Source organism: Caballeronia sp. SEWSISQ10-4 2 (assembly GCF_030464885.1).
Taxonomy (GTDB): Bacteria; Pseudomonadota; Gammaproteobacteria; order Burkholderiales; family Burkholderiaceae; genus Caballeronia.
Genome location: NZ_JALPRJ010000048.1, coordinates 1 through 57,022, shown reverse-complemented (window position 1 = coordinate 57,022; position 57,022 = coordinate 1). Strand labels below are relative to the sequence as shown.

Below are 57,022 nucleotides of genomic sequence, written 5' to 3'. Positions count from 1 at the left end.
TAACGATATCGATGTCACCGAGAACGGCACGCGGATGCACGCGACCCGGCTCGATCCCGATGATCCATGGGTGCGCTGGGGCATGGCGTCGATCGAAGCGACGGTTGGCGAGCCGCCCGCGTTGTTGCCGAACCTGGGCGGTTCGCTGCCCAACGATGTGTTCGCGCAGACGCTCGGCTTGCCCACGTTATGGGTGCCGCACTCTTATCCGGCCTGCTCGCAACATGCCCCGGACGAGCATCTGCTGGGCAGCGTCGCACGGCAGGCGCTGCAGATCATGGCCGGTCTTTTCTGGGATCTGGCCGAGCAGGGGGCCGAGATCCGCACGCGCCGCGCCGCCTGAAGCGCTGTCTCCTTTCATCTGACCAAGCGCTCGCTTACTGCCCGATTCATCCCATTGAAAATGACTGTTTTGCCCGTTGTGTGGATTTTTGACATTTGCATTGCTTCTTTTTTGAGAACTTACACTGCAATCGGTCAAATCACACAATCGCATGCGGAGCGAATCGATGACAATGGAATCTGGATCACGTCGTAAAGCGTTGAAGTTCGGGGCAGCAGCGGCGGTAGGGGCGCTTGTGGGTCCCTACGTCACCCGAAGCGCATCGGCCGCGGAGCCGATCAAGCTGGGCAGCCTGCTCGACGGCACGGGCGCGCTCGGCATCGAGGGCCGGCGCATGATCCAGGCCACCGAATTTGCGGTCGGCCAGATCAACGACCACGGCGGCTTGCTCGGACGCCCGGTCAAGCTGATCGCCTACGACACCCAGAGCAGCATCCAGCTCTATACACAGTACGCGCAGCAACTGGTCCTCCAGGACAAGGTCGATGTAATACAGGGCGGTATTACATCGGCTTCACGCGAAGCAATCCGGCCCATCTTCGATCGCAGCAAGACCCTGTTTTTCTACAACACGCAATACGAAGGGGGCGTGTGCGACCGCAATGTCTTTTGCACCGGCACCACGCCCGCGCAGACCGTCGATCATATTGTTGAATACGCACTCAAGAATTGGGGCAAGAAGGTCTACATCATTGCCGCGGACTATAACTACGGCCACATCACCGCGAGCTGGATGACCAAGTTCGTCAAGGACGGCGGCGGCTCGGTCGTCAGCACCGATTTCTTCCCGCTCGACGTCACCAATTTCTCGTCCACCATCAGCCGCATCCAGGAAGCCAAGCCCGACATGGTGCTGTCCGCACTGGTGGGGGCGAATCATGTCGGGTTCTACCGGCAATGGGCGGCAGCGGGCATGAAGTCGAAGATTCCCGTGGGCGCGACTGTGTTCGGCCTGGGCGACGAACTGACCACCATGGACGCCGCCACCACCGACGGCATCATCACGTGCTTCGGCTTCTACAACAACCTCGGCACCCCCAATGCAAATGCCTTCGTCAAGGGCATGCAGGCCAAGTACGGACCGAGCCTGACAGACCTGGGCGAACTCGATACGGCCACCTACGAAGGGATCATGTTGTGGGCCGAAGCGGTGAAGAAAGCCGGCTCGGTCGAGCAGGCCAAGGTCGTGACGGCGCTCGAGACGGGTATCTCCATCGAGGGGCCTTCAGGCACCGTGAAGATGGACCCGGCGACGCACCACACCATCCGCAACGCTTATCTGGCACGCCCCAAGAACCGCGTATGGGAGATTCTCCAGACCTTCCCGAACCAGTTCCCGTCGGACACGGGTGGCGCCTGCGATCTCATCAAGTCGCCACGCACCAACAAGCAGTTCATGCCTCAAGTCTAAGCGGAGTCAATATGGACCTGACCGGCCTCCTGGCCTTCAATGTCCTGACCGGGGTTGCCACGCTCGCCCTGATCACCATCGGGCTGGGCGTGATCTACGGCATGATGCGGATCATCAATCTCGCCCACGGCGAATTCATGATGCTCGGCGCTTATACGGCGGTGACGGCCAGCACGGCGGGCATCAACATCTGGGTGTCGATGCTGATCCTGCCGCCGCTTGTGGTCGGTCTGGTCGGACTCGTGCTTGAGCGCACCATCATCCGCTTCCTGTACGGCCGGATGATGGACACCATGCTTGCCACCTGGGGCATCAGCCTCGGGCTGATCGGCCTGATTACGTCCATCTTCGGCAACGTGGTCAAGTCGGTGCAGATGCCGGTCGGCAGTTTCGCGATCGGGCAATACCACGTGAGCGCCTATAGCCTCGTGATCATCGGAGTGGGCGTGGTGGTGCTCAGCTCGCTGCTGTTGTTGCTGCGCAAGACCCGCTTCGGGCTCATCCTGCGCGCGACCATGCAGAACCCCGCCATGTCCGCGTCACTGGGCGTGCGTCCGGCCGCCGTCTACATGGCCACGTTTGCTCTTGGCGCGGCGCTGGCCGGTCTCGCCGGTGGCGTGCTTGCGCCCATCTCGGGCGTGTCGCCCGGGATGGGCGGCGCTTATATTGCGAAGGCCTTTATTACCGTGCTGGGCGGTGGTCCGGCGATTATCGCGGGTACCGGGCTGGCCGCGGGCTTGTTTGGTTTCATCAACGAGATTGTGTCGTTCCTGTCCACGCCGGTTATCGGGGACATTGCGCTGCTGGCGTCGGCGATCGTGCTGATCCGCGTCCTGCCGCAGGGTATTACCGGCCGTTTCCTGAGGCGCAGTTCATGAAATTGCTTCGATCAAGCGGCGGGGTGCAAATCGTCGTCATCCTGAGCATCGTCGTCATGTTCGCGGTGCCGAAGGTGCTGAGCGAGTTCGGCGTGATGCAGGCCACGCTGTTCGCGGCGGTCGCCATCTTTGGCCTGAGCCAGGGGTTCGTCTGGGGATATGCGGGCATCATGTCTTTCGGGCAGGCAGCGTTTCTCGGGATTGGCGCGTACACGTATGCAATCGCCGCCATCAACCTCGGCAATACGCAGATAGCTGCGCTGCTGGCCATCGCCGTGCCCATGCTGTTCGCCGCGCTGCTCGGTTACTTCATGTTCTACGGGCGCATCAGCGACGCTTACGTGGGTGTCATTACACTGACGGTCTCGGTGATCCTGTTCGAACTGATGAACTCGACGTCCGGCAGCCAGTACCACATCGGCGACGCCGTACTCGGCGGTTTCAACGGTATTCCCGCGATCCCGCCGTTCGCACCCCCTGGAAAACCGGACGAGCCGCTGGACCAGATTGGCGTGTGGTACGTGGCCATGAGCACGTTGATTGTCGCTTATGGGTTCCTCAAGTGGATACTCGCGTCGCGTTTCGGCCGGGTGGTCGTTGCCATCCGCGAGAACGAGACGCGCGCCATGCTGATCGGTTACGACCCGCGGCTCTACAAGCTGCTGTCGTTTGTGATCGGCGCGGGCATTGCCGGTGCGGCAGGGGCTGTGTTCGCGACCTGGGGCGGCTTCATCAGCCCGACCGTGTTCGCGTTGACCATGTCGGCCCAGGTGATCATCTCGGTGCTGATCGGCGGCTTGGGCACGTTGATCGGACCGATTCTGGGCGCTGTCGCCATTCAGTATCTGATCAACGTGGCGGGTACGCAGCACACCATCGATCCAAGTCTCGGCCTCGGCATCGTGTTGGTAGCGTTCGTACTACTTGTCCCGCAGGGCGTGGTGCCGGTGGCGCGATCCTGGATCGTTCGCCTGAGTTCGACCGCCCGCACTCCACGTGCTAAAGCCACCAAGACACCGAATGCCAGCGAGCAGGAGTCCCGCTCATGAACAGCACACCACCGCTGCTCCAGGCACGCAACGTCACCATGCGCTTCGGCGGCGTGACGGCCGTGCGCTCGGTCGACTTCAGTCTGGGAGAAGTCGAATTGCGCTGCCTGATCGGTCCCAACGGCGCGGGCAAAAGCACCTTCTTCAAGATGCTGACCGGACAGTTGCGGCCAAGCGAAGGCAGCATCCATTTTCGCAACACCGATATCACCGGCAGCAATCCGCATCAGATCGCGCGTCTCGGCGTGGGCATCAAGACTCAGGTACCGAACGTCTTCAATGGCCTGAGCGTGCGCGAGAATGTCTTTATCGGGGCGGGACGGCGCAAGTCGCTGGCGCGCGCTCAGCGGATTGTCGACGAGACGCTGACGCGCCTGCAACTCGATACGATCGCCGACCGCATTGTCGGTCAGCTGGCGCACGGTCAGCGGCAATGGGTGGAGATCGCCACGGTGCTTGCACAGGAACCCGAACTAATTCTCCTCGATGAACCGGCCGCCGGCATGAACCACGAGGAAGTGCTGCGCACCGCCGAGCTGATTCGCGAAATCAACAAGACCCAGGCGCTCGTGGTGGTTGAACACGACATGCAATTCATCCGGATGATCGCCCGCACCGTGACGGTTTTTTCGCAGGGCGAGGTACTCGTGGAAGGTTCCGTGGAAACGGTCCTCTCCAACCAGCGGGTCAAGGACGTCTATCTGGGCAGGAGGGCGGCATGACGGGCAGCAATACGAACGAAACGCTGTTTGAAGTCAGCCATCTGTGCGCAGGCTATGGCCGCATACCCATTCTCAATCAGGTCAGTTTCTCGGTGCAGGCGGGGGAGCGCGTGGGCATCCTCGGCCACAACGGGATGGGCAAGACGACCTTGCTGCGCACCTTGACGGGCCATCTGCCCACTACGTCAGGCCATGTTCGCTTCGACGGACAGGACATCACCGGTTTCTCGCCGACAGCGCGAGCGAAGGCGGGTATCGGTTATGTGCCGCAGGGCCGCGAAATTTTCCCGGCGTTGAGCGTGATGGAAAACCTGCGCGTCGGATGTCTTCTTTCGACTCGCAGCGAGGCCGAGACCATTGCGGAAATACTCGACTTGTTCCCACGCCTAAAAGCGTATCTCGACCGGCCGGGCGGCGCCTTGTCGGGTGGCGAACAGCAGTTGCTCGCGCTCGCGCGCTGCCTGTGCGGCGGCCCGCGCATCGTCCTGCTCGACGAGCCGACGGAAGGCATTCAACCGTCCATCATCGATGAAATCGCCGACACTCTCAAAGGCGTGGCGCGCAAGCGCAGCCTGACGGTGCTGCTCGTCGAACAGAACCTGAATTTCATTGCCTCGCTATCTGACCGGATCCTCATCTTGCAGAAAGGAGCCGTGACCCGCGAGATTCCACCGGAGGTCGTTCGCGATCCGGCGATGCTCGACGAATTCGCGGGCATCGCTTGAAGTTGTCGTGATCAAGACCGGCTCCGTCCTTTCCACTCCGCCCGACTCGTACGCCATGAACCCGACCAGCGCAAATATCGACGTCCTAGAACTGACCGTGGCCCAGATCCAGACCGCTTTCGACAGCGGGGCAATGACCTCGGAAGCGTTGACCAGCGCGTATCTGGAGCGCATTGCACAGGTCAACCCCCGCTACAACGCGATCATTTTCATGAACCCGCAGGCACTCGACGATGCGCGCGCGATTGATCGCCGGCGCGCGAGCGGCGCGCCGCTCGGGCCACTTGCGGGGATTCCAGTCGTCGTCAAGGACACCATGGACATGGTGGGTTTTCCGACGACCGGCGGCTGGTCGCTGCTTTGCAGCTTGGCCGGCGGCATCGATCTTCTACCGGGCACCGACTCACCAGTCGTCGCGAGAATGCGTGCGGCAGGTTGCGTGATCCTCGGCAAGACCAATGTGCCTGTGCTCAGCGCCACGGGTTCGCATGCCAACGATAGCTGGGCCGGTCCTACCCTGAACGCGGTCGATCCTGCCTTCATGCCCGGCGGCAGCAGTGCGGGAACGGCAACGGCCGTGGCCGCGAGCCTGGCCGTCCTCGGCCTCGCGGAAGAAACCGGCGGATCGATCCAGAACCCGGCATCGGCACAGGCGCTGGTCGGCATCAAGCCGACCTTCGCGCTGGTTCCCAATGCGGGCGTGATGCCGCTTGCCGGAAGCACCCGTGATGTCGTCGGGCCGATTGCGCGCTGCGTACGCGATGCGGCGCTGGCCCTCGATGTCCTTGCCGGTTATTCCGAAGAGGACCCCAAAACGGTGGCGGCGGTCGGTATGAAGCCACGCGGCGGGTATACCGCGGGGCTCAGGGAGGACGCGTTGCAAGGACAGCGGCTCGGTCTTTATGGCCCGGGTTGGCGCAATCGCGCACTGTCGGCTGAAACTGAGCTGCTGTACAAGCGCGCGCAATCCGAGCTCGAAGCGCGTGGCGCCGTGGTCGTGGCCGACCCATTTGCGGGCACCGGCTTCGCATCGCTAGGCCGCCCGGCACCGGGTTCCGATCACTTCGATGCACGCGGCATGGAAAGCCTGCCGCACGACATGCAGAAATACCTCGAGCGTCTTGGACCGGCCGCCGCGCTCAAGTCATGGAATGAATTCGTCGCGGCCACGCAGGCTGAAGATCCGTTTTCGCCTACGGGCGTGCTGACCTATATGTCGAGCCTGCCGAATTTCGAAGCCAGCTTGAAAGACCCGTCCGCACCGCCGGTGACCGCAGCGTTCTTCGCGCTGCGCGAAACCTATCTCGCGATCTTCGAAGACGTGATGGAACAGCATTCACTGGATGGTCTCGTGTTCCCGCAACTTCGTGACGCACTGCCGCCAAGGGAGGGGCCTGAAACGCTGCACGAGACCACGGTGTGCGAGATCAATATCGCCGGGTTGCCGGGCGTCACGGTACCTGCCGGATATTACGAATCGGGGTCGCCGTTCAACCTGATCTTCGTCGGCCGGCGCTGGAGCGAACCGGCCTTGCTGGCGATGGCTTACGATTACGAGACTGCCACCGGCCACCGGCGTTCACCCACATTGCGGCTCTGAGCCGGGTTGAGTGCGCAGCAATCGACCGGACACGGCCGCCCTGACCGGCAGTCTGCCCGGTACGTAGAGGATTGATCACGAAGCCATGTCAGAGCATCGATACCAAGAGATTCTTACCCGCCTCCACGACGATGGACGTGTCTCCGTCACGCCGCTGGCCAAGATACTGGATGTCTCCGAAGAGACCATCCGGCGCGACCTGAAAGAGCTGGAGCAAGGTGGCATGCTGCGCCGAATCTACGGTGGCGCGGTGCCACCGAGGCTCGATCTGGAGCGGCCCGTCACCGAGCGCGGCAAGGTCAACGTGCGCGGCAAGGCGAAGGTGGCGGAGCTTGCCGAGAAGCTGGTCGAAGACGGCATGTCGATTTTCATCGACTCCAGTACGACGACAACGGCCTTCGCGCGGCGTCTGGTCGGCCGCAATCTGACGGTGACGACCAATTCCATTGACGTCGCCTTGTTGCTCGGCACGAGCATCACCCGGGTGAATCTCACGCCCGGCATGCTGCGCGGCAAGGACAACGCGCTGGTCGGTTATGAGACGCTGGGTTATGCCCGGCGCTTTTTCTACGACGCCGCGTTCATGGGTATTGCCGCGTGCGACCTGGATCACGGCTGGATGGATTATGAGGAACACGAATCAAATCTGCGAGGCGTATTGAAAACACAGACGCGTAGAAGCGTGGTGCTCGCCGATATCGATAAATTCGGCCGCCAGGCGTATCTCAACACCTTCCCGCTCAACGAGAAGCTGACAGTGGTCTGCGACCGAAGCCCGCCTGAATCATTTTTGGAGATTTTTACCCAGCATGACATCGACCTCATTCATCCCTGAGCCAGCGGGTTCCGGGAAAGCTGGCGCCGGGCAGGTCGCTCGCATGCTTGAGCAGTTTGCGGTATTCGGCGGCCTTGAAACGGGCGGCGTTACGCGCCTCTGCGCCAGCGCTGCCGACGGCGAAGCCCGCGACGCATTCGCGGCTTTGCTTGAATCGGCCGGAGCGGAGGTGCGTACCGACAGCGTCGGCAACCAGTACGGCATTTTCCGTCTGGCCGCGACGAAGGGCGCCCCGCTTGTCATGATGGGCTCCCATCTTGACAGCCAGCCGCAAGGCGGCCGTTTCGACGGCGTGCTGGGCGTGCTCGGCGCGCTCGAGACCGGCAGGCGTTTGATGCAGGCAAAACGCGAGGGTGTTGCCTTCAATGCGGATTTTTGCGCGGTCAACTGGACCAATGAAGAGGGCGCGCGGTTTCGTCCCAGCTTGCTCGGCAGCGGCACGTTTTCCGGCCGGATCAAGGCGGAGGACGCGCTGGCCAGCCGCGACGACGACGGCCTGACGCTGGCAGAGGCGCTGGGCGCAATCGGTTATCTCGGTACGGATGCAGCGCCGCCGGTGCCTGCCTGTTACGTCGAATTGCATGTGGAGCAGGGCGCGATCCTGGAAACGGAAGGCGTGCCGATCGGGATCGTGACACGCAACTGGGGCGCCGCCAAGATGGATGTCTGTTTCCACGGAGAGCAGGCGCACACGGGGCCGACGAAGATGCGTTCACGTCGCGATGCGTTGTTCGCCGCGGCGCAAACCATCTGCGACGTACGCGATATTGCGGACCGGTGGCCGGACCGGATCCATACGTCCGTGGGCCGGCTGGTCGTGCAGCCGAATTCGCCGAATGTGGTGCCCGCGCGCGCCGATCTGTCGATCGAGCTGCGAGCGGTCGACGACGACATTCTGAGAAGCGCTGAGGAACTGGCCACACAGGCGATCCAGACGGCGGCCGCGAAAGCCAACGTCCGGGTCGACGTCAGCAGCCGGACTGCCAGGCCGATTCGCACCTTGCCGTCCGTGCTCAGCGACCTGATCAAACTGTGCGCTGCCGAGACCGGCCACGAGTGCAGGGAGATCGATACGGTTTCCGGTCACGATGCCCTCAGCCTGCTGGACGTCTGTCCCACGGGTCTGGTGTTTGTTCCGAGCGTGGGCGGCATCGCGCACAACGAGCGGGAAGAGACACATTCGGACGACGTCGACCGGGGCATGGCGGTCCTCACGCGAGTCGCCCTGCGCCTGTGCCAGTCACGGGGCGATCCGAAGCAGGCGGCGTTGTAGTCAGCCATTGTAGTCAGCTTGTTTGAATGTCAGCGTTATCCGATGCGGCACCGGGCGCATCGCGTTTATCCGAGGAGCATGAGTTCATGAAAGCACCAGGATCTGCGTCAACCGATTCGGAGTGCGCGGCCGAGGCCGCCCTCGGTTCGATCGAAGCCTGGCGGCATCGGACGATCCGCTACGAAAGAGCGGTCATGCCCGTGATGTCGCCGGTCCATCGCGCCGTTGCCAGCGATTGCTGGCGCGTGACGCTCGACGACGACACCGCCTTCTTCATGAAGGTGATCAATCGCGACTTGATCGAACCCGTGAATGTGGCAGCCGCTTATCGCGCAGCCGAAGCTGCGGCAAGCTGTTCGCTGACGCCGTCGCCGCGCTTTCTGCTCGAAAGGTCCGGGGCAGCGGTCTTCGACCTGCTCGGCGCCGGATGGGAGACCGCACGTCTGGACGACCTGTCGCGCCCCGATGTGCTCGCGAAGCTGATTGAAGCGAAGCGGGCCATCCACTCGCTGGCTCCCTTCGAGCAGGACACGAACGTCTTCGACAGAATCGCCCGGCTTGCGCGCGAGGCGGACCAACGCCGCGTGCCTTTCCCATCGGACGTGGTGCCGCTGATTGCGATCGCAGCGCGCATGGGCCGAGCGATCAGCGCGTCGGGTCTGGACCGTGTCCCTTGTCATGCCGACGGCACCGCCTCGAACGTGATGCTGCATCTGGACGGCCGGCTTCAGCTAGTCGGTTTCGACGAAGCCGCCAACACGGACGCGCTCTTCGACCTTGCCGTCACCCTGAACGAAATACTGAGCTTCGAAAGCCAATGGCCCGGCGCGCTGGAAATGGCGGAAGGGCGGGCATCGGCGGTTTCCGTCAATCGCTGCCGCCTGTACGCTTTCGCCGACGATCTTCGCTGGGGTTTGTGGGGCCTGATGATGGATGCCGGTTCGCCGCGCCGTAGCATCGAATTTTTGAAATACGCACAATGGCGATTGCTCCGCTGCCGCATGGCGCTCGATCGTATGGATCTCGACGAAAAGCTGAACCATGTATGACGGCCGCGGCGTGACCACCATTCAAGAGGCCCGACGATCATGCAGATGAAGGTTCTGGGTGCGGCTGCGAGCGACACGGAACGGGACATCGAGACCGTGCTGCGCGCCGTGCAGCCCTGGGCTGGGCGGTTGCTGCGTTATGCGCCCGTTCCCGGCGGTATCAGCAACACGAACTGGCGTGTGTGGGTCGATGACGATCCCGCCAGTTTTTTTGTCAAGATTCCGGGGCGCGGCACGGAGCAGTTTATCGACCGGAAGGCCGCGTTTGCCGCGAGCAAACAAGCCGAACTGATTGGCATTGGCCCGCGTCTTTATGATTACGCCGCCGCGCAAGGTGTCGAGATCAATGACTTTGTCGAAGGCAGGACGACGTGCTCCAACCGCGATTTTATGGAGCGCGGCGTGCGCTCGTCGGTCATGGGTTTGTACCGCACGCTCCATGCTTCGCCGCTGCTGCCGCTGACCAAGACCATCTTCGGCCTGATCGATGAACACGTCGCTCAGGTTCGTCAGATGAAGGGCAAACTGCCTGCGGATTTTGACCGGCTGCTCGCCGAATATCACAACGCGCGTGCTGCTATCGAAGCATCCGGGCTCGATCTTGTGCCGTGTTTCAACGACCCCATGCCGGGAAATTTCCTGCGCGATGAAGCCGGTTCGATCATCCTGATCGACTACGAATACGCGTCGAACAACGACCGTTGTTATGACCTCGGCGCGTTGAGCGGCGAGATGTTTTTTTCTGGTGAGACCGAGGCGGAAATCATCGAGACGTACTTCGGTCGCGTCGACCCGAAGATCAGCGCAAGGGTGACTGTGCACAAAGCGCTGGCCGACCTCAAATGGGCGACGTGGTCGATGATCCAGAACGAGATGTCGACGCTGGACTTCGATTACTTCAAATACGGTGCGTGGAAATTCATGCGCGCACGCTCGGTGATGGACGGCCCGCATTGGGGCCGCCTGTTGAAGGAGGTCTGAGCGAGTTGAAGCGCTGCGTTCAAAACCGCTCGGCCCTGAACGGTCGCAGATCGACGAGCGGTTTTTCACCTGTCACCATTTCTGCTATAAGCCGCCCTGTAATCGCGCCGAGCGTCAGTCCATGATGAGCGTGGCCGAATGCAAACCACAGGTCGTCATGCTTGGGCGCCGGTCCGATGACCGGCATCATGTCGGGCGTGCAGGGTCGGCGGCCCATCCAGGGTTCATCGTCCAGGCGCTGTTCCAGCGGGAATAAACCGCGCGCGATCGGTTCGACGGCGTCGAGTTGCACAGGCGTTTTAGGCGCATCGCGAAACGCGAGTTCCGCGCCCGTGGTCAGGCGGATACCGCGTGACATCGGCGCGATCAGGTAACCGTTCTCGACATCGAGTACCGGATGGTTCAGGCGTGCATCCGATCTTGCCGCATAGTGCATGTGGTAACCGCGCTTGACGGCCAGTGGAAGCCTGTAGCCGAGCCGCGTGGTGACATCGTTCGACCACGGCCCCATCGCGATGACTGCCGAGCGGGCGCTCAACACACCGGCTTGTGTATTGACCGTCCAGTGGTCCCTGAGCGTAGTCGCATCGCCGATAAAGAACCGCCCGCCCAGCCTGTCGAAATATCGTGCGTAGGCCGTGACGAGCGCGCTCGGGTCGCTGACGGAATCGGCGGCGGTATAACGCAGGCCGCCTTTCAGGGACACGTCGAGATCAGGTTCCGTCTGGCGCAAACGCGTTGGATCGAGGGCATCGAAACTCACGCCATACTCGCGCTGCCAACGCTGCACGACCTGCATTTCCGAGTCCTGCTTGGCGTTCGTCCTGAACACCTTGATCCAGCCGGACGGCCGTAGCAACGCGCTCGCACCCGCTTCGGCCGCGAGCGACCGGTGCTCCGTCACGCAATGCTCGATCAGCGTCGAGTACCAGCGCGCGATCGCTGCATGCCGCGAAGGATGCGAGTTACGCCAGTACCGCCAGAGAAACGGCGCGAGCTTGAGGAGGGCGTTGGGGTGATAGCGGACATCGAGCGAGGTGTTGCGCGAATATCTCAGCAGATCGCTCAGCGCACGCGGAAAGGCGTACGGATAAACCCCTTCGCGCTGGATCAGTCCGGCGTTGCCGAACGAGGTCTCATTCCCCGGTGGCTTGCGGTCCACGAGCGCGACCGAGCGGCCGCGCTTTTGCAGATGCACCGCGATCGATACACCCACTATGCCGCCGCCGAGCACGACGGTATCGAATTTCATGTGTGTTCCTTGTCGCGTCAGGCGAGCGCCGTCACGGCGACTTCGACATCGCAACCCGGCTTCATCAGCAGTGCCTGCACGCAGGCGCGTGTGGGTGCGTGGCCCTCGGGAATCCACGCGTCCCAGACGGCGTTGAATTCGGCGAAGTGCTTTGGATCGCTCAGCCAGATGTTGGCCGATATCAGCCGCGTCTTGTCCACTCCGGCGGACGCCAGCAGCGTATCGATCCGATCGAGAATATTGCTGGCCTGCTCGGTGATCGACCCATTGGCGTTGTCCGGGACCTGACCCGCGAGATGGACATAACCATTGGCGATTACCACCTGGCTCATCCGTGCGTTGGTTTGAAGACGTTTGATTTCGTTTGACATGATTTAGACGGTCGAGGTGCCGGTATTGTTTTCGCCGGCAGCATTAAAAATCGGCGGTGCAGTGACGATCGATTTCAACGATAACGTCGGCTGCGCCAGCTTCGATAAATCAGGACGCGGACGACGCAGGGCCGGCGAGGTGTCAAAGGCCTGTTCCATTGCATGGGCGACCGCGAGCGTCTTGTGATCGCCATGGAAAGGTCCGACGATCTGCAGCCCGAAGGGCATGCCGGCATGATCGACGCCGCACGGTAGCGAGATCGCCGGATGCGTGGTCAGCGTGACGACATAGGTGAGCGCAAGCCATCGATAATAATTCTCCTGCGCGCGCCCGCCAATCTGCGCAGCATACAACTCTTGCCACGGGAAAGGCGAGACCGGCGTGGTCGGCGAGAGGATCACATCGTAGTCGGCGAACGCGGTCTGGAAGCGCTTGAAAATACGCGTTTGCTCGGCTTGCGCCCAGGCGCTGTCGGCGAGCGTCATGCTCGCGCCGAGCTCGTAGTTTGCCCGCGTGTTCGGCCCGAGGGAATTCGGGTCGCGGGCGTAGGCATCGCGCAAGCCCGCGACGAAACTCTCCGCGCGAATCACGTCGAAGCAGCGGTGGACGTCGCCGAGATCGAAGCTTATTTCTTCGCAGGTATGGACCATCGGCTTGAGCGCCGCCATGCGCTCGCGAAAGATCTGACGAATGTTTTCATCGACGTCGCAACTGCCGAAATCCTCCGTCCAGCCGATGCGCGACGTGCTCAGATCGAGCGCCTGCGGCGTCGCGAAACTTAGCGGATCGGACTCGTAGCCAAGCGGATCGGATGCCGAGATGCCCGCGGTCGCGGCGAGTTGCAGGCAGGCTTCGGCAACGGTCCGACCCATGGGACCAACGACGGATATCGGCGTCCAGCCAAGCAGCTTGCGCGAGTTCGGGACGAGCCCCGGCGAGGGCCGGAAACCGACCACGCCGCATTTCGATGCCGGTATGCGCAGCGAACCGCCCGTATCCGAGCCCGTGCAGACCGGCAGCATGTCGCAGGCAAGCGCTGCCGCCGCGCCACCCGATGAACCGCCCGCGTTCAGCTCCGGATTGAACGGATTGCCGGTCGCGCCCCAGACCGGGTTGCGCGTGTTCGCGCCCGCGCCGAGCTCCGGCACGTTGGTCTTGGCAACAAGGATCGCGCCCGCTGCGCGCAGGCGTTCGACGAGCAGGACATCGCGGGCCGGGACGTTGCTTCGGGACATCGGCGAGCCGTAGGTCGTAAGAAGGCCGGCCGTATCTTCAAGGTCTTTCACGCCGAGCGGCAAGCCATGCAGCAGGCCCAGTTTTTCGCCGTTCAAGACCTGGCGCTCGGCAGCTTTAGCCGCGTTGCGCGCTTCGGGGTAACACGTGGCCGTGACGGCGTTCACTGCGGGATTGATCGCTTCGATGCGCTCGATGCAGGCATCGAGCAACTCGACCGGCGAGATTTCCTTGGCGCCGATCATGCGGCGTAGTTCAACGGCGGATCGGCTGATCAGTTCGGTGTTGTGACTCATGACGTATGACGTCTCCTTATCGTGCTTTCTCAGGCGAGCGGCTGGCCGGTGCGGTCCTTCAGCCAGATTACCGGCACGAGCGAGATCGCGCAGGCCGCTGCTACATACCATGCCGGCGCGAGCGGGTTGCCCGTTTGCGCCACCAGCCAGCTCGCGATGAACGGCGAGAACCCACCGAAAAACGATGCGCTCACTACGTAAGTCAACGCGATCCCGGTCGCGCGGACGTGCTTCGGAAACAGCTCCGGGATCATCACGAGGACCGGCACAATCTGCCCCGCGACGAACACCGCGAGCAAGCCCGAGATAATGCACAACGCTGTCACCGATGGATGTGCGCCGAGGAAAGCGAACGCCGGATACACGGCGAGCAACATGATGACCCGCGAGATCACGAGCACGCGTTTGCGGGTAAAGCGATCGGCGAGCCGCCCGGCGATGGGTGCAGCAACAAACAGCACCAGCGAGCTGACCACGCCCGAGCTCACTGCCGCGGTGGGCGAAAGATGCAGCGCGCGAACGGCATGGCTCGGCAGGAAAAATGCCGTGATATACACCGACACGGAGCCGCCGAGTTCCGCGAAGGTGCCGAGTATCGTCAGCTTCAGATGCGTGGTCAGCGCGGCTTTCAACGCGCCTTGAGGACGGGGTGCGCCGGGTGCGCGATCGACCAGCGTCTCTTCCAGCCGACGGCGGATCAGCATGCCCGCCGGCGCCGCGACAATGCCCAGAAGGAACGGCAGGCGCCAGCCCCAGTCGAGCACAGCCTGCTTCGGCAACGCGACATTCACCAGCGTGGCGACCAGCGCGCCGAGCGCGAGGCCAAGCGCCGTCGCCGCGAAGTTCCAGCTTGCGAAGAAGGCGCGGGTCTGATCGGTTGCATACTCGACCAGCAGGGTCGTGCCCGGCCCGAACTCGCCGCCGGCTGCAAATCCCTGGATCAGCCGAGCGGCCAGCACGATGAACGGCGCCACCATGCCCGCGACGGCATAAGGCGGGGCGCAGGCGATCATCGCGCAACTCAACGCCATCAGCATGATGGTCAGGACCATCGCCTTCTTGCGGCCGACGCGGTCCGCATACGCGCCGATCACGATCCCACCCAGCGGCCGCACGACAAAACCGACGCCGAATACGCCTATCGACAGCAGGAACTGGTTTACCGGCGACGCGCCCGGGAAGAAAAGCTGACCGATCTGGATCGCGAAAAAACTGTAGATGGTGAAGTCGTAGAACTCGAGCGCCGTGCCGAGCGTCGTCGCGGCAATGACATGCTTCTTCGATAAACCGGCCTTGTCCAGTACGAGTGTTGACACGATCAGCATCCTTGATTGAAGGGAAATCGACGTGAGTTATCATATACGAGAAAAAATAAAATTCTCGTATCCGACAAAAAATCCTGAAGTGGGTGTCATGGCAAAAGCGGCTGTCACAGCAGCAGAACCGGTGAAACGCGATGCACCGCCGGCCCTCGATCACAAGACGGTTGGTGCGCGCATCCGGCAGGCGCGCAAGACGCGGGGGCTGACGCTGATGGAGCTATCGGAGCGTTCGGGGATTGCCGTATCGACGATCTCGAAGGCGGAGCGCGGTGATATTGCGCTGACCTACGACAAGTTCGCGGCACTCGCACACTCCCTGCAGCTTGAATTCGACGCGATATTCGGGCGCACCCGAGCGGTGGCCGGCGCGGCTGCGGGACCGATGGAACCGTCGTTCACGGCATCGGGCGAACAAGTGATCTACGACACGCCGAACTACGAGTACGGCATGCTCGCCAACGACCTGACCGGCAAACGCATGGTGCCGATGCGTGCGCACATCCGCGCGCGGGACGTGTCGGATTTTCCCGAGTACATCCGGCATGGGGGCGAGGAGTTTGTGTTCGTGCTTGGTGGCTCGTTGGAGTTGCGCTTCGAGGACGGCAAGATGTTCAGGCTCGCGCCCGGCGACAGTCTTTATTTCGATAGCGCGGTAGGACACGTGTATGTCACCACCAGCGAGGAGGACGCGGAGGTGCTGGTATGTTGCGTTGATGCCGACTCGAACCGTCCTCTCGACGCGATCTAGGCTGCACCGGTCAACGCTGCGGCGAGCGTCTTGGGAACACCGGCACCGGCGGCTAACTGCGGCGTTTTATGCCAGTCCGCACACCGCTGCAGCGCCCGGCGCAGGTCGGCGGTCAGTCCTGTACCGACACGCACGCCCGGCTCCATATGCAGCGACTTCAGTTCGAAAACACCTTGCGTACGATGCGCCTTCGCGTCGACCCGTCCGATCAGGCGGCCGCGGTGCAGGATCGGTAGTACGAAGTAACCGTACTTGCGTTTCGCCTCCGGCGTATAACACTCGATCGCATAGTCAAACCCGAACAACACGCTCGCGCGCTTGCGGTCCCATACGACCGGATCGAACGGCGACAGCACTGTGGTCACCGTAGAAGCAACACGGCCTGCAGCTACATCGTCGAGCTTGTCCGCCAGGTCGCGATGCACGAACGCATCCGCTTTCCAGCCATCGACTCGCACCGGTATCAGCTCGCCGGCATCGGCGAGTTCGTGCAACTCGGACGTGTACGGACGGCGCGGCATGCGGTAATAGTCTGCGACCCAGTCAGCACGTGTTATGCCGAGCGCGCGGCAAGCGCGACGGAGTAGTTCTTGCGGGACCGCCTCGGCAGGGGGTAGGTCGCGCTCATCATTCCAGTCCGGCAGCACACGTTCGGCCACATCGTAGATGCGATGAAAGTTGCGTCGTTCCGCGACCATCAACTCGCCCGTAGCGAATAGCACTTCCAGGTGACGCTTCTCGGGTTTCCAGTCCCACCAGCCGCTGCCATTGCCGCCTTCACGTGCGAAGTCCGCCGAGCGAATCGGACCGTTCGCCCGAATCTGATCGAGCAGGCGTTCGATATCGTCACGATGATTCGCATGCCACTCGGCCGCGTATTTCCACCCCATGCCGGCCGGATCGAGCATTCGATGACGCAACAGACCGTAGTCTTCTATCGGCACGAGACACGCTTCGTGCGACCAGTACTCGAACAGGGCGCCTTCAGCCAGATGCTCGTCGAGCCATTGCGGCTGATAGTCGCCAAGGCGGCTGAACAGCACGAGGTAAGGGCTGCGTGCGACCACGTGAATCGTGTCGATCTGCAACTGCGCCATGCGGCGAATCGCGCTCAGCACGTCCGCTTTCGTCGCTTTACGCCGCGGCGGCGTAAGCAGGCCTTGGGCTATCAGATGCAAGGTGCGGGCGGCCTGCAGGGGGATCGTCTTCATGCGGTGGGGTCATGATCGGGGCGCGTTGGTTAGATACGTTACCAGAGGATCAACCTGGTCGCGCGGCGTGACCTTCACAAGAGATCAAGCACGCGGTGATAGAGCATGCCGATCTCGAGCGCGGGCCGGCGCCATGTCTGCCCACCCGGAAAGCGTGTGTGTTGCAGGCGCGCGAACAGATCGAACGAGGCGGTGTCGCCGGAGATTGCCTTCGTGAGGACTTGCGCCGCCATGCCCGTCAACGCAACGCCGTGTCCCGAGAAACCCTGCACATAGTAGTAGTTTGAATCGATCGCGCCGAAGTCCGGCGCGCGGTTGCGCGTGACATCGACAAAACCGCCCCACGCGTGTTCGATGCGGACATCGGTGAGTTGCGGGAACACGCCCACCATGCGCTTCCTGATCTGCTCCGATAACGCCGCAGGCGATGCGCCCGCCGAGTTCGCTCGGCCACCAAACAGCACGCGGTGATCGGCTGAGACGCGGAAATAATCGAGCAGGAAATTGTTGTCGCAGACAGCCGGGCGGCCGCTAATCAGCGCGTCGGCGCGAGCCTGGCCGAGCGGTTCCGTCGCGACAATATAGGACGCTATCGGTGCAATGCGCGCGGCCACTTCGCTGGGTAGAACATCGCCGATCGTCGCGTTGCCGCACGCGATGATAAAGCGGCAGCGAACCTCGCCCCGATCTGTTTTCACAATCGGCTTTGCGCCGCGCACCACTTTGAGTACGGGGGAATGCGCGAAGAGCTGCGCGCCTGCGTGACGCGCGGCATCGGCGAGACCGAGGCAGTATTTGAGCGGATGCAGGTGCCCGGAAAGCGCATCGTGCACGCCCGCAAGATAACGCTCCGACGCGATCCGCGCCGGCATGTCCTTGCCATCGATCCAGCTCAGGTGCGTGTGGCCCCATCGCGACCGCGCGGCTTCCATCCAGCGGCGCAAATCTTCCACGCGACGCGGCTTGGTCGCAACCGTCATATACCCCGGCGTGAAGTCGCAATCAATCCCGTAACGGGCGATGCGCGCCTTCACGAGCGCAACGCCAGCAATTGACATCGCCCACGCTGCGTGTGCGCCCTGCGTGCCGAGTTGACGTTCTATCTCCTCGTCTTTCGCGAAGCCCGCGAGGGTCTGTCCGCCGTTACGGCCCGACGCGCCCCATCCCGGCCGGTGCGCGTCGAGCACTACCACCGACAGACCACGCTCACGGCACTCGAGCGCCACCGATAAACCCGCATAACCAGCGCCGATCACGCAGACGTCGGCATCGACCGAGCCTTCGAGCGGTGGATCGTCGGTTGCGGGCCGCGTGACGCTGGCTTCGTAATAAGAGTGGCGCGCGAGTGCGTCGGCGCGTGAATCGAGGGTGTTGCCCATCAGAGAAAATCCTTCATTCGATACCACGCCATCGCGAGCACGAGGGCAGGCGTGCGCAGTGTAGCGCCGCCTGGGAAGTCGCGATGACGAATCTTTTCGAACAGGTCGAAGCGCGACGCCTGACCATCGATTGCCTCCGCGATTAGCTTGCCCGCGAGCCCCGTCGTATTGACGCCGTGCCCGGAGAAACCCTGCGCGAAGTAGACCGTTGGCGAGATGCGGCCGAAGTGCGGCGCGCGATTCATCGTGATGTCGACCATGCCGCCCCACGCGTAGTCTATGTTCACATCGGCAAGTTGCGGGAAGGTCTTCAGCATGTCCTGGCGCATCGCTTGAGCGAGATCGCGAGGCTCCAGGGTCGAATAGCTGACCTTGCCGCCCCATAGCAGCCTGTGGTCCTTCGAACGGCGAAAATAATCGAGTACGAAGCGGGAGTCGCACATCGCGGCGTTCGCGGGCATCAGCGACTTCGCACGCTCCTCGCCGAGCGGTTCGGTCGCGACCACGTAGGTGCCGACCGGCATGATCTTACGCGCGAGCGCCGGCGCAACGCTGCCAACGAACGTATTGCACGCGAGCACGACGAATTTCGCTTCGACCACACCATGCGTTGTTGCGATCCGATGCCCGTTCCCATGCGAGCGGATATCGGTCACGCACGAATCCTCATGTATCTGCGCACCGGCTTCGCAGGCCGCGCGTGCAAGACCGAGCGTGTAGTTGAGTGGATGCAGGTGACCACTGTCGGGATCGTGCAGACCGCCCACATAGCGGGCCGAATCCACGAAATCGTGCATGGTATCTTGCTCGACGATGCTGAAGCGGTCGTAGCCAAAATCTCGGAAAGTCTGATCGCGCCAGACGCGCAGTTCGTGCAGTTGTCGTGGCTTGTTCGCGGCCGTCAGATACCCGAGCGTCAGTTCGCACTCGATACGATGCCGCTCAATGCGCTCCGTCACGATGTCAAGCGTCTCGCGCCCGAGTTCCCACATGAGCCTGACGTCCGACGGCGACATGGTCTTGGCGAAAGTATCCATGCCGCAAGCAAAGCCGCCGATCATCTGGCCGCCGTTGCGACCGCTTGCAGCCCAGCCGACTTTCGACGCTTCGAGCACGACCACCGAAAACCCGCGCTCGGCAAGATTCAGCGCAGCCGATACACCTGTGAGTCCGGCGCCTATCACGCAGACGTCGGCGCGTACGGTGCCTTCGAGCGGCGCATGGCGGGTGGTGTCGTTGGCAGTTGCAGCGTAATACGAGGGAACGTGAGGCTGATTCGATAATTTGAGCATGAGCTAGCCAAAACGGGCAACGGGCCGCGAGGCCGGTGCAAAACACCGGCCGTCGCGGTTAGAACGAGTAGATGAACTGCGTGGCAAGCAGGTCGTTTGACTTGCTGTACGAACCGTCGTTACGCAGGAACACCTTGTTGTTCGCCCAATCGTGGCGGTACTCGACCTTCACGGTGATCTGCTGGGTCGGGAAGAACAGCAGATCCAGCGCAACGTCCTGACGGTTCGAGCCCTTGCACTCGAAGCCGAGGCCGCCGTTCGCCTGCGAGTTTGCAAGGCACTCCGAACCGATGCCGAAGCCGTTGTACGGATCGCGGCCCGACGAGTTCAGCGCAACGCCGCCACCGCCGCCGCCGTTCTTGCTGTCGGCGAGGTAGTCGTAGCGCGCGGTCACGCCCATGCGGCCGATGCCTTCTATGTTGAACTTGCGGTGCGCAAGCAGCGAGATACCGTACCACTGCGCTTCGCCGCCGTTGAACGCTGCGTGCTGTTGCTGGCCGTAGTCGACTTCGGCGTTGTAGGTCACGTCGGCGAGCGTGTAGGTCAGGTCGGCTTCGGTAAAGAAGAACGTGCCGGCGGAACTGGTTGACTGACCGCCCACGCCGTAGCTGACGGCACCCGTGGTGGCGTCGGTGGCGCTTGGAAGCGTCTGCCGGCCGATGTTGAACGACCCGCCGATATCGAGTGCGCTGGACCAGGTGTAATCCGTGCGCGCGGTGAAGGTCGGTATCTTGTTGCTGGTCGTAATCGGGTCGCCGAGTGCGTTGGTGCCCGTCTGCGTGACTGCGCCATAGGTGCGGTACTGCTCGTTGCCGAGGAAGAATTTCGACGCCCAGTTGCCGCTGGTGTAGTTCACGCCCACACCAATGTAGCTGCCCGGATCGGAGAAGTCATACAGCAAGTTGTGCGTGAGCGTGGTCATCATGTTCGACTGCTGCACCTCATAACCGCCGAAGCTCGGGATGAGACCGGTGACGAACGAGGTCGTTGCCGAGATCGGTACGGTTACAACTGCCGTGTTCAGGATGTTGTTACCGATCTCGCCCTTCGAGTTTTGCAGCAGCGTGATGCCGTTGCCCCGGTTAGGCATCAACGTGATCTCGGCCGATGGCGCCATCGGACCCACGCCAAAGGTCTTCTTGATGTCGAGATACAGATCGCCGAAGGTGCTGTTAAAGTAGTTGTACGAGCTCTCGTGGTTCGCGAACAGGAACGACGACGAGCTTTGCGCGCGGTTGTAGACGTAGGTCGGATCAATATACCCCGTGATCGACAGACCCGCGATCGGTCCGGTGGTCGCCGCATCCGTCAGCGAATCCACCTTCAACTGCTGGTTCGCAATCTGCTGCTTCATGCGCGTGACGTCGTCGTTGGTGAGCGCCGCGCGCTGCGCGCCGTAGTCCGGCGACGAGATGTCCACCGGTGCAGCAGTGGCTGGTGCAGGTGCCGCTTGCGCGGTAGCCACCGACGGCACGGTCTTCTTGGTTGCGACTTCCGTGCGCAATTCCTTGACCTCCTTTTGCAAGGCTTCAAGTTGTTTTTGAAGTGCCTTGATTTGCGCACTCGTTGAATCGGCCATTGCCATGCCGGGCATGCACGCCGCGACCAGCAAGCAGATCAGTTTCTTTTGCATCCCATTTCTCCGGTTGTCGTGTGATTACGGGGAACTGCTGTTTTTATGCTGCTTTCAGTGCTTCTTCGCGGCTCGTGCGTTCGTCGGCCTCGCGCTCCATGTCCGACTTCGCGGTGGCGAAGGCGAGTTGCATGTCGCGAACGCGCCTGCGTTCTTTTCCGAGCATCAGGGCGTTGACCAGGATCACGCCGATCGTCACGATTGCAATGAAGAGGGTTGCGAGTGCGTTCATTTCGGGGTTCAGGCCGAGGCGCACGCGCGAGAACACGACGAGCGGCAGCGTGGTCGAGCCGGGGCCCGACAGGAACGCCGACAGTACGAGGTCGTCTATCGAAAGCGTGAACGAGAGCAGCCACCCGGACAGCAGCGCCTGCGAGATCAGCGGCAGCGTGATGACGAAGAACACCTTGAACGGCGTGGCGCCGAGATCGAGCGCAGCTTCTTCCAGCGAACGGTCGAGCTCCTTCACTCGCGACTGCACGATGATCGCGACATAGGACACGCACAGCATCACGTGGCCGATCCAGATCGTCAGCATGCCGCGTCCCTTTGGCCAGCCGAACATCTGTTCGAGCGCGACGAAGAGCAGCAGCAACGAGATGCCCTGGATCACTTCGGGAATAACGAGCGGCGCGTTGATCATGCCCGTGAAGAGCGTGAAACCGCGAAAGCGGCCGAAGCGCGCGAGCACGAAGCCCGACCACGTGCCGATGACCACCGAGGCGCACGCGGTCAGCAAGCCGATCTTGAGCGACAGCCACGCAGCGCCGAGCAGCTCGTCGTCGTGGAGCAGCGCGCCGTACCACTTGAGCGAGAACCCCGACCAGACCGTCACGAGTTTCGACTCGTTGAACGAGTACACGACCAGGCTGATGATCGGGATGTAGAGGAACAGGAAGCCGAACGTCAGCACACTGGTCGAGAGAAATTTATTGGGCTTGGTCATTTCGATGCCTCCAGTTCCTTGACCTGGTAGTACTGGAACACGGCCATCGGCACGAGCAGCAGAACGACCATGGCGACCGTCACCGCTGAAGCCATCGGCCAGTCCATGTTGTTGAAGAACTCGTCCCACATGACGCGGCCGATCATCAGCGTGTCGGCGCCGCCGAGCAGTTCGGGAATGACGTATTCGCCCACCGCGGGAATGAACACGAGCAAGCTGCCCGCGATGATTCCGTTCTTCGAGAGCGGCAAGGTGATCCGGGTGAACGCCGTCCATGGTTTTGCGCCGAGGTCATAGGCGGCTTCCAATAGCGTCAGGTCCATCTTCACGAGGTGCGCGTAGAGCGGCATCACCATGAAGGGCAGGTACGAATAGACCATGCCGATATAGACGCCGATGTCGGTGTGATAGAGGCGCATCGGCGTATGCAGCAGGCCGAGCGAGATCAGCGTGTGGTTCAGCAGCCCGTCGTCCTTGAGAATGCCGATCCACGCATACACGCGGATCAGGAACGAGGTCCAGAAGGGCAGCATCACACCCATCATCAGCACGTTACGTCTGGACGGTTCAGCGCGCGCGATGTAGTACGCGACCGGGTAGCCGATCAGGAGACAGAAGAACGTGGAGACCGCCGCCATCTTCAGCGAGCTGATGTAGGTCGCGATATACAGGTCATCCTGCAGCAGGAACAGGTAGTGACTGAATTGCAGCGCGAAATGCATCACGCCGTCCTTCATGCTCACGAGATTCGTGTACGGCGGAATGCCGAGCTTCAGGTCGGCGAAGCTGATCTTGAAGACGAGCAGGAAGGGCAGCGCGAAGAACAGCGTGAGCCAGAGGAATGGCGCGCCGATTACGGCTGTGCGGCCCGACGGTACGATGCGCGCGAGGAGCGAGGAGCGAGTGAGCGTTTTCATTGTGTGAGCACCACACCGGCGGCAGCCGACCAATGAACGAAGACTTCGTCGTTATAGGAAGGCGCGCCGTGAGCCATCAGGTGCGCGCTGGCAAGATTGGAGACGATCGTCTTGCCGCTCGGTAACTGCACGTGATACAGCGAGTAGCTGCCCATATACGCAATGCCGGAGACCACGCCGCGTGCCCAGTTGTGCGGGGCGGTGGGGCGTTGTGTCGAGACGAACACGCGTTCGGGCCGCACCGAGATGCCGACCGGCATGCCAAGCGGGCCGGTCACGCCATGGCTCACGTACATGCGCGAATCGAGGTCCTCGCTTGCCACGAAGATGTGGTCGGGTTCATCCTCCACCACGACACCTTCGAACAAGTTTGTCGAGCCAATGAACTCGGCCGAGAAGCGGCTGTTCGGATAGTCGTAGACCTGGTTCGGAGAGCCGATCTGCACAATGCGGCCTTCGTTCATGACGGCGAGGCGGTTAGCCATCGTCATGGCTTCTTCCTGGTCGTGGGTGACCATCACGCAGGTGACATCGACTTTCTCGATAATGTTCACGAGTTCAAGCTGTGTCTTCTGGCGGATCTTCTTGTCGAGCGCGGACATCGGTTCGTCGAGCAGGAGCAGTTTCGGCCGCTTGACGAGCGAACGGGCGAGCGCTACGCGCTGCTGCTGGCCACCGGAGAGCTGATGCGGTTTGCGTTTGGCGTACTTGCTCATCTGCACGAGGTTCAGCACGTCGGCAACACGTTCCTTGATCTCGTTCTTCGGAGTGCCCTCCTGCTTGAGGCCGAAGGCGACGTTCGCGGTCACGTCCATATGCGGAAACAGCGCATATGACTGGAACATCATGTTCACCGGGCGCTTGTAGGGCGGCAGCGTTGCAAGGTCTTCACCGTCCACGTAAATCTTTCCCGACGTGACGGTTTCGAACCCGGCGAGCATGCGCAGCAGCGTGGACTTGCCGCATCCGGAACTGCCGAGCAGCGCGAACAGTTCGTTCTTGGCGACCGTGAGCGAGACGTCGTCGACAGCGAAGGCGTCGCCGAACTTCTTGACGACGTTTTCGATGCGGACGAAATCGTTCGTCGCGGAACGTGCTTCGGGGCGAATCGGGGTCGCCTCGACAGGCTTCAATACGGGAGTTGAATTCATGGCGTCGAGTCTTGATTGCGAGTGTGTTGACGGATTCGTGTGAATCCACCTCATGTGAATCCACCTGAACGCAGGCGCAAGCGGTCCGATACGGGTCGCGGAGGCGACTCGCAGGAAGGGCTGCGAAGCGTGGCAACGGGCTGCGCCTGACGGCTGCGCGGGCCGGGATTTCTACGCGGTACGTGTGATGAAAACCGCACCGCGTCAAGCCATCAGGTTCCGGTCTTCAGTCGTGCCCAGAGGCGGTTTTCGAGGCGCAGGATGTCGGCCGAAAGCGGACGCATCAGGGTCATCTTCGCGAGCACGTCGTCAGGCGGATAGACAGTGTGGTCCTGCGCGACCGCGGGCAGCACGAACTGGCGCGCGGCGCGGTTGGCAGTCGGGTAGAACACTTCGTTGGTGATCGCCGCGTTGGTTTTCGGCTCGGAGATATAGTTGATCCACTTCATCGCGGCTTCGGGGTGCGGCGCGTCCTTCGGCACGACCATGACGTCGAACCACAGCAAGCCGCCTTCCTTCACGTTCGAGAACTTGATGTCGTAACTGCGCTTGGCTTCGGCAGCGCGGCGTGACGCGATACCGACGTCGCCCGACCAGCCCAGCACGACGCAAACGTCGTTGTTCGCAAGGTCGTTGATATAACCGGATGAGTTGAATTGCGTGATGTAGGGGCGGACTTTCTTCAGCACGTCGAAGGCGGCCTGGTAGTCACCCGGGTTCGTGCTGTTCGGGTCGCGGTGCATGTATTGCAAGGTGGACGCAAAGACGTCCACGGCTTGATCGAGGATCGAGATGCCGCAGCTTTTCAGCTTCGACGCGTTGGCTGGATCCAGGACCAGAGCCCAGCTATCGACCGGTGCATTGTCGCCAAGCGCCTTCTTGACCGCTTGCACGTTATAACCGATGCCATCCGTGCCGTATGCCCAAGGCACCCCGTACTGGTTGCCCGGGTCGGCTTCGGCGATCATCTTCATCAGCGTCGGGTCGAGGTTCGCGAGATTCGGTATCTTCGATTTGTCGAGCTTCTGGTAGACGCCCGCTTCAATCTGCTTTGCCATGTAGTTCGAGGTGGGCACGACGATGTCGTAGCCCGAGCTGCCCGCCAGCAATTTTGCTTGCAGCGTGTCGTCGCTGTCGTAGTTGTCGTACTTGACCTTGATGCCCGTCTCTTTCTCGAAGGTCGGGATGGTGTCCTTCGCAATGTAGTCGGACCAGTTGTAGACGTTGAGCTCGCCATCGGCGAACGCGGGTACGGCGGTGAAGACACCTGCGCCCGCGACGACGGACAAGGCGGCCATTGCAATTGCATGACGAAGCTGACAAGGGATCATGGTTTTATGTTTCCTCTAGGTGGAAAGCCCGGGGCGGGCAGCGTGTGGACGTGTGAAATGCCCGCTCCGGTTGGTGGCGATTGGTAGCGATTGGTAGCGATGGGTAACGATGGGTATCGGTGTTAAGAAAGGCCGAGTTGCAGCGCGGTCGCATCGATGGCCTTCTTCGCCTTCGACACAATCTCGTCAATCTCGCTGCGGGTGATGACAAGCGGCGGTGACAGCAACATCCGGTCACCGGTCGCGCGCATCACGAGGCCGCCGTTGAAACAGAAATCGCGGCATAGCGTGCCCACATCGCCGCCATTGGCGAAGCGCTTTTTCGTCTTCGGATCTTCGGCGAGCTGGATGCCTGCGACCAACCCGACCCCCGCGATCTCGCCAACGATCGGATGGTCCGCGAAGGTTTTGCGCAACACGCTCTGGAAGTACGGACCGGTGTCGTTCTTCACGCGTTCCACGATGCCTTCGTCACGCAGCAGCTTCAGGTTCGCGACAGCGACAGCGGCGGCCACCGGGTGACCCGAGTAGGTGAGACCATGATTGAACTCGCCGTTCTCGATGATCGCCTTCGCCACACGATCGTGCAGGCCGACCGCGCCCATCGGCACGTAGCCGCTGGTCAGGCCCTTGGCCATCGTGATGAGATCGGGTTCGAAGCCAAAGTGCTGATGCGCGAACCACTCGCCAGTGCGGCCGAAACCACCGATCACTTCATCAGCGATCAGCAATACGTCGTATTTGCGACAGATGCGCTGGATCTCCGGCCAATAAGTAGACGGCGGGAAGATCACGCCGCCCGCACCCTGGAACGGTTCGCCAATAAAGGCCGCTACGTTCTCCGGCCCGAGTTCGAGAATCTCGTGCTCCAGTTGCTGCGCCCGCGCGAGACCGAAGGCTTCGGGCGTCATGTCGCCGCCTTCGCCAAACCAGTAAGGCTGGTCGATGTGTACGATATGCTCGACTTGCGAGGGCATCTGCTCGTGCATGTAACCCATGCCGCCAAGCGTGGCTCCCGCGATGGTCGACCCGTGGTAACCGTTCTTGCGCGAGATCACGAACTTCTTCAGCTTCTGGCCTTGCGTCGCCCAGTATTGATGGACGATCCTCAGCACGGTGTCGTTGCCTTCCGAGCCGCTGTTGCAATAGAAGAAGTGATTGAAGGGCGCGGGCGTGAGTTCGGCCAGCAGCGCCGAGAGCTCGATCACCGGCGGGTGCGTGGTTTTAAAGAAGGTGTTGTAGAACGGCAATTCCTGCATTTGCTGGAACGCTGCGTCGGCGAGTTCGCGTCGTCCATAACCGACGTTCACGCACCAGAGGCCGGCCATGCCGTCGATCATCTTCTCGCCATCCGAGTCCCACAGATAAACGCCCTTTGCCTTCACGATCACGCGGCTGCCGGCGCGGTTGAGTGCGCCCATGTCCGAGAACGGATGGATGTGGTGCGCCGCGTCGAGCGCACGATACTCGGCGGTCGTGCATTGCCGCTGCGGCGCTTGAGCGCCGGGCACGCCGGCCGCCGGTTGCACGAAAGCCGATTCTCCGAATCGATAGTTCATGTCATCTCCTTGGTTTTATGTACCGCGCTTAGACGTGCAGCAACAGATGTCTGCGTTCCCACGAACTGATCACGCGGAAGAAAGCTTCGTATTCGGTTTCCTTGAGCGCCAGATAAGCCCTCACGAATTTTTCGCCGAGCATGTCGTTGAGCGGCTCGCAGGCGCCCATCAGCGAGAGTCCTTCTTCAAGATTGCGCGGCAGTTGATACGGCAATTCGTAGCCATCGCTCGTGAGCGGTTCGGTGGGTTGGAGCTGCTGCGTCATGCCGAGATAACCTGCTGCCAGCGTCGCTGCAATCGCCAGATACGGATTGCAGTCCACGCCTGGAATGCGGTTCTCGACACGCCGTGCCGCAGGTCCCGAGTGCGGAATGCGGAAGCCGACCGTGCGGTTGTCGTAGCCCCACTGCACGTTGATCGGCGCGGCCATGAAGCGCGACAAACGACGATACGAATTGATGTAGGGCGCGAAGATCGGCATGAGGGCGGGCGTGTATTTCTGCAGCCCAGCGATATACCCGTGGAACAGGGCGGTCGGCTCGCCATTGGCGCCGGTGAACAGGTTGCTCCCCGTTTCCGCATCCACCAGGCTTTGATGCACATGCATCGCGGAACCCGGCTCGTTCTCCATGGGCTTGGCCATGAAGGTCGCGTACATCTTGTGCCGCAATGCGGCTTCACGCACCGTGCGTTTGAAAAGGAAGACGCGGTCCGCCAGATTGAGCGGGTCGCCGTGCATGAAGTTGATCTCCATCTGCGCGGCGCCTACTTCATGAATCAGCGTGTCCACTTCCAGCTCTTGCACGTCGCAGTATTCGTAGATGTCTTCGAAGAGCGGGTCGAACTCGTTGACCGCTTCAATGGAATACGCCTGACGTCCCGTCTCCGGCCGTCCGGTCCGGCCGACCGGTGGCTTCAACGGAAGATCGGGGTCTATGTTCATGTCGACCAGGAAGAACTCCAGTTCCGGGGCTACAACCGGTTTCCAACCCTTCTTTGCGTACTTGTCCAGAACCTGCCGCAAGACGTGGCGCGGCGAGATGGCGACCGGCGTGCCGTCGAAGTGAACGCAATCGTGGATCACCTGGGCAGTCGGGTCGACAGCCCACGGAATCAGGCGGATGGTGGACGGGTCGGGCACGCAGACCATGTCGGGATCGGTGACGCCGGTCAGGCTGCCGTCTTCGGGATAGTCGCCGGTGACCGTCTGGATCATCACGGCTTGTGGCAGTCGCATTGACTCGCCGGACTGGAACTTGTTGCGCGGAATGATCTTGCCGCGTGCAGTACCGGCCATGTCGGGGATGATGGCTTCGATCTCGGTAATGCGGTGTTTCTTCAAAAACTCGTCGATATCATGCATTTTATTTTCCTCAGTGTTGCGCGGGCAGGTTGGTGGCTGTCTCGAGGGGAGACACGCTCACCGAATCGCCCTTGATGCGCATTCGATCGCGGCACGCGGTGCCGAAGGCTTTAAAGATCGCCGTCGATAACGCGTCGTCCGCGTGTTTCCATTCCGGGTGCCATTGCAGTCCCAGCGCGAACGCGCTTGCGCCTTTCACGCTGATTGCCTCCACGAGCCCATCGGGCGCGACGGCTTCAACCGCGAGGCCGTCGCCAAGCCGCTCGATGCCCTGGCCGTGCAGTGAATTGACGTGCGCCTCGGACAGGCCGCTATGGGTATGGAGCAAACCGCCGGAGACAATTCGTAGCGGGTGCGCAGGGCCGTATTGCAGGTCCAGCGCGTGTTCCTTGTTTTCACGATGGTCGGCGTACCCCTGCACCGTGTGAACGCTCTGATACAGCGTGCCGCCGAAGACCACGTTCATCTCCTGGAAGCCGCGGCAAATGGCGAGCACCGGCACGCCGCGCTCGATCGCTGCACGCATGAGCGGCAGCGTGGTGGCGTCGCGCGCCGCGTCGTGAAGGGTGCCGGGCGCGCTCGGATGACCGCCATAAAGATGCGGCTCCACATTTGAATAGCTGCCCGTGAAGAGCAGGCCGTCGACAACAGAAAGAATGTCTTCAATGTTCTGGCGCGCGCCCAGTGCCGGCAACAGCATGGCGAGCGCCTCCGACCCATCCACAATGGCCGCGATATATTTCTCGCCGACCGTATGGGATGGATGCGAACCCGACATCGTTCTATCTGCGCTTATTCCGATTACAGGAGTATTTCGCATGGCTGACAAAATTATTTTATATCCATGGCTAATGCGATTTCATCGGGCAGCAGGGCACCCTGGCTTGGCGTTTATGCGCAAAACCAATTAAGTGCACTTCAGGCGCAGCGTATTAACGTGATACTGGATATAACGCTGCCGCGATGTGGCTAAAACGAAAACGCTGTTCGATAAATCTACGAGACGCACGTTTCCCGTACGCGATGCTGAGAAAGCTAAACGCGTATTGAAACTCAAGTCTCAAGTTGAGCGCGAACGCACGCAGTCAGCGCGCAGAAAACGCCCAACAGGAAAATCGAACAGCGAAATTAAGAAGGAGGGCGCTAGGGGAGCAGGGATGCAACCTCGACGCAATGCACGGCGATGAAGGCGCGTGCGGCGACCGAGTTGTGGCGTCGCACCGAGCGACGGGAGAGGATGGTAAAGACGGACAGGAAACGGCGATCGACAAGCTTGCCGCTGCTGCTGTCGGAGATGGAGCGATCAGCGACGCGATGAAAAATCGCGTCCTGATTTCTGCTCCACCTGACCAACGGGCCACGGACTCTCACGATTATCTCTTCTTGAGTGTTGAAAATTCTAAACATCTCGCCGGCCAAAACATCGGACATCCGTAGTTCGATCCAGTTTTACTTTAGTGTCGGACCCTGACACTTTGCTTACTGTTTCGTATTGCGTACTGTCGGTCTGTCTGGCTGTTATTCAGGATATACGAGACAAAAACGCCGTCAAACCTTTTTTTGATGAGTTTCTTATGCGACTTATAGGTGACGTTTACGGTTGCTAAATTAAATGCGATCGGCCTAGAATATTTTTTCTCGTATTCATCTAGGTGTTTCTCCGAACAGCGGAAAACCTCGGGTGACTAGAATATTCAACGGCCAAGTCGTTTGCGGAAGTTGATTCATAGGGGTGTTCACAAGACACCCGAACCTTTTCCGTTTCTTTCGCTTCCATCCAGAGACTGCACCCATGTCCGTAGAAGTGGCTACGCGCCTTCAATACATTCGCAAGCATCACGGGCTCTCGCAACGTGAACTTGCCAAACGTGCTGGCGTAACCAACGGAACCATCTCGTTGATCGAACAGAACCGCGTGAGTCCCTCGGTGGGGTCTCTTAAGAAACTGCTGGAAAGCATTCCGATGACACTCGCGGAGTTCTTTACGTTCGACCTCGAGTCAAACCGCGCAGTCGTATCGCGCCGTGCGGAGATGCCGAACCTGGGCAACGAGGTCATCGAGTTCTATCTCGCCGGCGCCGGTGTGAAGGACCGCAACATGTGCATCATGCGCGAGGTCTATCAACCGCTCGCGGACACCGGTCCGGAAAGCTTGCAGCATACGGGGCACGAAGGCGGGGTGGTGGTGTCGGGCCAGCTCGAACTGACTGTCGAGAACACGACCTGGCTGCTCGACCCAGGAGACAGCTACTATTTTGAAAGCCGCTTCGCACATCGCTTCCGCAACCCTAGCATTGATCAGGTGTGCGAAGTGATTTCGGCTAATTCACCGCCCAGCTTCTGACGCTCAGTCCGCTTCAAGTGCAGGCCGACGTCTTCACCAGTATGAAAAAATGAAGGTATCCTCATGGAAAAGAAATCCCTGGAATATTGGCAGAACCTCGCTGCGGCGCTGCGTATTGAAGGGCGGGCGTTCATCGACGGCGAGTATCGTGATGCGGCGTCCGGCAATACCTTCGATTGCGTGAATCCAAGCGACGGCACGCTGCTTGCGAAGGTCGCCGACAGTGGCGAGGCAGACGTCAACGCGGCCGTAGCGGCTGCACGCCGTGCTTTCGAAACACGCGTGTGGGCAGGGCTCAATCCGCGTAAGCGCAAGTCGGTCCTGCTGCGCTGGGCGGGTTTGATCCGCGCGCACATGGACGAACTCGCGCTGCTGGAGACGCTCGACGCAGGCAAGCCGATCAGCGATACAACCAGCGTCGACGTACCCGGCGCCGCGTATTGTGTCGAGTGGTTTGCGGAAGCCATCGACAAGGTCGGCGGTGAAGTGGTGCCGAGCGATCACCATCTCGTCGGGCTCGTCACGAGGGAGCCTATCGGCGTGGTGGCCGCGGTGGTGCCGTGGAATTTTCCGATCCTGATGGCATCGTGGAAATTCGCGCCTGCGCTTGCGGCGGGTAACAGCGTCGTGCTCAAGCCGTCGGAGAAATCGCCGCTCACGGCAATTCGTCTCGGGCAACTCGCGCTCGAAGCAGGCATTCCCGCGGGCGTGTTCAACGTGGTGCCGGGCGCGGGCGGGCCGGGCAAGCTGCTTGCGCTGCACGAAGACGTGGACTGCCTCGCGTTCACCGGCTCGACCAACGTCGGCAAGCTGATCATGCAATACGCGGGGCAGTCGAATCTCAAGCGAGTATGGCTTGAACTCGGTGGCAAGTCTCCTAACATCGTGATGGCCGACTGTGCCGACCTCGATCGTGCCGCGAACTCGGCTGCCGGCGCGATTTTCTACAACATGGGCGAGATGTGCACGGCGGGTTCGCGACTGCTGGTGCAGCGCGAGATCAAGGACAAGTTCCTCGACAAAGTTGTCGCGGCCGCGCGCGCCTACAAACCGGGCAATCCGCTCGATCCGGCGACCTCGATGGGCGCGATCATCGACGAAGTACAACTCGAACGCGTGCTCGGATATATCGAGGCAGGGCGCAAGGAAGCGAAGCTGCTGCTGGGTGGCGAGCGCGCGGATCAGGCGAGTGGGGGTTATTACATCGAGCCGACCATCTTCGACATCACTTCGTCCGATGCGAAGATCGCACGCGAGGAAATTTTCGGGCCGGTGCTGTCGGTGATCACCTTCGATACTGCTGAGGAGGCTGTCAGGATCGCTAACGATAGCGATTATGGACTCGCTGCCGCCGTCTGGACTGCGGACCTCACGACCGCTCATGAAATGTCGCGAAGCCTCCGGGCCGGTACTGTCTGGGTCAACTGCTACGACGAAGGGGGAGACATGAACTTCCCGTTCGGCGGTTATAAACAATCGGGCAACGGCCGCGACAAGTCGTTGCACGCGCTGGAGAAGTACACCGAGTTGAAATCGACTCTGGTGCGGCTGCGCTAAAGGATTCGCAAGCCAGCGCGACGGATACCGCCCGGGTGCCCGCCGCGTTCCCAATGAATCCGTCGTCCGCTTTGGCGTGCCAACCTGACCCGCACGCCATTGCGGTCTGTTTCGCAACAAGGCAATCATGACTGAACGCCACCTTGGCGACGGCGCTATCCGTCGCTCGTCGCTGTACGGTTCTTCCACTGAAAATACTTATGCCGGCGCGCTGTCGTTCATGCGCCGTAACTACACGCGCGTGCTTGAGGGCGTTGATGTGGTTGTCTCCGGCATACCGCTCGATCTCGCAACTACCTTCCGTCCAGGTGCGCGCTTCGGACCGGCCGCGGTTCGCGCGGCAAGCGTGCAGCTTGCCGAACTCAACCCGTACCCGTGGGGTTTCAACCCCTTCGACGATCTCGCCGTGACCGACTATGGCGATTGCTGGTTCGACGCGCACAACCCGCTCACGATCAAGCCCGCGATAGTCGAGCATGCACGCACGATCCTGCGGTCGGATGCGCGGATGCTCACGTTCGGCGGCGATCATTTCATCACGTATCCGCTGTTGATCGCGCATGTGGAGAAGTTTGGCAAGCCGCTCTCGCTGATCCACTTCGATGCCCATTGCGACACCTGGGTCGACGATAGTCCCGAGAGCCTGAACCACGGTTCGATGTTCTACAAGGCGGTGAAGGACGGTTTGATCGACCCGGCGCATTCGGTGCAGGTGGGCATCCGCACCTGGAATGACGATTTCCTCGGGATGAACATCCTGGATGCGGCTTGGGTTCATGATCATGGTCCGCGCGCGGCGATCGAGCGGATTGTCTCTATCGTGGGCGAGCGTCCTGCGTATCTGACGTTTGATATCGATTGCCTCGATCCCGCGTTCGCGCCAGGCACGGGTACGCCGGTGGCGGGCGGGTTGTCGTCGGCGCAAGCGCTGGCGATCGTGCGCGGGCTCGGTGCGGTGGATATTGTCGGGGCGGACGTGGTGGAGGTCGCGCCCGCGTACGATCATGCTGACATCACGGCTATCGCCGCCGCGCATCTCGCGTGTGACCTGCTGTGTTTGTGGCGCGAAAAGAAGGCGAGGCGGCTCCGATGCAATTCGCGAGGGCGCGTCGATTGAATGGGCAGGTTGACTGATTGGATCGCCGGCGATAAGCAAAGTCAGAGCGTGGGGACGGTCTGTTCGCGGAGCGTCCCCACATGATGGATGCACGGGAGCAACGTATCCGAGCTGAGGGGCGGCCGGGATTCGTAAATATCTTAAGCTTCGGATATTTACGAATCCCGGCCAGGCCTCAGTTACGTTCCAGCCAAAAGCCTGCTTGCTTGAACTGGAACTATAAAAGCCAATGCCTCGCGTTTAACCGCGAGGCATTGGCTTTTTACTGACCGGCCGCCGCAGTCGCCCGCGGCGGCCTCAAGCGTGGTCACATCGAGAGTTACTGACCCGTGTACCCGACCGGCACCGTTGCGTTGGCCTTGGCGACCGTCGCATTGTTCGAGACGATGTATTGCGGAACTTCCGTAAGCGTCAGCGTCACTTGGCCGTTGGTGTAGGGCAGCGTGCTGACATTGCCGTAACCATCGATCTCCGTTACGTTGCCCGATGCGCCGGCCGTGTCCACCTGAAGCGAGTAGCTGGACGAGTAGGTCTGGCTATAGAGTCCGCCCGATGCCGGCCACTGCGCATTGCTGTGTGTCCACAGGGCCGTCACCACCTTGCCGTTACCGAGTTGCTGGAACGCATAAGCGAATGTCCCGGCGGGAGTACCCGTTACGCGGCCAAGCGTATTGGTGCCGTCAAGCACTTGGGTCATCGCGGCGAATGCAAGTGCTTCGGGCTTGGGTGACAGGTTCGATGCACCGTACGCGCCCTGGGCATCGTTCAGGTCGAAGAACGTGCCGTAGCCAGTCTCGCCAGGATAGTCCGCACCATAGAAGAGCGTGGACACTTGCGCACCGCCACCGATCATGATGATGTGGGAGCGCACGCCGACGGCAGCTTGAGCAAACAACTGATTCTGCGACGGCGACGTAGGTCCGTAGTTGACGCCCGGATCGTAGCTGGTACCCGCCTCGGTCGCGAACAGCTTCATGTTCGGCTTGCCAGCTTGCATCATGGCACGCAACTGAATCAACTGGTTGTCGAGCGCGTTGGCCTGGTTCGCCGGGTCCGGGTCCGAGTCCTGCAATTCAGGCGGATGGGCCGGATAAGTACCCGCATTCCAGTAACCGTGCGTCGCTACCGCGTCGATGTAGTTCCACAAACCGAGCGCGCCGTAGGTCTGCAGGTAACCCGTCGAGCAAGCAGTGGTGCAATTGGCCGGGAAGGGATTGGCAGGGCCCATCACGATGGCGTTCGGATCGGTCGAATGCAAGCCCTGATAAGCGGCCTTGTACATTGCGACGAAATTCGCCGCGCTGTCCGCCCATCCGTTGCTTGGCTCCCAGGTCACCTGGTAGTAGTTGTTTTGCTGGTTCGGATAATTGGCGGCACGGATCAGGCTCGTGTCGGTACCGACCCTGCCCATGAAGTCCTGGAATTCAGCCATGTTCGACGGCGCGTAGAAGCTGTCGTTGAACTGACCCGTCTTCGAATCCCATGCCGGCAGTCCGTCAAGACGCACAATGCGCATCTGATCAGGATTGCTCTTGTAGAACGGGTCCAGGTCGCTCACGCTCGGTGTATAGGTGTTGGGGCCATTCGGCTCCATGGCCGACACTTCGCGGTCGTCGATAGTCCAGGAAATCCCCAGAGCGTGCAACGCGGCGATGTTACCGTTGAAACCCTGCATCCCGAACCGATGCTGGTCCTGGTGCGCATACGTCACCGTGCCGAGCGCAGATGAAAGGTTGGGCGACACGCCGAACGTTGCAATACCCATCGGGCGCGTGCCCATGTTCGGCAACGTGCCGCCATTGGATTGCAACGTGGCAGTGATTGCGCCGTAACCGGACCATGTCGACGTACATGACATCGTGCTGGTCTGCACACCGGACTTCACGGCGAAGCTACCCTGCGTCTTGATCGCACCGTTCGCGTCTGCAACCGACCAGATGACCGTGTCCGCGCTCGGCGCGTTGGTCGTGACCGCTACTTTGAACGCTGTGTTATTCGCGAAAATGCGCGTGCCGTCGGTGGTCAGCGTGTCAGCGCTGATCAATCCATTAGCGGTGCCACCTGACGTTTGTGTAGGCGAGCCGCATGAGATGGCCGAGGCACCCGTGCCGCTTTGCGCCAGGGCGTTGCCGACACCGCCAACAGCAAGCATCGTTGCGACCAAAATCTGAAGTAGTCTTAAATATTTCATCATAGTCCGTGTTGTACTGATACAAGTCTTCCCCGAGGATCGTCAAGATCGCCTGAAGTTGTCCCGCGTTCGCGTTTTTTGTAGAGCAGAGCGATTTGACCTGAGGATGGTGCTGATCGCAATCGTGCTGCAGGAACGGCGCCTTTCGACATACCAATGCCGAACGTGGCTCCGCAGGTTCCAGGTCGACCAAGACTCTCGTGTTTCAAGAACTGGCCTAATTGCAGGAATTAAGCGTTCATATAATATGCTGTCCTAATTAGTGGAAAATTTATACCATCCGTCTCGATATGATCGCAAAGACAGGAAATTGGGGTTGCTTGGAGAAATCCGGCCAGGCGAATCGCTGTGCTGTCCTGCTGTCACATGTCCAACAGCGGCTGGGCCGCGCGCGGTGGTTTCACTCAAGTAGTTTGCACACCTATTTATACAAAATGTAAATTCACTTCCATGCAAGCAAAAAAACCGCGCAACCCTGATGAATTACGACCGCCCTGAGCGCCGATCTCAGCCTCGACCAATGTTTCCCGGTCGCTCCTGGGCGTCGCGCGCACGACTTCCCGCAGAGCGCTGATCGCGCGCCCTGACCGAAGACCTCATGCCGGGGAGACAACTGGTTACCCGAGGCACACGGATTCAATGCTGCGCCGCAATATCAACCACCGGAGCGCTCGCGCAGCCTCCGCGTATTGAAGCACGATCCTTTCTGTATCGGGTAAATGCTTCCGATACAGATAAGATTTCTCGATCGAGTGGTATTAGTTGCAGTGCGCTTTGAATGGATGAATTATATTCGCAAAAAAACGTTTCATTAGTGTAACGTTGGAAAAGATTTGGAAATAAGTAATAGTTTCTCACTCGCTTGGCGCTGAATGATCGTTGCCCCAGGGGACGAGAGGATGAGGAATTTTCTTCTCAATCATGTGCGCATGCGCGAATGATTGATTATTTAAGTAATCCGAATCGTATGACGTTACCTTTTGTTAATATTATGGGTAAATATAACCGGGCTGCTTTGTTGTGAAACGAACTAATTTCTTTACGAATTTTCTGGTAATTTCTTTACGTTTCCGCCAATTTTAGGGTGGCAAACGTAAATATATTTTATAATCAATATGTTGCATTATATTTGGACTAGTTACTGTACGATAAGTGTTCAGTGTTCCTGACAGACGAATTTCAAACTGGTGCCGTAGCCACCGAGCAGATTTTCGGCGTGGTTCAAACCGACGTTACAGATGGAGCACGGGTAGATAGTCGGACCTGAAAAATTCAGTTTGCGTGGCGAGCGGAGCCGACGGCGCAGTCTATCGGCGAGGGGAAGCTGACCCGTCGAAAGCGGTCGCAATGCAGGAGTAATGGATGCGGCGTGAGATTGACAAGCCAATGCAGCGACGCGAGGATAAAAAATATGGTTGTGTCGCGATAAGGCGAGTAGGACGAGAAAGTCCAAATATAATTAGGAATATTTATCTAATGAGCAAATAGAATTGCTCGGCTGCGGTTTTGGCGAAGCCATCATCGTGCATCTGCCCCTTGCGAATCATGCGCATCAGTTCGATGCCGGCCAGGACGATGCGAGCACACCCGAATTCCTTGAAGCCCATCATTGGTTTGATGGTTGTGGTGCAAATAGCGCAGGCGAGCGAGAAGGCCACCTTCATTAGCACTCTTAATTAACTGAAAGGACCGTCACCCAAAGCGAGGGCGCAGAAGTATCTTTGAGATGCGCCGCCGTGAGATCGACCTGACCTTTGCGAATGCGGTGCATTAGCTCGATGCCTTAGATTATGACGGCCGCGGTTCGGAAGCGGTTGAACCCGAGCATCACGTTCACCCGCAATTTGATATGGCGATGATCCTGCTCGATCACATTGTTCAGGTACTTCGACGAGCGCGTCCTCGTGTGCCTGGGCAGCAACCCGTCGGTCTTCATCTCGCGCACCGCGCGGTGTGACGCCGCGTAACCGTCCAGCGTAATTGTTTCTGGAGCACGCCCCTGAGTTCTGATCGCCTTCGCGAGGAACGCCTTTGCTGCAGCCACATTTCGCCTGGCGCTGAGCCGGAAATCAACCGTCTTTCCCGCCCGATCAGCTGCGCGGTAAAGATAAGCCCATTTGCCACGGATCTTCAAGTAGGTCTCATCGACGCGCCACGACGGTCCGGTTGCCATGGCCAAGCGACCGGGCGTCCTTGTGCGCCAGCGTCGAGCCACAACGGTGGCAAGCCAATTGGCTCTCCATCCACCCGGCAGTCTGCTCCGACACCGGTAACGATTGAACCTCGGCGAGCAAGGCGCGACCTTCGGCAAGTGTGAGTCCCAGGTCGGCGACGCTGCGGTCTTTTCGTTCCACCACAGCAACAATCGTCGCTTCAGTCTCACTCGTTTCCCCACCCTCCAGGCGGGCCTCGATGATCAGTCGCATAGCGACTCCGATCGGTTGGCAACGTCGCCAGCGTAGCTGATACTGCGAGCGTGCCGGACGGGCTCGCCGGGCTCTTTTCGTTAGAAACGTCGCAGATTCCAAGCGCCGTATCCCATCGGGTACGGCGCCGTCACGCCGTCTATGACGGCGGTCAAGTCAACGGAAGTAGCCTCCCACGGTTTGGTTCACTCTCCAAGCTCCGGAAACCCGGCTCCCGCTTCCGAAAAACTGCGCAACCGATCGATTACGATCTAGCGGGGCGCCGGGCTTGAACGCAGCACGCGCGTGAAGAAGCGTTTTGCAGCAGCAAGAAGATCAGCGCCGTCATGCTGCCCAAACAGTCGCTTCTAGTTGCCCAAAGGCACCGGCGCGTTCGCCGCGACCAGACCGTCTTCCTTGAGCAAAGCCCAAAGCTCGGCGGGAATCGGTGCCGCCGCCAATGCGATATTTTCGCTGATGCGCTCCGGACGGCTCGCACCGGGAATGATCCCCGCCACCGCCGGATGTGCCAGCGAAAACTGTAGTGCAACCGACTTGATATCCACGTTGAAGCGCTCACAGATCTGTTTGATCCGCTGGACACGTTCGATCATTGCCTGAGAGGCCTTCTGGTATTCGAAATGCTCGCCGCCTGCGAGCAACCCCGAGTTGTACGGACCACCCACGACAATGCCAAGGCCCCGTGTTTCGCACGCAGGCATCAGCCGTGCGAGTGCGGTTTCGTGATCGAGCAGCGTATAACGCCCGGCGATCAGGAAACCATCGGGATCGGCGCGCTCGAGCGCCAGCTCACACGCCTCCACGCGATTCACACCGAGACCCCACGCCTTGATCACCCCTTCATCGCGCAGACGCGTAAGCGCTTTCGCGGCGCCGTTCATGGCGGTGTCGAATACGGACAGCCAGTTATCGCCGTGAAAATCCTTCGCCGGATCGTGAATCCACGCATAGTCGAGACGATCGGTTTTCAGACGCCGCAAGCTGTCTTCGATAGAACGCAGCGTGCCATCCTCGGTGTAGTCATAGACTATCTTGTTCGGCAGGCCATGTTCAAACAGGCCGCCCTTTTCTCCCAGGTCACGCTCATCCGGCGCCTCGAGTTCGTCGAGGACCAACCGGCCGACCTTGGTTCCGAGCACGTACTCGTCACGCGGATGGTTTGTCAGCGCCTCGCCCAGGCGGATCTCCGCTAGACCCGCACCGTAGAGCGGCGCACCGTCGAAGTAGCGGATACCCGCTTGCCACGCGGCCTCGACCGTGTCGAGTGCTTCCTGTTCGGGAATCTCGCGGAACATGTTGCCAAGCGGCGCAGTGCCGAAGCCAATACGATTTGGAATGGTGATACGCATGATGAATTCCTTTGATCTGTGATGTTCAATCCCAAGCCGGCGCAAGTCCGTCCGGGCTGGTTAGGCGGTCGTTGCGTTCCAGCGCTTCAATTCGCGCGAGTTCATCGGCAGAAAGATGCAAGGATTGCGCTGCCAGATTGCTTTCGAGGTTGACGCGTTTGGTAGACGATGGGATCACCGAATACCCAAGCTGCATGGCCCATGCAAGCGCCACCTGCGCCGGCGTCGCATCGCGTTCCTTCGCGATGGCCTGGATCACCGGATCCTTGAGCACCTTGCCGTAGGCGAGCGTCATGTACGACGTGATGTGAATGCCCTGGCTTTGCGCAAACGCAACCGCCTTGCGGTTCTGCAGGAACGGGCTCAACTCGATCTGGTTCGTCCCAATCTCTTTGACGCCAACAGCATCAATCGCGCGCTGCATCAAGCCGATCGTAAAGTTCGACACACCGATCTGCTTCGTCAGCCCTTGCTCTTTCGCTTCGGCGAGCGCAAGCATGAATTCAGCAACAAGCACGGTATCGCCCGGCGACGGCCAATGAATCAAGGTCAGGTCGACGCTTTCCATACGCAGCTTCGCCAGGCTTTCCTTCAGGCTTGGAACAAGCCGCTCACGAGACAGGTTCTCAGTCCAGATCTTGGTTGTGACGAACAACTCATTTCGCGCGATGCCGCTCTGTTCAATGGCTTGCCCGACCTCCGCTTCATTGCCATAGATCTGCGCCGTATCGATCGCGCGATAACCGACGTCAAGACCGTTGCGTACCGAGTCGATCACGGTTTGCCCGGTCAGTCGAAACGTGCCGAGACCCAATGCAGGAATGCTCATGGTGATGCTCCTCTAAGAAGTGGATTTACTGGCGACCGGCTGCGGCCGTGCCTGACAGAGATTGAGATTGACATGTAAGAGGATCACGCCGGTCGAGCCAGCCGCTCAGCACCGTGAGCGCCAATGCAACTGCCACGATTACCGCGCCGATCCACGGCGTATTGATCAGCCCCAGGTGAGCGACGATCTGCCCGCCTGCCGCCGATCCTCCGGCTACGCCCAAGTTGAATGCCGCGATGTTGAGACCCGAAGCTACGTTCGCCGAGCCCGGCGCGAAGCGTTCGGCCTGCATCACTACGTAGACCTGCAAGGCCGGCACGTTGCCGAACGCTACAGCGCCCCATGCGAGCACGGTCAGCAGTACGAGCGGCTTGGAAGGCGCGGTGAATGTCAGCACCAGCAGCACGACTGCAAGCAAACCGAAGATCACCTTGAGTGCGAACACCGGTCCGTGCTTGTCGGCGAGCTTGCCGCCCCACACGTTGCCTAAGGCAACCGAGATGCCGTACACCAGCAGCACCACGCCGACGAACGACGCGCTGAAACCGGAGATTTGTTCGAGGATCGGGGCGAGATAAGTGAAAGCGACGAGCGAGCCGCCATAGCCAACCGCGGTCATCGCATAGACAAGCAGCAGGCGCGGCTGCTGCAGCACGCGCGCTTGCTTAAGAAGCGGCGCGGGCGCGTCATGCTGGATATCATTTGGCACGAACCAGAGCGAGCCGGCCAACGCGACGAGGCCGAAACCCGCGACGATCAGGAAGGTCGCACGCCAGCCGAAATGCTGGCCGACGATCGTACCGAGCGGAATGCCCGTGACAAAAGCGACGGTCATGCCGCTGAACATCGTCGCAATGGCGCTGGCGGCTTTTTCCTTCGGTACGAGGTTGGTCGCGATGATCGACCCGACCGAGAAGAACACGCCGTGCGCAAGCCCGGTGAGCACACGCGCCGCGATCAACGTTTCGTAACTGGGCGCCCACCACGCGACCAGGTTGCCGAGCGTGAAGAGCGCCATCAGGGCGACCAACAGCGTCTTGCGCGGCACGCGGCCGGTCATTGCGGTCAGTACGGGCGCGCCGACAGCTACAGCGAGCGCGTAGAGGCTCACCAGGAGACCGGCGGACGGCAGGCTCACATGGAGGTTGTCCGCGATTGTCGGGATCAGCCCGACAATCACGAACTCGGTGGTGCCAATGGCGAACGCGCTGATGGTCAGCGCAAGAAGAGCGAGCGGCATGACGGCGACTCCTACGATGTTCCGACGATTCGAAGTTCGCAAGTGTCTGCGCTTTGCTCTTTCTCAAAAACCCCGCGAAAGGCAGAAGACTCTTGATTCAAAGTCAACAATCAATGCTGCACCTCTTCCCTGCAGTTAAGTCACGCATCGGCCTTCCAGGTACGGGTACGTGACACGTGGCAACGGCAAGCGAACTGCCATTGCCACGCCCACGAAATCGGCCCTGAGTCTCAGGCCGATCACGCCGCGATCCGTCGAGCCGGCCGCTATGGCCGGAGCCGACCATATTGTGCAAATTGCCGACTATCGCTGCCGCCTGAGCATGAGGAAATTTGCACGCGCTTGAGCACCGCGACGTGATCGATTGGATCTTCGAGCAAATGGCGCTTTTCGAGATCAAGCGTGAAGACCTGGCTGTTCGTCGCGGTCCGCGGAAGCAGTCCGGTCCAGTTGCAGCCAAGTATCGTGATCCCCTATCGGGTGCCACGTGGAGCGGCCGGGGGAGGGCACCACGTTGGATGGCGGACCAGGAGCGAGAAAATTGCCTGATCGCAGAGCTGAGGTTGCCCGCCTGCTTGGTGTCCATCGAGCCACGCTTTATCGGGCCTAGGGCGATGACAAGAACGCATTGAGCGGGCGAGTTACCAGAGATGCCGGCCTCTGCTAGCGTACGATTTTTTCCGAATTCTGAGACGACCTCTATTACGGGCTGTTTAATCTGCTTCTTTTTCGGGGATTCAGCGGTAAATGGCACACACGGGCGCGCCTGCTCGAATGGGAATCTATTGCTTACCGTTTGGTAAATCTATAAAATGGGTATCAGTTGTTGCTCATTTGGAGAACGGCATGACGGCAGAAGCAATCGCAAAACGGCAACATTCGCGCAGTAAAAAGGTTCGCGACTCAGCGGCGAAGTCGGCGACAGCCGCAAGGCTCGCGCATATCGGGACCGACGGGCTGGGGTCTCAGGACGACGACTTCACCTTCTTTCTCGGCCTCGACCAGATCGAACAGTCTCACTTGATTCGCGATGGTATGGAGGCTGTGATCGTCAGCCGCATCGCCAATGAGTTGCTGGACATCCCGGTCCAGACGCTGCTGGCCAGTTTGCGCCTACCCAGCAGCACGATCAATCGCAAGATTTCACAGGGGGAGCGGCTCAGCGCGAGTGAGTCGGACCGCGCTGCGCGCACCATGTTGGCTTACGCACAGGCAAAGGACGTTCTCGAGGACGAAAAACTCGCCGCCGAGTGGCTGTTAAGGCCCAATGTCCAATTGCGCGATGAACGGCCGTTGGACATGTTGGATACCCAAACCGGGTACGACCGTGTTCGTGACATTCTCCTGCGACTTGAATATGGCGTTACCGTATGAAGGTGTTTCGTCTTGCAAAAGAGAAGTCTGGCAAGTACCGGGCCGACGACTTGAGCGGTAACGGTGCGGCGCTTGCAGGTGGTCGCTGGAATCCGCGAGGCGTCGCGGTGGTGTACACATGTTGTCACGCATCAACGGCAGTCCTCGAGGCGCGCGTTCACGCGTCGGGACTCTTGCCGGTGGCGAACCTTTATCTGGTCACGCTCGAAGTGCCGGACAAAGCAGTGTCGAGCGCTTACGTGCCAGATCTGCCGGATGACTGGAACGCGTTAGATCATGACCCGGCCTCCACAGTCGATCTTTCGAGGCAATGGCTAGAAGAAGGCAAACGGCTCGCCATGCGCGTTCCATCAGTCGTTTGCCCGAATGACGACAACCTGATCCTCAATCCGGCACATCCTGGCATGAAGCATGTAGTCGTGCTGCATAAGCAGCGCTTCGAGCTGGATCGGCGCCTTTTCAAGTGAACCGGCGGCCGTAAGCGATTTCGTTGTCGGGTGAAAGACTAGGGCAACCGGAGCGGTCGAGGATACTTGCCTGACGAAGACATTGGGTATCGTCTCAATATGTACGTTTGACATAAGCGAAGTTTTCCCCCAGCGACGACACGACACAACATATCGCAGCGACAGGGGACGGCGGTGCCATACGCTGGCATTACAAGATCGCTAATGAGATGGCCTGCCCAAGCTGTTTAATGAATCCGCATGACTCAAGTGCTTCGTTGATCGTCGGAAGATCCGTTGGCAGCAAAAAAATCGGCTGATTCAATGCCTCAAACACGCAGTGGAGGCAGTTGGATATGCGACTGCGCGGATATCGTAGCGACAGACGATCTGTTCTGGCGCGAGCCAGCGCGCGGTCGCCGACAAAGCTGTCGTCTTCCAGCTGACTTCGAAGGATAGTTTCCACCGCTTGGTGGAAACCAACGCCGGATCTTCATGCAATTTAGCTGGCAATTCGACCAAACGCCGCTTATAAGAAGCGCATTACCATTGGATCGGCCCGTCGTGCTACATTTATGATGCACAAGGAGTTGCCCCATGGATTGCACCTTGCAAATATTCCTAGATGACCACTGGGTCGACTGCGCTCAGATCGAACTCAACAGCGGCCTTTGCCAGTGGAACCATCTGGTTATGTATGCCGTCGACCACACGGACGCTCCGCTATCACTGGCTGAGCCCGTCGATACGGATATCCGCGCAGCCAAGACCATGCCCGCCTTCCTCTACGACCTCGTACCGCAGGGTGCCGGCCGTCGCTTCCTGTTGGGCGAGCTGAAACTACAGGATGGCCCTGACGCGGACTTCCCGCTGATCTGCGCGGGCGCCTTCAATCCAGTCGGCCGAATCCGAGTTGCCGAGGCGGTCGACTATTTTGAGACGCACGTGGCCCGGCATCCGGCCGCGCGCGGCCTGCCCGGCCTGACGACGGACGACGTCGTCTTGCGCAGCGCGGAGTTCAAGGAAAGGATGTTCCTGCACGGGATGCTGAGCACCGGCACCACGGGGGTTCAGGGTGCGGCGCCGAAATACCTTCTAACGCGGGACCGAGCGGGCCTGCTGCACGGTGATGCCATCCTGCCCGATGCCGACGCTACCCAGCATCTGATCGCGAAATTGCCGCGCGGCAATAGCGCGGCCGACAACAAGATCCTGCGCAATGAAGCGGCGTACATGCGGGTGGCCGCCGCGCTGGGTATCCGCACGCACGCGGAGTTGCCAAGCCTTCACGGAGACGTTCTGCTGGTCCCGCGCTTTGACCGGATCGCGAGCAACGGGAAAGTCGTGCGCCTCCATCAGGAAAGCGTGGCATCTATTCTGGGGCTAACAGGCTTTGACCTGCGTCCGAGCCTCTTCGAGGTCGTGGCCTGGATCCGCAAGGTGGTGACCGATCCATCAGCCGAAACGCTCGAATTCATCAAGCGCGATGTGCTCAATCTGGCGATGCGCAACACGGACAATCACGCGCGCAATACAGCCGTGCAGTGGGTCGAAGGCAAAGTTCGGCTCACACCCCTGTTCGACTTCGCGCCGATGTACCTCGATCCCGAGGTGATTCCACGTGCGCTGAGATGGTATCGGCCAGACACCCGGGTTGAGATAACGGACTGGGCCGACGTGCTTGCGGCGCTGCCTGTACCTGAGCACGAGCGCCGAATGCTCGCCTTCGAATTGAGCCGCTTTGCCGCGCAGATCGAACGCCTGCCCGACATCATGGAAGAGCAGGGCGCTGATCAAGACATCATCGAGTTCCTGACGCAGAACGTTGATACGCAGGTCCGACAACTGAAAGCCCTTCAACCGCCAGAGGCTTATCATGCCCCGTCGGGACCGACCAACCCGTGAAGAGCAGAATGCCCTGCGCCGTGCATTCTATGAACGGATCAGCCGGGGCGACATGACCATTCCTGAGGCCATGAAAGCGATGCGCCAGATGACCGGCCTGACTCAGGCGGAATTCGCTGCGCACCGAGGCGTCAGCCGTCGGGTCGTTCAGGACACTGAGCGCGGGACGGGAAATCCAACCGTCGACTCGCTCAACAGCGTGGCGAAGCTCTTCGGGCTGCAGGTCGGGTTCATCCCGATTAAGCGGAACGAACCACCTTCGCCAAGCTCAAGCTAGTGTTCCGTTCCGTTGTTAACTGAACTATGTTTGCGTAGGATGTTGGTATCAACGAAACGGGAGATACCAGCATGCCGATGGGACGACCGAAGGTGGAGTTGACGTTGAGCGATGCCGAACAATCGCAACTTGCTTGGATGGCGCGTTCGCGCTCGATTCCGGCTGCGCTGGTTACACGGGCACGCATTGTTCTGGCTGCGGCCGCTGGCGAACCAAATAGCGAGATTGCCAGGCGCTTGCAACTGACGCGTGCCACGGTGGGTAAATGGCGCGCCCGGTTCCTTGAACAGCGCATCAACGGTCTGTAGACGAAGTGCGGCCCGGCAAGCCTCGCACGATCGATGACGGAAGGGGTGGCCGAGTTGATCCACAAGACGTTGCATACCAAGCCTGCCGACGGCTCCACGCATTGGCGCGTACGCACAATTGCCGCGAAGACGACCATCTCTGCGACCAGCGTCCATCGATACTTCAAACTGCTGGGCCTCCAGCCGCACCGCAGCGAAAGCTTCGAACTGTCGACCGACCCGTTCTTCATCGAGAAACCGCGCGACGTGGTCGGCCTGTACCTGAGCCCTCCGGAGAACGCGCTGGTGCTGTGCGTAGACGAGAAAAGCCAATGTCAGGCGCTTGAGCGCACGCAGCTCATGCTGCCGATGGGCTTCGGCTACGTTGAGGGCGTCACGCATGACTATGTCCGTCACGGCACCAGGAGTTTCTGTCGTTCCAGCGCGAGATTGACAAGGCGGTGCCCGAAGGTCTCGACGTGCACTGCATCGTCGACAACTACAGTGCCCACAAGCATCCCAAGGTCAAGGCATGGCTGGCTGCGCGGCCTCGGTGGCACATGCATTTCAGCCCCACTTATAGTTCGTGGCTTAACCAGGTGGAACGCTTCTTCGCGTTGATCACCGGCAAGGCCATACGTCGCGGTTCGTTCGGCTCGGTTAAGCAACTGATTAAGCATATCGATCAATTCGTCTCCCACTACAACGAGAATTGCAAACCTTTTACATGGACCGCTTCCGCTGACTCCATCCTCGCAAAGCTACAAAGACTTTGTACGAGAATTAGCGGAACGGAACACTAGATGAGATGTTAAATAGCGCCGATCGTTGATTGAACATAAATTCTTCAATGCTGATAATGCCGGCTATCAACATTAGAAAACAGAACGTCCGCGCTGATTCGCGACCGATCGAGCCGGGGAGGGCGGCTCACAGCGTGACCGCCCGCGATCATGTGGTCGGTCGAACCGGGTACGCCGGCGTGAGCGCTTACCGCTCAGGCTATTGGACATAAGCCCGACTCGATGCGACAGATCAATCGGTTGCCGGCCGCGTGTCACGCGTAGGGCACGCGGAACAAAACGACCGGCGACATCGATGAGGCGAAGCGGGTAGAGCAGCGGCGTAGAACGCCCCCGGGTCGCGTGCATGCCAGTTCGAACGCGGGCAACGCTCGGGCGCGCCCGAGGGCAAGTGATTCGGGGTTCGTCGAAACCGGACTTCGGACGATCAGGCGTCAGATTAGGAATGACTTATGGCTGTGACTTCCACGGATTCAGCAACGGCACGCCAGTAGCCTCGAAGTCCTTGATGTTACGAGTCACCACGGTCATCCCGTGCGCAAGCGCCGTCGCGGCGATAATGGCATCGCGCTCCGCGCGCGGATCCGGAACGTGCAACCGGGCGCAACGAAGTGCGACTACCTGGTCGAATGCCAGAACCCGCCCCGTGAACTGTGGGAGGATCTGGCCCTCGAGCCATCTGCGCAGAGCCACACCTTGTACCGGGTCTTTCCGTTCCCGCTGCAGGACACCGAGTTCCAGCTCAAGTACTGTAATGGCGGAAAGAAACAGCGCAGCGGACGGAACAGAAGATGCCCACGCGATCACGTTCAGGTCGGCGGTCTTCGGTTTACGGATTTCTGAAATTACGTTCGTATCAAGCAGAAACATCAGTCGTCCAGGTCAGCCGCACGGATCCCGATTTCCGCGCGCGGCGCTTCGAATCCATCGTCGACGTCATCGTTCTTCATGGCTACCGCTTCGAGCAGTGTCGTAAAGCCACCAGCGAGGCGGCGGTATTCATCGATGTTCAACAGAACGTGAGACGGCCGCCCCCGATCCGTAATGAACACAGGCCCGTTCGCGGAAGCCTTCTTGGCTTCGCTTGCCGACTGATTGAATTCGCGGCTGGAAATAGTCGTGGCGTTCACGGTGAGCCTCCTTAATGAATGTAGCCATGTTACTACATTTTGGGCTGATTTCAAGTCGGTTCGAGGAAGCCTATAGGCGGAGCTGACTCATCGAGCTTTCGATTGCCCGGACGATCTGTCAGGAGCAGGTTGACCTGGTGGCATGGCTCGCGCCGAAGAGGCTCAACTTCAACTTCGACGACGAATGAACCAGAGACTTGATGGAGCAGCGCGCGGACGGGTTGGCTTGACTGTTCGCCCGAATGTTTGTACATTTCTGTTAACGAATTTCGTACAGGATTCAACTATGTCATTCCGAACCCATGATGTGGTACCAATTAGTGAGGCCCGGTCACGCCTGACGGAGCTGGCGGAGGATGTGGTCGCAGGCGCCGAGAAGGTTCTGACGAAGAACGGCTCAGCGTACGTGGCGATTGTCGACGCACGGAAGCTGGATTATTACCACGCCCTCGAAGCGGAACACGGCCGACTGGTCATGCTGGATGACGCCGAGAAGGGTCTCCGGGATGCACTTGCTGGCCGGACCAAACCTCTGGCTGAACTGCGCGACACAATGCGGCGTCGTGCTCCGTCCAAGAAATGATGCGTGTTGATTTTGCGGAGACCCTGGAAGAACGGCTGGAGACGATTCAAGAGTTCTTGTTGGTGCAAGACGTAAGTTCAGCAGCAGGCAGGATGGACGACCTGATAAGCGAGATCCACCGGTTCGGCGATCTCGTGGCGATCCATCCGAAAATTGGCCGTCCAGCGGGCGTACTTGCCGCGAATTCGGTCGAGGGTCAGAGCCGGTTGGAACGCGTGCTGCGGCTGGCCAGTGAAGCAAACCTGCCTGAACTGCGGGAATACATCATGCGCTCCCATCTGATTTTGTACGCGCACTCAGACACGCGTGTGTTGTTGCTGTCCATTCGCCACCAGCGAGAGCTGGGGTATGCGCCGGAAACAGAATAGGACATCAGAGCAACCCAGCCGGGATATCCCCCGAACGAGAAGCCGACCTTTGTGAGGTCGGCTTCTTTTTTATCAATCAACAAGCCGGCGGTGATGCACACGCAATCGTGAGCCCCGCTGGATACAACAAGAGAGAATGAGATGGTCGCAAAAGTAAGACAACGGGCTTTCAGAATCCTCCTGCCGACCGATACAGAGCGCGAGCTTTTTACTGAGAACATCGGTCCGTGCACCGGCGTGGCAGGAACGGATGGCAAGGGAGCGGGATTTCTGTGCCACTTCGACGGAAAACGCTCGACGCTCGCTCTGGACGAAAGGGTCGAACGAACGGACTGGATACCAACGCTTTGAAAAAAGCCAAGGAGCAGACGCGAATGATCCGTACTATAAATGGCCACGCTCCCGTACTACGCGTTGCTCTCCAGGTCTATTTTTCGGACTGTCTGCGTGTGTGCATCGATGACCCGGATGACAGCAATCCCGAGGCACGCGACCTTGAACTTGATATCGACGCGGCGTTCGACCGCTATTACTCTTTTGTCGAAGCGATAAACGCTAGGTCTCCCTCGAGGGAAAACGTTCGACAGCGGGATTTTGAGACCGTTTTTGACGCGGATTCGGGCATCACGATCGGTGTGGAATCTGAGCTGCTGAATGACGTATCCCTTGTACGGTATTCCCGAGGCAGAGTGCTTCGAGTGGGCGGATGCCGATGCGCCCACTCGCGTGTCGTTTCTCTGCGAATTCTATCCGCTCTTCGAAAAGGACGATGCCGGAAATACCGCCTGGCATCCGGCCATGGAAAGGCTCGCGGCAAGATACGGCGAGCACGCCGCGTTTCGTGACGCGCTCAACGGTCGACTCCATATTGGCGCCTGGTCGGGTTCATTGGTCCCTTATCTGGAGGCCTACTTCATTCCGCTCGAGACCTGGTACAGCCATAGAATTTCCCAGCTTTCCATTTGGGCGAAGGAAATGCGCCGCGCGCTCGATGCGAGCATCGCGTGGGAGAAGAAGATTGAAGGAGAGGATTCCGATTCATGACGGCGGTGACCTGACCGGCCTACCAGTCAATGCGGTGCTTTTCTTCGGCCGGGGTTGTCGCGCAAGAGGCGCTGGCCAAGACTCCCATCGGCCAGGTGCGGTCCCGGTCCGATGATCGTCGGTCGATGTTTCATTTTGTTCGCCGGGATCGACGTTATCACGGCGAGCTAGTCGGAGGACGGCATCGGCCTGCGCAGGCGGGCTGGCTTTACGTGTCAGGATCAACGAATAATGGAAACGCTCCACACTATCGCAAGAATTTCCGGCAAACGGCAGGCCGTGTTTCGGGTTCCTACCGTCACGCGCGGCGACGTCTTTATGTCCGTCGCCGATCCCTCCGTTTGCAGGGCTGTGGTCGAGGTAGACGCAACCCGTTTTCTGGAACTCTGGCGGCAACCGTACAGCAGTCATCCGGAAGTCGCGCACCTTGGCCCGAAAGACTGGCCGTCCGACTACAAGTTTCATCATGCCGAAGCTGGTTTCTCGAAGGGTGAATGGAATCCGGTGCCGCTCGCTTCTGTTTCGTGTGGTGTATATGTCGAACAGGTAAAGATAGTGAGGTCTCGTTATTTCGGTATCCGAAAGTATGTTGAGTGGCAGGAAGGACCACATTCGAACCTGCTCGGTTTCACGAATGGAATCACCCGAACTATCTGGCTACTCACGGCGGGCGTACGCGTATTCCCGGTTGAGTGCAAGTCGGAACATGCGGCGTTGCTTCAGCGGCTGGCGGGGCTGCCAGGTAGCGACCCAAGGACAGTTGCCGATCTTCTCCCGGAGCCCACCGAGGCGCAGTATTTCGAAGAGTTACGTGCTGACGAAGAGCGCATCCGGCAACGCTACGCAATTCGGTAGCCTGTCACCTTGTCGGGAAGTCACGGTGACGGCTAGATCTCCAACTGCACGCAACTGGGAAACTGGGCTGCGTGTCCCGTTCGCTGGTTCGGTTAATCGACCTTTTTGTGCAATTTTTGGCGGTGACTACCAGTCGATGCGGTGCTTTTCCTCGGTCTCCCGGTGGCGATCTTCGCCGGGCGTGTGCAGGTAGATCAAATGTGCTGCAGCACATTTGATCTACCTGCAGAGCGACGAGGTCAAGCGCGCCCGGCAGATGGATGAGGCGTTCGCCGCACCATAGCTGGATACCTAAGCTCGGGCTTTCATCGGCTTAACGTGCTTTATTTTCGTTCTCTGAAGCGACCCCATATAGCGCATCGTCGCACTTGCCAGCGTCGCCTGCGCTGCCGATCTGAGGCAGGTTGGTTTGAATGCTTGTCATGGAGAGAGGCGTCACCGTCTGCGCAATTAAGGGTTAATGCAGAGTTATGCATACTTTAAGGTACGCAAGACATATGCCAATTTTTCATGACGAGCTAACTGCCTGAAATCATAGAGGACTACAAGCTATGAAAAGCAAGAATGCGCTATCTGGCACCCTCTTTGTGCGTCACCCAAATTGGCAAGTAGCACATCTGCGCTACGAAAGGGATAAATTCTCCTACAGGGAAAGTTCGAGGGCATGCCAACGTGACATGCCCTCGAACTTCGCTTGTTGATTTAGATTCAATGCGAAGCGTCATGCCAAGTCGTTGCCATCACGGCGTGTCCTTTTCCGAAGCGAAAGCCGCATGTTGATGTGCCATTAGGATTTACTTGGCAAACGGGTCTTGACAACGCTCGTTGGCGCTGTTTTTCGAGAGCCTTTGGGCGACACATTTGAGTTCGACAGAAGATAGCTGAGCAGCATACTTCGCGCATGATCTTGCCGCGCTGCTCGCCATTTCGGGCTTCGCAAGTCGACACTAAAAATCCACGACAGTGTCGGAGCGTTGGAAATATGAAAGTAGCTCAGGGATACCATGCTGACGTACAGTTGCAATGCGTCGATCCCTTTGCGAAAAATTCCTTGCGTTTCGCCGCGTTTCAACACGTCCTTTATCGTCCCAAGCAGCGGTGAGGTCAAGGCCGGCACCATCTGCGATTCGTGCAGATGCCGCGCTTCGGCGAAGTTTTCGCCGGTGAGAATGCGGATGAAAAGCGGATTCGCGGCAAAGTGCGAATAGGTGAAATCGAAAAGGCGAATCATGGCATCGAGTGGCGCTACATCCTTCAGGTTCAGCTTAGACTCTTGTTCGCGGATGTCGCCAAATACACTCTCGAGAACCTTAACGTACAACTCGTTCTTGTTGCCGAAATAGTGGTAAAGCATGCGCATGTTCGCATTTGCACGTTTGGCGATCGCGTCGACGCGTGCGCCCATGTATCCATGTTCTGCAAACTCGTCGATCGCCGCCCGCAGGATGCGCTCTGCAGTCGCGGGGCCATTGCGCGGCATCGGATTGCTCGAGGCCCTTGCCGCCACGGAGCCCGCTTTCTCGCGCAGACCGATCTTTTTTATCTCTGTATCGCTTGCTATTTCGACTTGCTTTCCAACCTTACGACCTGTAGAACGCATCACTTCCCCCTTGATCAAGTCCCGAATACTTCGCCGCGGTGCCGCTCAGCGTACCTCGAAGATGGCGTCGACCTCAACGCTCGCGCCCGCAGGTAGCGTTGCCACGCCGACCGCCGTGCGGGCATGTCTGCCGCGCTCACCGAAAAGCTCGAACATCAGATTCGAAGCTCCATTAATGACCTGGGGAACGTCGAGATAGCCTGGAACGCAATAGACAAATCCTCCCATGCGATGGCAGGCAACGACGCGGTCGAAATCGCCGTCCACAGCAAGCTTCAAAGCGGCAAGCAGGTTCAAGGCGCAAATCTGCGCAGCATGCTGGGCAGCCTCGAGGCCGTGTATGGATCCGACGGGCCCTGCGAATTGAACTTCACCCTCCCATTCACAAATTTGACCCGATAAAAAGACCAGTGAACCGCATTTCGTGAAAGGCTTGAACGTACCGCGCGGCTTCAATGTAGCCGGCAGGGCGAGTCCCAATGCTTCGAGGCGCCGCAGCGCTTCGCCGCTGCCAAGTTCGTCGGAATGGAGAGGCATAGAGTGCATGGAAGTCATGATTGTGGTTTGTGAGAGAGCCGGTGGTCTTGACGCGATCGCTGTCGAACTGTCAGAAATCCGTCGTCAGCCGGCCATGACCGGGTAGACGATCTGCTATACCAGATCGTTTGAGCGCCAGCCAGTACGTCGCAGTATTGATCGCGATTACAGGAATCCCGAGCGACTGCTTCGCTGACGTCACGAGATCGCCGACAGCGAGATCGGTTCCGACCTGCACCAGTGCATCAACATTCAACGCTGCCAATGCCGCGATGTCGCCGGTCGCATGTGCAATCTGTACCTCGCTTGGCCTCTTCAAGCTATGAACGGCGGCGACGTCATATCCACTTTCCTCGAAGAAACGAGAGACATTTGCATCGCCGACAGGTTGATAGGACGTCAGTATGCCGAGACGGCGAACGTTTGGGAAACACTGAAGTTCCGCCACGCAGGCGTGTGATCCCATTGTCACAGGAATGCCGGCTGTTGTTCCATGCACGCGTGCAATGCCGTTGCGCCTCTGGCACCACCCCAAAAGGTCGGGATAGACATGCCCATTAGCAGGTGATCGGGTGCGCAAGGCATGACAAGATCGACAGCGGGAAACAGGCCCGACTCGATGGCGTCGACCATAGCGGTGAACTGGATGTCGTTACCTAGTGGCAAGTCGCTTATGTGAATGCGCGATATATGGTTTGTCACCCCCGGTGGCCGCATGCTATCCATTTCCGGTTGAACCGTAGTGTTGGTTGATGGAGTAACGACGCCGATCTTGAGCCGGTAGCCGAGCCTGTCAGTCATGAGTCAATCCTTGAGTCACCGTTGAACTTTGATCGTTGCACGACTTCAAAAGCAGAAGTCTGGACATATAGTACGCATAATTTGCTTACTTTCAAAGAAAGAACTGTTCCACATCCTAAATTTCGTCGTTGAAAGAGAACGCCAGGCGTTTTCTGCCACGGAGCAGCAAGTCGCGTGCGTGCATAGTTGGGCAAATTTGCACCAACTCGAACCAAACGTGTCTGATTAGGGTGCCTACCGTTTAACTTGGCGCCTACGTCCGGCCCGTATCATCTATGGCCGCGCGTTCGACGAACGCACAGATACGCCCTTGCGTGCAGGTTCTATCGACGCGGTCGTTAGGCGATCCATTCCGGTTGATCGAACTGGCACGTTTTTTTCTTTAGTGATGTCAGTGTGTAAGCAAATTATGCATACAACCAATTTTGTTACGACAGCATGTGGTTGGGGCGGGCGAATGGGCAACCGCACAACGCATGAGTAGAGCAATTGGGATGTCCCTTGCACGGCTCAATAAGAGGAGAATTTCGATGTCGTCTTTCATGAAAAATATTTTCAAGCAGAACCCAGAAAACAGCTCAATCACCGCTAACCAGGAGTCGAATGACATGACTAGCCGCCGCACTTTTATCAAAGACGCGAGCCTGTTGGCACTCGCGACCATGGCCCCGTTCCAGTCGGTGTTCGCTGCGGGGAAAACAACCGTTGGCGTGATCTATGTCGGCACGCGCGGCGATTATGGCTACAACCAGGCGCAGGCGTCGGCGGCGGCGATCATCAAGAGGCTGCCGAACGTGAAGGTCGTTGAAGAAGAGAACGTGCCCGAGACCATAGCGGTCCAGAGGACCATGGAAGCGATGATCGAACAAGACGGCGCAACGCTCATTTTCGCGACCTCGTTCGGTTACTTCGATCCGCATGTGCTCAAGATGGCCGCCAAGTATCCGAACGTCCGGTTCGCGCATTGCGGTGGTTTATGGAAGCAGGGCAATCCACCTAATATCGCCAGCTATTTTGGTTATATCGATCAATGCCAGTATCTGAACGGCGTGGTCGCGGGCCACATGACCAAGAGCAAGAAGCTTGGCTTCGTTGCCGCCAAGCCGATTTCGCAGGTGCTGCGCAATATCAACTCGTTCACGCTTGGTGCGCAGTCCGTCGATCCCGCCATCACCACGCAGGTTATTTTCACCGGCGACTGGTGGATGCCCGTGAAGGAAGCGGAAGCCACCAACAGTCTCGTCGATCAGGGTTGCGACGTGCTGACGTGCCACATAGACGTGCCGAAGGTCGTGGTGGAAACGGCGGAAAAGCGCGGCGCGATGAGTTGCGGTTATCACGCGAACCAGGCTGCCCTCGCACCCAAGGGTTATCTCACCGGCGCGGAGTGGGACTGGGCGACGCCCTATAAGGAACTGGTCGCCGACGCGCAGGCCGGCAAGCCGCAGCCCAACGTGCTGCGCGGCGGTCTCAAGGAAGGTTTCGTCAAGATGTCGCCATACGGCGCTAAGGTCACGCCCGACGCGAAGAAGGCCGCGGACACGATCAAGGCCAGCATGATGGCGGGCGACTTCGTGATCTTCAAGGGGCCGGTGAAAGATAACAAAGGGGGCACCGCGATCGCCTCCGGAACGAGCCACGTGCAGACCGACTACACGCTTGAGAGCATGAATTATCTCGTGGCGGGCGTGGCCGGCCAGATCTGATGATTAGTCATGCTAATCTCATGAGGAGTCGTGATGCGTCCCAATGCCCGGACTGCCCGCGTGTTGCTCGCCTTGTTGCCGGCGATCCCGACGGTGCTCGCGCTTGTCGGAACCCTGGTGCTGTTTTCGTTATTCCTGCTGGTGCAGGGGCAACCGGTCCTGGATGCCGTCGGCCTGATTTTCCAGGGCGCGTTCGGCTCGTCGTTCGCCTGGCAAAGCACTTTACTGCGGGCTTCGCCTTTGATGCTGACCGCGTTGTGCGTCGCGTTGCCCGCGCAGGTCGGATTGATCGTCATTGGGGGCGAGGGCGCGCTGGCGCTGGGCGGCATGTGCGCGGCGATCGTTCCGGAGATGCTTCCGACCAGCACACCATGGCTGATCGCCACACCGTTGATGGCGCTCGCGGGCATGCTGGCGGGCGCAGTCTGGATCGGCGCGGTGGGCGCGCTGCGGCAATGGCGTGGGGTCAATGAGACCATTAGCAGCTTGTTGATGGCTTACATCGCCATTGCGCTGTTCAAGCATCTGGTCGAAGGACCGTTGCGCGATCCGGCAAGTCTCAACAAGCCCTCTACGCTCCCCGTTCCCCCATCGATGATGATCGGATCGTTCCCGGGCCTCGAAGTGCACTGGGGCCTCTTCTGGGGCATCCTCGCGTGCATCGCCGCGTGGGTCTTCGTCAAGTACAGCACCAAGGGCTTTGCGATGCGCGTGGTCGGCGGCAGCAATCGCGCGGCGCGACTGGTCGGCTTGCCGGTGAACCTGCTTGCGCTGGCCGCCTGCGCGCTTGGCGGCGCGGCGGCGGGTCTTGCCGGCATGTTCGAAGTGGCGGCGGTGCAGGGCAGCGCGAACGCGTCGCTACTCGCCGGTTACGGATACGCGGGCATTCTCGTCGCCTTCGCCGCCCGCCAGAATCCGCTCGCGATCATTGTGTGCGCGCTGATGATCGGCGGGATCGAAGCGAGCGGCAGCCTGCTGCAACGCCGGCTCGATCTTCCCGATGCCACCACGCTTGTGCTGCAAGGCCTGCTGTTCGCGAACCTGCTGGCATGGGAAGCGCTGGGCGGCAGGATCGCCGCGTGGCGAGTGCAACTGCAAGCCGCCGCACTCGCCGACATCAACCTGCCGATGGAGCAAACCCATGCCTGACGCACATTCACCCTTTGTGATCCTGCTGCTGTCCCTCTTCGCCGGCGCGATCCGCGTCAGCACGCCTTATCTGTTCGTGAGCCTGGGCGAATGCCTGACCGAGAAGGGCGGGCGGGTAAATCTTGGGCTCGAGGGCATTCTCGTGTCGGGCGCGATGAGCGGTTACGCCGCATCGTTGCTGACCGGCTCGCCATGGGCCGGCGTGCTTGCGGCTGGTTTTGTCGGCTTGCTGC

General features: G+C 59.9%; 53 protein-coding genes and 4 pseudogenes (1 of these 57 cut by a window edge). 28 read left to right on the top strand and 29 right to left on the bottom strand.

What is annotated here, in order from left to right:
* The 11 genes from M0D69_RS28240 to M0D69_RS28190 all read left to right on the top strand — a co-directional run.
* Window positions 1-343, top strand: the end of a protein-coding gene (locus M0D69_RS28240) for a M20 family metallopeptidase (RefSeq protein WP_301785153.1). It extends 1,064 nt beyond the left edge of the window; only the last 343 of its 1,407 coding nucleotides appear in the window; its start codon lies off the left edge, out of view; its stop codon occupies window positions 341-343.
* Between the two features lie 166 nt (window positions 344-509).
* Window positions 510-1,754 (top strand): ABC transporter substrate-binding protein, encoded by a 1,245-nt coding sequence (locus M0D69_RS28235; RefSeq protein ID WP_301785152.1) that lies wholly within the window; start codon window positions 510-512, stop codon window positions 1,752-1,754.
* An 11-nt stretch (window positions 1,755-1,765) separates the two neighbouring features.
* Window positions 1,766-2,632 carry a branched-chain amino acid ABC transporter permease gene (locus tag M0D69_RS28230; RefSeq protein ID WP_301785151.1) on the top strand — a complete coding sequence of 289 codons (867 nt, stop codon included), beginning with the start codon at window positions 1,766-1,768 and terminating at the stop codon, window positions 2,630-2,632.
* Window positions 2,629-3,681, top strand: coding sequence for a branched-chain amino acid ABC transporter permease (locus M0D69_RS28225; protein WP_301785150.1), 1,053 nt, complete (start codon window positions 2,629-2,631; stop codon window positions 3,679-3,681). Before M0D69_RS28230 ends, M0D69_RS28225 begins: the two co-directional genes overlap by 4 nt.
* The gene (locus M0D69_RS28220; RefSeq protein ID WP_301785149.1) at window positions 3,678-4,403 is read left to right on the top strand and encodes an ATP-binding cassette domain-containing protein; all 726 of its coding nucleotides are present in this window, start codon (window positions 3,678-3,680) and stop codon (window positions 4,401-4,403) included. Before M0D69_RS28225 ends, M0D69_RS28220 begins: the two co-directional genes overlap by 4 nt.
* Window positions 4,400-5,128 (top strand): ABC transporter ATP-binding protein, encoded by a 729-nt coding sequence (locus M0D69_RS28215; RefSeq protein WP_301785148.1) that lies wholly within the window; start codon window positions 4,400-4,402, stop codon window positions 5,126-5,128. The genes M0D69_RS28220 and M0D69_RS28215 overlap by 4 nt, the downstream gene beginning before the upstream one ends.
* 7 nt (window positions 5,129-5,135) lie before the next feature.
* Window positions 5,136-6,728, top strand: a complete 1,593-nt coding sequence (locus tag M0D69_RS28210) for an amidase (protein ID WP_367619770.1) — start codon at window positions 5,136-5,138, stop codon at window positions 6,726-6,728.
* An 85-nt stretch (window positions 6,729-6,813) separates the two neighbouring features.
* A complete protein-coding gene (locus tag M0D69_RS28205; protein WP_301785147.1) occupies window positions 6,814-7,563 on the top strand; it encodes a DeoR/GlpR family DNA-binding transcription regulator in 750 nt (249 codons plus the stop codon).
* Window positions 7,538-8,836 carry a Zn-dependent hydrolase gene (locus M0D69_RS28200; RefSeq protein ID WP_301785146.1) on the top strand — a complete coding sequence of 433 codons (1,299 nt, stop codon included), beginning with the start codon at window positions 7,538-7,540 and terminating at the stop codon, window positions 8,834-8,836. Before M0D69_RS28205 ends, M0D69_RS28200 begins: the two co-directional genes overlap by 26 nt.
* Window positions 8,837-8,922: 86 nt before the next feature.
* A complete protein-coding gene (locus tag M0D69_RS28195) occupies window positions 8,923-9,885 on the top strand; it encodes an aminoglycoside phosphotransferase family protein (RefSeq protein WP_301785145.1) in 963 nt (320 codons plus the stop codon).
* Between the two features lie 39 nt (window positions 9,886-9,924).
* Window positions 9,925-10,866 (top strand): choline kinase family protein, encoded by a 942-nt coding sequence (locus tag M0D69_RS28190; protein ID WP_301785144.1) that lies wholly within the window; start codon window positions 9,925-9,927, stop codon window positions 10,864-10,866.
* 19 nt (window positions 10,867-10,885) lie between these two features.
* On the opposite strand, the gene M0D69_RS28185 is transcribed toward M0D69_RS28190, so the two are convergent.
* From M0D69_RS28185 to M0D69_RS28170, 4 genes are read right to left on the bottom strand one after another with little or no spacing between them, the layout of a single operon-like run.
* On the bottom strand, window positions 10,886-12,118 hold the full coding sequence (locus M0D69_RS28185) for an FAD-binding oxidoreductase (protein WP_301785143.1): 1,233 nt from the start codon (window positions 12,116-12,118) through the stop codon (window positions 10,886-10,888).
* Window positions 12,119-12,135: 17 nt separating this feature from the next.
* Window positions 12,136-12,489: a RidA family protein gene (locus tag M0D69_RS28180; protein ID WP_301785142.1), complete on the bottom strand. Its 354-nt coding sequence runs from the start codon at window positions 12,487-12,489 to the stop codon at window positions 12,136-12,138.
* Between the two features lie 3 nt (window positions 12,490-12,492).
* Window positions 12,493-14,019, bottom strand: a complete 1,527-nt coding sequence (locus M0D69_RS28175) for an amidase (protein ID WP_301785140.1) — start codon at window positions 14,017-14,019, stop codon at window positions 12,493-12,495.
* Window positions 14,020-14,048: 29 nt separating this feature from the next.
* Window positions 14,049-15,335 (bottom strand): MFS transporter, encoded by a 1,287-nt coding sequence (locus M0D69_RS28170; protein WP_301785138.1) that lies wholly within the window; start codon window positions 15,333-15,335, stop codon window positions 14,049-14,051.
* 97 nt (window positions 15,336-15,432) lie between these two features.
* On the opposite strand from M0D69_RS28170, the gene M0D69_RS28165 reads away from it, so the two are divergent.
* Window positions 15,433-16,089 carry a helix-turn-helix domain-containing protein gene (locus M0D69_RS28165; protein WP_301785137.1) on the top strand — a complete coding sequence of 219 codons (657 nt, stop codon included), beginning with the start codon at window positions 15,433-15,435 and terminating at the stop codon, window positions 16,087-16,089.
* Here the strand turns inward: M0D69_RS28165 and M0D69_RS28160 are convergent.
* The 12 genes from M0D69_RS28160 to M0D69_RS28105 form a co-directional block, all read right to left on the bottom strand.
* Window positions 16,086-17,300 (bottom strand): winged helix-turn-helix domain-containing protein, encoded by a 1,215-nt coding sequence (locus M0D69_RS28160; protein ID WP_301785136.1) that lies wholly within the window; start codon window positions 17,298-17,300, stop codon window positions 16,086-16,088. The genes M0D69_RS28165 and M0D69_RS28160 overlap by 4 nt on opposite strands.
* Window positions 17,301-17,374: 74 nt before the next feature.
* Complete coding sequence (locus M0D69_RS28155; protein WP_301785135.1) at window positions 17,375-18,679, bottom strand: FAD-binding oxidoreductase; 1,305 nt, start codon at window positions 18,677-18,679, stop codon at window positions 17,375-17,377.
* On the bottom strand, window positions 18,679-19,971 hold the full coding sequence (locus M0D69_RS28150) for an FAD-binding oxidoreductase (RefSeq protein ID WP_301785134.1): 1,293 nt from the start codon (window positions 19,969-19,971) through the stop codon (window positions 18,679-18,681). The genes M0D69_RS28155 and M0D69_RS28150 overlap by 1 nt, the downstream gene beginning before the upstream one ends.
* Before the next feature lie 58 nt (window positions 19,972-20,029).
* Window positions 20,030-21,604 carry a DUF3138 family protein gene (locus tag M0D69_RS28145; protein WP_301785133.1) on the bottom strand — a complete coding sequence of 525 codons (1,575 nt, stop codon included), beginning with the start codon at window positions 21,602-21,604 and terminating at the stop codon, window positions 20,030-20,032.
* A gap of 43 nt (window positions 21,605-21,647) precedes the next feature.
* On the bottom strand, window positions 21,648-22,550 hold the full coding sequence (locus M0D69_RS28140; protein ID WP_277049980.1) for an ABC transporter permease subunit: 903 nt from the start codon (window positions 22,548-22,550) through the stop codon (window positions 21,648-21,650).
* On the bottom strand, window positions 22,547-23,467 hold the full coding sequence (locus M0D69_RS28135; protein ID WP_301785132.1) for an ABC transporter permease subunit: 921 nt from the start codon (window positions 23,465-23,467) through the stop codon (window positions 22,547-22,549). The genes M0D69_RS28140 and M0D69_RS28135 overlap by 4 nt, the downstream gene beginning before the upstream one ends.
* Window positions 23,464-24,618, bottom strand: coding sequence for an ABC transporter ATP-binding protein (locus M0D69_RS28130; RefSeq protein ID WP_301785131.1), 1,155 nt, complete (start codon window positions 24,616-24,618; stop codon window positions 23,464-23,466). Before M0D69_RS28130 ends, M0D69_RS28135 begins: the two co-directional genes overlap by 4 nt.
* Window positions 24,619-24,830: 212 nt before the next feature.
* Window positions 24,831-25,949, bottom strand: a complete 1,119-nt coding sequence (locus M0D69_RS28125) for a polyamine ABC transporter substrate-binding protein (protein WP_301785130.1) — start codon at window positions 25,947-25,949, stop codon at window positions 24,831-24,833.
* Between the two features lie 122 nt (window positions 25,950-26,071).
* A complete protein-coding gene (locus M0D69_RS28120; RefSeq protein ID WP_301785129.1) occupies window positions 26,072-27,508 on the bottom strand; it encodes an aspartate aminotransferase family protein in 1,437 nt (478 codons plus the stop codon).
* A gap of 28 nt (window positions 27,509-27,536) precedes the next feature.
* Window positions 27,537-28,871: a glutamine synthetase family protein gene (locus M0D69_RS28115; RefSeq protein WP_047897414.1), complete on the bottom strand. Its 1,335-nt coding sequence runs from the start codon at window positions 28,869-28,871 to the stop codon at window positions 27,537-27,539.
* A 10-nt stretch (window positions 28,872-28,881) separates the two neighbouring features.
* On the bottom strand, window positions 28,882-29,691 hold the full coding sequence (locus M0D69_RS28110) for a gamma-glutamyl-gamma-aminobutyrate hydrolase family protein (RefSeq protein WP_301785127.1): 810 nt from the start codon (window positions 29,689-29,691) through the stop codon (window positions 28,882-28,884).
* 323 nt (window positions 29,692-30,014) lie between these two features.
* A complete protein-coding gene (locus M0D69_RS28105; RefSeq protein WP_082163679.1) occupies window positions 30,015-30,242 on the bottom strand; it encodes a hypothetical protein in 228 nt (75 codons plus the stop codon).
* A gap of 421 nt (window positions 30,243-30,663) precedes the next feature.
* On the opposite strand from M0D69_RS28105, the gene M0D69_RS28100 reads away from it, so the two are divergent.
* The 3 genes from M0D69_RS28100 (at window position 30,664) to speB (ending at window position 33,889) form a co-directional block, all read left to right on the top strand.
* Window positions 30,664-31,215, top strand: a complete 552-nt coding sequence (locus M0D69_RS28100) for a helix-turn-helix domain-containing protein (protein ID WP_301785126.1) — start codon at window positions 30,664-30,666, stop codon at window positions 31,213-31,215.
* Between the two features lie 63 nt (window positions 31,216-31,278).
* Window positions 31,279-32,772, top strand: a complete 1,494-nt coding sequence (locus tag M0D69_RS28095) for an aldehyde dehydrogenase (protein WP_301785125.1) — start codon at window positions 31,279-31,281, stop codon at window positions 32,770-32,772.
* Window positions 32,773-32,899: 127 nt separating this feature from the next.
* Window positions 32,900-33,889: an agmatinase gene (gene speB, locus M0D69_RS28090; protein WP_301785124.1), complete on the top strand. Its 990-nt coding sequence runs from the start codon at window positions 32,900-32,902 to the stop codon at window positions 33,887-33,889.
* A 319-nt stretch (window positions 33,890-34,208) separates the two neighbouring features.
* On the opposite strand, the gene M0D69_RS28085 is transcribed toward speB, so the two are convergent.
* The 7 genes and pseudogenes from M0D69_RS28085 to M0D69_RS28055 all read right to left on the bottom strand — a co-directional run bounded on the left by M0D69_RS28085 (window position 34,209) and on the right by M0D69_RS28055 (window position 41,924).
* Window positions 34,209-36,041: a hypothetical protein gene (locus M0D69_RS28085; RefSeq protein ID WP_301785123.1), complete on the bottom strand. Its 1,833-nt coding sequence runs from the start codon at window positions 36,039-36,041 to the stop codon at window positions 34,209-34,211.
* A 1,508-nt stretch (window positions 36,042-37,549) separates the two neighbouring features.
* Window positions 37,550-37,699: pseudogene (locus M0D69_RS28080) on the bottom strand (IS6 family transposase); the annotation flags it as partial.
* A 53-nt stretch (window positions 37,700-37,752) separates the two neighbouring features.
* A pseudogene (locus tag M0D69_RS28075) lies at window positions 37,753-38,244 on the bottom strand (IS6 family transposase); the annotation flags it as partial.
* Complete coding sequence (locus tag M0D69_RS28070) at window positions 38,222-38,506, bottom strand: hypothetical protein (protein WP_301785122.1); 285 nt, start codon at window positions 38,504-38,506, stop codon at window positions 38,222-38,224. The gene M0D69_RS28070 and the pseudogene M0D69_RS28075, both read right to left, overlap by 23 nt.
* A 347-nt stretch (window positions 38,507-38,853) precedes the next feature.
* Window positions 38,854-39,855 carry an aldo/keto reductase gene (locus M0D69_RS28065; RefSeq protein WP_301785121.1) on the bottom strand — a complete coding sequence of 334 codons (1,002 nt, stop codon included), beginning with the start codon at window positions 39,853-39,855 and terminating at the stop codon, window positions 38,854-38,856.
* A gap of 25 nt (window positions 39,856-39,880) precedes the next feature.
* Window positions 39,881-40,684 carry a 2,5-didehydrogluconate reductase DkgB gene (gene dkgB / locus M0D69_RS28060; RefSeq protein WP_301785120.1) on the bottom strand — a complete coding sequence of 268 codons (804 nt, stop codon included), beginning with the start codon at window positions 40,682-40,684 and terminating at the stop codon, window positions 39,881-39,883.
* Between the two features lie 25 nt (window positions 40,685-40,709).
* Window positions 40,710-41,924: an MFS transporter gene (locus tag M0D69_RS28055; RefSeq protein WP_301785119.1), complete on the bottom strand. Its 1,215-nt coding sequence runs from the start codon at window positions 41,922-41,924 to the stop codon at window positions 40,710-40,712.
* A gap of 332 nt (window positions 41,925-42,256) precedes the next feature.
* Here M0D69_RS28055 and M0D69_RS28050 point away from each other — a divergent pair, with 332 nt between their 5' ends.
* The 6 genes and pseudogenes from M0D69_RS28050 (at window position 42,257) to M0D69_RS28025 (ending at window position 47,016) form a co-directional block, all read left to right on the top strand.
* A complete protein-coding gene (locus tag M0D69_RS28050; RefSeq protein WP_301785118.1) occupies window positions 42,257-42,556 on the top strand; it encodes an H-NS histone family protein in 300 nt (99 codons plus the stop codon).
* 115 nt (window positions 42,557-42,671) lie between these two features.
* Window positions 42,672-43,298 (top strand): antitoxin Xre/MbcA/ParS toxin-binding domain-containing protein, encoded by a 627-nt coding sequence (locus tag M0D69_RS28045; RefSeq protein ID WP_301785117.1) that lies wholly within the window; start codon window positions 42,672-42,674, stop codon window positions 43,296-43,298.
* Window positions 43,295-43,765 carry an RES family NAD+ phosphorylase gene (locus tag M0D69_RS28040; RefSeq protein WP_301785116.1) on the top strand — a complete coding sequence of 157 codons (471 nt, stop codon included), beginning with the start codon at window positions 43,295-43,297 and terminating at the stop codon, window positions 43,763-43,765. Before M0D69_RS28045 ends, M0D69_RS28040 begins: the two co-directional genes overlap by 4 nt.
* 576 nt (window positions 43,766-44,341) lie before the next feature.
* A complete protein-coding gene (locus M0D69_RS28035) occupies window positions 44,342-45,649 on the top strand; it encodes a type II toxin-antitoxin system HipA family toxin (RefSeq protein ID WP_301785115.1) in 1,308 nt (435 codons plus the stop codon).
* Complete coding sequence (locus M0D69_RS28030; RefSeq protein WP_301785114.1) at window positions 45,621-45,926, top strand: helix-turn-helix domain-containing protein; 306 nt, start codon at window positions 45,621-45,623, stop codon at window positions 45,924-45,926. The genes M0D69_RS28035 and M0D69_RS28030 overlap by 29 nt, the downstream gene beginning before the upstream one ends.
* 71 nt (window positions 45,927-45,997) lie before the next feature.
* Window positions 45,998-47,016: pseudogene (locus tag M0D69_RS28025) on the top strand (IS630 family transposase).
* A 450-nt stretch (window positions 47,017-47,466) separates the two neighbouring features.
* On the opposite strand, the gene M0D69_RS28020 reads toward M0D69_RS28025, so the two are convergent.
* Together M0D69_RS28020 and M0D69_RS28015 are read right to left on the bottom strand one after the other, a co-directional pair.
* Window positions 47,467-47,889, bottom strand: coding sequence for a type II toxin-antitoxin system VapC family toxin (locus M0D69_RS28020; RefSeq protein ID WP_301785161.1), 423 nt, complete (start codon window positions 47,887-47,889; stop codon window positions 47,467-47,469).
* Complete coding sequence (locus M0D69_RS28015; RefSeq protein WP_301785113.1) at window positions 47,886-48,146, bottom strand: type II toxin-antitoxin system prevent-host-death family antitoxin; 261 nt, start codon at window positions 48,144-48,146, stop codon at window positions 47,886-47,888. Before M0D69_RS28015 ends, M0D69_RS28020 begins: the two co-directional genes overlap by 4 nt.
* Before the next feature lie 286 nt (window positions 48,147-48,432).
* Between M0D69_RS28015 and M0D69_RS28010 the strand changes: the two genes are divergently transcribed.
* The 4 genes from M0D69_RS28010 (at window position 48,433) to M0D69_RS27995 (ending at window position 50,996) form a co-directional block, all read left to right on the top strand.
* Window positions 48,433-48,729 carry a type II toxin-antitoxin system Phd/YefM family antitoxin gene (locus M0D69_RS28010; RefSeq protein ID WP_301785112.1) on the top strand — a complete coding sequence of 99 codons (297 nt, stop codon included), beginning with the start codon at window positions 48,433-48,435 and terminating at the stop codon, window positions 48,727-48,729.
* Window positions 48,726-49,097, top strand: coding sequence for a type II toxin-antitoxin system RelE/ParE family toxin (locus tag M0D69_RS28005; protein ID WP_301785111.1), 372 nt, complete (start codon window positions 48,726-48,728; stop codon window positions 49,095-49,097). The genes M0D69_RS28010 and M0D69_RS28005 overlap by 4 nt, the downstream gene beginning before the upstream one ends.
* A 654-nt stretch (window positions 49,098-49,751) precedes the next feature.
* Window positions 49,752-50,141 carry a hypothetical protein gene (locus M0D69_RS28000; RefSeq protein ID WP_301785110.1) on the top strand — a complete coding sequence of 130 codons (390 nt, stop codon included), beginning with the start codon at window positions 49,752-49,754 and terminating at the stop codon, window positions 50,139-50,141.
* A gap of 231 nt (window positions 50,142-50,372) precedes the next feature.
* Window positions 50,373-50,996: a hypothetical protein gene (locus M0D69_RS27995; RefSeq protein WP_301785109.1), complete on the top strand. Its 624-nt coding sequence runs from the start codon at window positions 50,373-50,375 to the stop codon at window positions 50,994-50,996.
* 787 nt (window positions 50,997-51,783) lie between these two features.
* Here M0D69_RS27995 and M0D69_RS27990 read toward each other — a convergent pair.
* From M0D69_RS27990 to M0D69_RS27975, 4 genes are all read right to left on the bottom strand, one after another.
* Window positions 51,784-52,614, bottom strand: a complete 831-nt coding sequence (locus M0D69_RS27990) for a TetR/AcrR family transcriptional regulator (protein ID WP_301785108.1) — start codon at window positions 52,612-52,614, stop codon at window positions 51,784-51,786.
* Between the two features lie 27 nt (window positions 52,615-52,641).
* A complete protein-coding gene (locus tag M0D69_RS27985) occupies window positions 52,642-53,133 on the bottom strand; it encodes a RidA family protein (protein ID WP_301785160.1) in 492 nt (163 codons plus the stop codon).
* Window positions 53,134-53,203: 70 nt separating this feature from the next.
* On the bottom strand, window positions 53,204-53,581 hold the full coding sequence (locus M0D69_RS27980) for a hypothetical protein (protein WP_301785107.1): 378 nt from the start codon (window positions 53,579-53,581) through the stop codon (window positions 53,204-53,206).
* Window positions 53,582-53,601: 20 nt separating this feature from the next.
* Window positions 53,602-53,934 carry a hypothetical protein gene (locus M0D69_RS27975; protein WP_301785106.1) on the bottom strand — a complete coding sequence of 111 codons (333 nt, stop codon included), beginning with the start codon at window positions 53,932-53,934 and terminating at the stop codon, window positions 53,602-53,604.
* A 608-nt stretch (window positions 53,935-54,542) separates the two neighbouring features.
* Here M0D69_RS27975 and M0D69_RS27970 point away from each other — a divergent pair.
* The 3 genes and pseudogenes from M0D69_RS27970 to M0D69_RS27960 form a co-directional block, all read left to right on the top strand.
* Entirely contained in the window at window positions 54,543-55,640 is a 1,098-nt protein-coding gene (locus M0D69_RS27970; protein WP_301785105.1) for a BMP family ABC transporter substrate-binding protein, read from the top strand.
* Between the two features lie 33 nt (window positions 55,641-55,673).
* A complete protein-coding gene (locus tag M0D69_RS27965; protein ID WP_301785104.1) occupies window positions 55,674-56,789 on the top strand; it encodes an ABC transporter permease in 1,116 nt (371 codons plus the stop codon).
* Window positions 56,782-57,022: pseudogene (locus tag M0D69_RS27960) on the top strand (ABC transporter permease); the annotation flags it as partial. The gene M0D69_RS27965 and the pseudogene M0D69_RS27960, both read left to right, overlap by 8 nt.

Excerpts from the sequence above, each read along its gene's own strand:
- M0D69_RS28195 (WP_301785145.1), top strand. The coding sequence starts at position 8,923 with ATGAAAGCACCAGGATCTGCGTCAACCGATTCGGAGTGCGCGGCCGAG.
- M0D69_RS27995 (WP_301785109.1), top strand. The coding sequence starts at position 50,373 with ATGGAAACGCTCCACACTATCGCAAGAATTTCCGGCAAACGGCAGGCC.
- M0D69_RS28200 (WP_301785146.1), top strand. The coding sequence starts at position 7,538 with ATGACATCGACCTCATTCATCCCTGAGCCAGCGGGTTCCGGGAAAGCT.
- M0D69_RS28190 (WP_301785144.1), top strand. The coding sequence starts at position 9,925 with ATGCAGATGAAGGTTCTGGGTGCGGCTGCGAGCGACACGGAACGGGAC.
- M0D69_RS28040 (WP_301785116.1), top strand. The coding sequence starts at position 43,295 with ATGAAGGTGTTTCGTCTTGCAAAAGAGAAGTCTGGCAAGTACCGGGCC.
- M0D69_RS28115 (WP_047897414.1), bottom strand. The coding sequence starts at position 28,871 with ATGCATGATATCGACGAGTTTTTGAAGAAACACCGCATTACCGAGATC.
- M0D69_RS28035 (WP_301785115.1), top strand. The coding sequence starts at position 44,342 with ATGGATTGCACCTTGCAAATATTCCTAGATGACCACTGGGTCGACTGC.
- M0D69_RS28095 (WP_301785125.1), top strand. The coding sequence starts at position 31,279 with ATGGAAAAGAAATCCCTGGAATATTGGCAGAACCTCGCTGCGGCGCTG.
- M0D69_RS28130 (WP_301785131.1), bottom strand. The coding sequence starts at position 24,618 with ATGAATTCAACTCCCGTATTGAAGCCTGTCGAGGCGACCCCGATTCGC.
- M0D69_RS28205 (WP_301785147.1), top strand. The coding sequence starts at position 6,814 with ATGTCAGAGCATCGATACCAAGAGATTCTTACCCGCCTCCACGACGAT.
- M0D69_RS28110 (WP_301785127.1), bottom strand. The coding sequence starts at position 29,691 with ATGCGAAATACTCCTGTAATCGGAATAAGCGCAGATAGAACGATGTCG.
- M0D69_RS28235 (WP_301785152.1), top strand. The coding sequence starts at position 510 with ATGACAATGGAATCTGGATCACGTCGTAAAGCGTTGAAGTTCGGGGCA.
- M0D69_RS28150 (WP_301785134.1), bottom strand. The coding sequence starts at position 19,971 with ATGCTCAAATTATCGAATCAGCCTCACGTTCCCTCGTATTACGCTGCA.
- M0D69_RS28145 (WP_301785133.1), bottom strand. The coding sequence starts at position 21,604 with ATGCAAAAGAAACTGATCTGCTTGCTGGTCGCGGCGTGCATGCCCGGC.
- M0D69_RS27965 (WP_301785104.1), top strand. The coding sequence starts at position 55,674 with ATGCGTCCCAATGCCCGGACTGCCCGCGTGTTGCTCGCCTTGTTGCCG.
- M0D69_RS28230 (WP_301785151.1), top strand. The coding sequence starts at position 1,766 with ATGGACCTGACCGGCCTCCTGGCCTTCAATGTCCTGACCGGGGTTGCC.
- M0D69_RS28175 (WP_301785140.1), bottom strand. The coding sequence starts at position 14,019 with ATGAGTCACAACACCGAACTGATCAGCCGATCCGCCGTTGAACTACGC.
- M0D69_RS28125 (WP_301785130.1), bottom strand. The coding sequence starts at position 25,949 with ATGATCCCTTGTCAGCTTCGTCATGCAATTGCAATGGCCGCCTTGTCC.
- M0D69_RS28120 (WP_301785129.1), bottom strand. The coding sequence starts at position 27,508 with ATGAACTATCGATTCGGAGAATCGGCTTTCGTGCAACCGGCGGCCGGC.
- M0D69_RS28180 (WP_301785142.1), bottom strand. The coding sequence starts at position 12,489 with ATGTCAAACGAAATCAAACGTCTTCAAACCAACGCACGGATGAGCCAG.
- M0D69_RS28070 (WP_301785122.1), bottom strand. The coding sequence starts at position 38,506 with ATGCGACTGATCATCGAGGCCCGCCTGGAGGGTGGGGAAACGAGTGAG.
- M0D69_RS28155 (WP_301785135.1), bottom strand. The coding sequence starts at position 18,679 with ATGGGCAACACCCTCGATTCACGCGCCGACGCACTCGCGCGCCACTCT.
- M0D69_RS28065 (WP_301785121.1), bottom strand. The coding sequence starts at position 39,855 with ATGCGTATCACCATTCCAAATCGTATTGGCTTCGGCACTGCGCCGCTT.
- M0D69_RS28055 (WP_301785119.1), bottom strand. The coding sequence starts at position 41,924 with ATGCCGCTCGCTCTTCTTGCGCTGACCATCAGCGCGTTCGCCATTGGC.
- M0D69_RS28045 (WP_301785117.1), top strand. The coding sequence starts at position 42,672 with ATGGCACACACGGGCGCGCCTGCTCGAATGGGAATCTATTGCTTACCG.
- dkgB (WP_301785120.1), bottom strand. The coding sequence starts at position 40,684 with ATGAGCATTCCTGCATTGGGTCTCGGCACGTTTCGACTGACCGGGCAA.
- M0D69_RS28225 (WP_301785150.1), top strand. The coding sequence starts at position 2,629 with ATGAAATTGCTTCGATCAAGCGGCGGGGTGCAAATCGTCGTCATCCTG.
- M0D69_RS28135 (WP_301785132.1), bottom strand. The coding sequence starts at position 23,467 with ATGAAAACGCTCACTCGCTCCTCGCTCCTCGCGCGCATCGTACCGTCG.
- M0D69_RS28140 (WP_277049980.1), bottom strand. The coding sequence starts at position 22,550 with ATGACCAAGCCCAATAAATTTCTCTCGACCAGTGTGCTGACGTTCGGC.
- M0D69_RS28160 (WP_301785136.1), bottom strand. The coding sequence starts at position 17,300 with ATGAAGACGATCCCCCTGCAGGCCGCCCGCACCTTGCATCTGATAGCC.
- M0D69_RS28085 (WP_301785123.1), bottom strand. The coding sequence starts at position 36,041 with ATGCTTGCTGTTGGCGGTGTCGGCAACGCCCTGGCGCAAAGCGGCACG.
- M0D69_RS28010 (WP_301785112.1), top strand. The coding sequence starts at position 48,433 with ATGTCATTCCGAACCCATGATGTGGTACCAATTAGTGAGGCCCGGTCA.
- M0D69_RS28215 (WP_301785148.1), top strand. The coding sequence starts at position 4,400 with ATGACGGGCAGCAATACGAACGAAACGCTGTTTGAAGTCAGCCATCTG.
- M0D69_RS27970 (WP_301785105.1), top strand. The coding sequence starts at position 54,543 with ATGACTAGCCGCCGCACTTTTATCAAAGACGCGAGCCTGTTGGCACTC.
- M0D69_RS28030 (WP_301785114.1), top strand. The coding sequence starts at position 45,621 with ATGCCCCGTCGGGACCGACCAACCCGTGAAGAGCAGAATGCCCTGCGC.
- speB (WP_301785124.1), top strand. The coding sequence starts at position 32,900 with ATGACTGAACGCCACCTTGGCGACGGCGCTATCCGTCGCTCGTCGCTG.
- M0D69_RS27975 (WP_301785106.1), bottom strand. The coding sequence starts at position 53,934 with ATGACTGACAGGCTCGGCTACCGGCTCAAGATCGGCGTCGTTACTCCA.
- M0D69_RS28220 (WP_301785149.1), top strand. The coding sequence starts at position 3,678 with ATGAACAGCACACCACCGCTGCTCCAGGCACGCAACGTCACCATGCGC.
- M0D69_RS28000 (WP_301785110.1), top strand. The coding sequence starts at position 49,752 with ATGACGTATCCCTTGTACGGTATTCCCGAGGCAGAGTGCTTCGAGTGG.
- M0D69_RS28185 (WP_301785143.1), bottom strand. The coding sequence starts at position 12,118 with ATGAAATTCGATACCGTCGTGCTCGGCGGCGGCATAGTGGGTGTATCG.
- M0D69_RS28100 (WP_301785126.1), top strand. The coding sequence starts at position 30,664 with ATGTCCGTAGAAGTGGCTACGCGCCTTCAATACATTCGCAAGCATCAC.
- M0D69_RS28005 (WP_301785111.1), top strand. The coding sequence starts at position 48,726 with ATGATGCGTGTTGATTTTGCGGAGACCCTGGAAGAACGGCTGGAGACG.
- M0D69_RS27985 (WP_301785160.1), bottom strand. The coding sequence starts at position 53,133 with ATGCCTCTCCATTCCGACGAACTTGGCAGCGGCGAAGCGCTGCGGCGC.
- M0D69_RS28165 (WP_301785137.1), top strand. The coding sequence starts at position 15,433 with ATGGCAAAAGCGGCTGTCACAGCAGCAGAACCGGTGAAACGCGATGCA.